Consider the following 57671-nt stretch of genomic DNA (forward strand, 5'->3'; position numbering starts at 1 on the left):
TTTCGATCCTGAACGGGTTGAAAAGACATTGCAGGCACTGATTGAGCATCATGACGCGCTTCGCATGGTCTACCGTGAAGAAAACGGCGACATCATTCAAGCGTATAAACGGATAGACGAATGCGAGGTCAGCTTCGAAATCGTTGATCTGTACGGCTCAGATGAAGATATGCTGAAAAGCCAGATTAAGGTTCTCGCTGACAGTCTGCAAAGCAGTCTCGACCTGCAAAACGGTCCGCTTCTGAAAGGGGAGCTGTACCGCACGGAAGCAGGGGATCATCTGCTCATCGCTGTACACCATCTCGTGGTCGACGGCGTATCATGGCGGATTTTACTTGAGGACTTTGCATCAGGCTACGTGCAGGCTGAGAACGAAGAGAAAATCGTCTTCCCGCAAAAAACGAACTCCTTCAAGGATTGGGCGGAAGAATTGGCGGCATTCAGCCAATCAGCACACCTTTTGCAGCAGGCTGAATACTGGGCGCAAATTGACGCTGAAGAGGTTTCTGCTGTACCGAAGGATGATGAAACAGAGGAGCGGGTTGTCAAACATACATCATCCGTCATCTGCGAATTAAATGAAGAAGACACTAAACATCTCTTAACAGATGTTCATCAGCCATATGGAACCGAGATCAATGATATTCTCCTCAGTGCGCTCGGATTAACGATGAAAGAATGGACAGACGGTGTCAAAATCGGCATCAATCTCGAGGGGCACGGACGGGAAGACATCATCCCGAATGTGAACATCTCCAGAACGGTTGGCTGGTTTACGGCACAATATCCTGTTGTGCTCGACATGTCTGAAACAGATGTCTCAGCGGTCATCAAAGCAGTCAAAGAAAACCTGCGCCGCGTTCCGGATAAAGGCGTCGGATACGGCATTCTCCGCTACTTTACAGAACAAGCGGAAGCGCAAGGCTTCACACCGGAAATCAGCTTTAACTATTTAGGCCAATTCGACAGTGAAGTGAAAACGGATTTCTTTGAACCGTCCGCTTTCGATATGGGACGCCAAGTGAGCGAAGAATCAGAAGCCCTGTACGCTTTAAGCTTCAGCGGCATGATCCGAAACGGACGTTTTGTCCTTTCTTGCTCCTACAATGAGAAGGAATATGAAAGAGCAACGGTCGAAGCACAAATGGAGCGGTTTAAAGAAAATCTCCTCCTGATCATCCGCCATTGTACGGAAAAAGAGGACAAGGAATTCACACCGAGCGACTTCAGTGCGGGAGACCTTGAAATGGATGAGATGGGCGATATCTTTGACATGCTTGAGGAGAATTTGAAATAAAAACGCAAGGGAATTACAGAAGGCGGGAGCGAAACATATGAGTCAATTTAGCAAAGATCAGGTTCAAGATATGTATTACCTATCGCCGATGCAGGAGGGGATGCTGTTTCATACCATCCTTAATCCCGGCCAGAGCTTTTACCTTGAACAAATTACGATGAAAGTAAAGGGCGACTTCAATATCAAATGCCTTGAAGAAAGCATGAATGTCATCATGGACCGGTACGATGTATTTCGTACCGTGTTCATTCACGAAAAAGTAAAAAGGCCCGTTCAAGTCGTATTAAAAAAACGTCAATTTCATATAGAAGAAATGGATCTGACACGTTTATCCGAAAGTGAGCAAACGGACAAAATCAATGAATACAAAGCACAGGATAAGATCAAAGGCTTTGATTTAACGCGGGATATTCCGATGAGGGCAGCCATCTTCAAAAAAGCTGACAACAGCTTTGAATGGGTGTGGAGCTACCACCACATTATTTTGGACGGATGGTGCTTCGGCATCGTCGTGCAGGATCTGTTTAAGGTATACAACGCCCTGCGCGAACAAAAGCCGTACAGTCTGCCGCCTGTCAAACCGTATAAGGAATACATCAAGTGGCTTGAAAAGCAGGATAAACAAGCATCGCTCCGCTACTGGCGCGAGTACTTGGAAGACTTTGAAGGACAGGCGACGTTTGCGGAACAAAGAAAGAAACAAAAGGAAGGGTACGAACCGAAAGAACTTCTCTTCTCACTGCCGGAAGCGGAAACAAAAGCTTTTACAGAGCTTGCGAAATCTCAGCACACCACTTTGAGTACCGCTTTGCAGGCAGTCTGGAGCGTACTGATCAGCCGTTATCAGCGGTCTGACGATTTGGCTTTCGGTACAGTCGTTTCCGGGCGTCCCGCGGAAATCAAAGGCGTTGAACATATGGTCGGCCTGTTTATCAACGTTGTTCCAAGAAGAGTGAAATTGCCTGAAAACATGACGTTCAACGGTTTGCTCAAGCAGCTTCAGGAGCAGTCACTTGAGTCAGAACCGCATCAATATGTGCCGCTTTATGACATTCAAAGCCAAGCCAACCAGCCGAAATTGATTGACCACATCATCGTGTTTGAAAATTATCCGCTTCAGGATGTAAGCAATGAAGAAAGCGGACAAAACGGATTCGATATGGAGGATGTCCATGTATTTGAGAAGTCAAATTACGATCTCAATTTGATGGCCTCCCCGGGTGACGAAATGCTGATCAAGCTTGCCTATAATGAGAATGTGTTTGATGAAGCGTTTATGCTGCGCTTAAAATCCCAGCTTCTCACAGCGATTCAGCAGCTTATTCAGCATCCGGATCAGCCTGTCAGCACCATTGATTTCATTGACGAAAAAGAAAAAGAGTACTTGCTTAACGGCTTAAATCCGGCACCTCAAACGTGTGAGCCAAAACCTCTGACGGATTGGTTCAAGGAGGCGGTGGACGTCAATCCAAGTGCACCGGCGCTCACATTTGCAGGCCGAACGCTGTCCTATCACGAATTAGACGAGGAAACGAACCGCCTCGCACGCCGTTTGCAAAAGCAAGGGGCAGGCAAAGGCTCAGTTGTTGCATTGTACACGAAGCGCTCGCTGGAACTGGTGATTGGGATTCTCGGTGTGTTAAAAGCGGGAGCTGCTTATGTGCCGGTTGATCCTAAGCTGCCGGATGACCGAATTTCATATATGCTGACCGACAGCGGGGCGGCATGTCTGCTTACACATCAAGAGATGAAAGAGCAAGCGAGTCAGCTGCCGTTTACAGGCCAAACGCTCATCATTGATGATCCCATCCGTTTTGAAGAAGAGGCAAGCGATCCTGAAACCGCGATTGCACCAGATGATGCGGCGTATATCATGTATACATCAGGCACAACCGGAAAGCCAAAGGGAAATATCACGACGCATGCCAATATTCAAGGATTAGTGAAGCACGTTGACTACATGACGTTTTCTGAAAAAGACACGTTCTTATCTGTATCGAATTACGCTTTTGACGCATTTACCTTTGATTTCTACGCTTCCATTTTGAATGGAGCAAGGCTGATTATCGCAGATGAAAATACACTGCTTGATACAGACCGTCTCACGAGCCTCATCCGTCAAGAGAATGTCAGCGTCATGTTTGCGACCACAGCTTTATTTAATCTTCTCACAGATGCGGGAGAGGATTGGCTGAAGGGGCTTCGCTGTGTGTTATTCGGCGGGGAACGCGCGTCTGTGCCTCACGTCAGGAAAGCGATGCGGATCATGGGGCCGGGCAAGCTGATTAACTGCTACGGTCCGACTGAGGGCACGGTGTTTGCAACGGCTCACGTCGTACACGAGATTCCGGAGTCTATCTCCTCACTGCCGATCGGAAAGCCGATCAGCAATGCAAGTATTTATATTCTCAATGAATCAAATCAGCTCCAGCCATTCGGAGCGGTCGGTGAACTATGCATCAGCGGAATGGGTGTATCAAAAGGCTATGTAAACCGTGATGAGCTGACGAAGCAGAAATTTACCGCCAACCCGTTCAAACCGGGAGAAACACTTTACCGCACCGGGGATCTCGCTCGCTGGCTGCCTGACGGTACGATTGAATACGCCGGCCGCATTGATGATCAAGTGAAAATACGGGGACACCGGATCGAGCTGGAAGAAATCGAAAAGCAGCTGCAGGAATATCCCGGAGTAAAAGACGCGGTCGTCGTGGTGGACCGCCGCGAGTCTGGGGACGCATCAATTAACGCCTACCTTGTGAACCGGACACAGCTTTCAGCAGGAGACGTTAAGGCACACCTGAAAAAACAGCTTCCTGCTTATATGGTGCCGCAGACATTTACGTTCTTGGACGAGCTTCCTTTAACAACAAACGGAAAAGTCAATAAACGTCTGCTGCCAAAACCGGAGCAAGATCAGATATCGCAAGAATGGATTGGGCCTCGAAATGAAACGGAAGAAACAATCGCGCAAATCTGGTCCGAGATTCTCGGCAGAAAGCAAGTCAGCATCCATGACGATTTCTTCGAGCTTGGCGGCCATTCCTTAAGGGCGATGACAGCCGCTTCTCGCATCAAAAAAGAGCTCGGAATGGACCTTCCGGTGAAGCTATTGTTTGAAGCGCCGACGATTGCCGGCATTTCAGCATATCTGAAAAACGGAGGCTCAGAAGGACTTCAGGACGTTACAATCATGAATCCGGATCAGGATGACATCATTTTCGCATTCCCGCCGGTATTGGGATATGGCTTAATGTATCAGAATCTGGCCAAGCAATTGCCGTCATACAAGCTGTGCGCCTTTGACTTTATTGAAGAGGAAAACCGTCTTGACCGTTATGCCGCTCTGATCAAGGAGCTTCAGCCGGAAGGTCCTGTGACACTGTTTGGTTATTCAGCAGGATGCAGCCTGGCGTTTGAAGCCGCTAAAAAACTTGAAGAGCAGGGACGCACCGTACAGCGGATCATTATGGTGGATTCCTATAAAAAACAAGGCGTCAGTGATCTGGACGGACGCACGGTCGAAAACGATGTCGAGGCGCTGATGAATGTAAATCGGGACAATGAAGCCCTCAATAGCGAAGCCGTCAAGCAGGGGCTCAAGAAAAAAACACATGCCTTCTACTCATACTATGTCAACCTGATCAGCTCGGGCCAAGTGAAAGCGGACATTGATTTGCTGACCTCTGATATTGACTTTGAAATGCCTGAATGGCTTTCGTCGTGGGAAGAGGCGACAACGGGCGCTTATCGTGTGAAAAAAGGCTTCGGTACACACGCCGAAATGCTGCAGGGCGAATGTCTTGATAGGAATGCCGGGATTTTGCGCGAATTTCTTAATAAACAAACCATAACGCTTTCTTAAGGAAGCGATGAAAGGGGGAGCCGGCCAATGAGCCAACTCTTCAGATCATTTGATGCATCGGAAAAAACGCAGCTCATCTGTTTTCCGTTTGCCGGCGGCTACTCGGCGTCATTTCGCCCTCTCCATGCTTTTTTGCAGGGGGAGTGTGAAATGCTTGCAGCTGAACCGCCCGGGCACGGCACAAATCAGACGTCAGCAATTGAGGATCTCGAGCAGCTGACTGATTTGTACAAGCAAGAATTACATTTGCATCCAGATCGGCCGTTTGTGCTGTTCGGGCACAGCATGGGCGGCATGATTACCTTCAGGCTGGCGCAAAAACTGGAGCGTGAAGGCATTTTTCCGCAAGCCGTGATTATTTCTGCGATTCAGCCGCCGCATATTCAGCGGAAAAAAGTATCGCATTTGCCTGATGATCAATTTCTCGATCATATTATCAAATTAGGCGGAATGCCCGCAGAGCTCGTTGAAAATAAAGAAGTTATGTCATTTTTCCTTCCTTCGTTCAGATCGGATTACCGGGCTCTTGAACAATTCGAGCTTAACGACATGACGCCGATCCAATCGCCGGTCCACGTCTTTAACGGACTGAATGACGAAAAATGCATCCGGGATGCGGAAGGCTGGAAGAAGTGGGCGAAACACATCATGTTCCATGAATTTGACGGCGGGCATATGTTTCTGCTGTCAAATACGGAGGAAGTGGCGGAACGGATTTTTGCGATTTTGAATCAGCATCCGATTTCCAGTTCTTAATGAAAAAGCGGACAGCGCTGTGCTGTTCGCTTTTTTTATATAGAATGTAAATTTTTTCATGATATAATAGTCGCAATACTCAAATAAAGGCAGGTCAGGAAAAAATGTCTCGGCACATCCTTTGCGCGTCTCCTAAGATGAAATGGTTAGTATTGCTGTTCACGTTTGTCTTCGCCATCGGAATGAACTCATTCAGAAATTCCTTTCAATTTTTTATGCTCCCGATGGCAGAGACCTTTCACGCCGATCGGTCGCTGATTTCGGCCTCCGTCAGCATTTTTATGATCACAACGGGAGTCGTTCAGTTTTTTGTCGGCTTTTTTATTGACCGGTTCAGCGTCAGAAAGATTATGGGGATCGGCGCCATTTGTATCAGCGCAAGCTTTTTGGCGCTCCCGCATTCGCCGAATGTCCATATATTTTCCGTGATTTACGGAGTGCTCGGCGGAATCGGCTATTCCTGCGCGGTTGGCGTGACGACACAGTATTTTATCAGCCGCTGGTTTGACACGCATAAAGGCTTGGCGCTCGCCATTTTGACCAATGCAAATTCAGCCGGTTTGCTGCTGCTGTCACCGATTTGGGCTGCGGCTCCTTACTATGCAGGCTGGCAAACTGCGTATACAATATTGGGCATTTTCTTAGCGGCTGTCCTGCTGCCTCTTTTGGCCTTCGGAATGAAGCACCCGCCCAATGTCCAAGGGCAGTCCGTGAAAAAATCTTATGACTGGCAGGGATTTTGGAAGGTGTTAAAGCAGTCCCGCCTCATTCATATCCTGTACTTCGGCGTATTTACGTGCGGATTTACGATGGGAATCATTGATGCTCATCTCGTTCCAATGCTGGAGGATGCGCATGTCTCTCATATCAACGGAATGATGGCTGCATTCGGGGCGTTTATTATCATCGGGGGATTATTGGCAGGCTGGCTGTCAGATTTGCTTGGCAGCAGAAGCGTGATGCTCTCCATTTTGTTTTTCATTCGTCTCATCAGCTTGATCTGCCTGCTCGTTCCCGCACTCGGCATTCATAACAGTGAGCTCTGGTACTTGTGCTTTACGCTGTTATTCGGGCTCAGCTACACAGGCGTGATCCCGCTGACCGCTGCGTCCATTTCTGAAAGCTTTCAAACCGGGCTTATCGGTTCGCTCCTAGGCATCAATTTCTTTATCCATCAAATCGCCGGCGCTCTCAGTGTGTATGTGGGCGGATTGTTTTTTGACATGAATCATAATTATTTGCTGGTTACTGTTGTGTGTTTGGTGCTTGTAAGTTTATCAGCATTATTGGAGCTGGCGCCAATCAAAAAAAACAATCATGTTCATAACGAAGAGAGTGTTGAGGGGTAAATCTCCATTAGCTGAAGAGAATGTTACTCAATGGAGCGGCATATCTCATTAACATAAAAAAAGAGGGAAAACCCTCTTTTTAAATTTGTCATTTTACTTTTTTGGCACGTACATGTTCTTTTACAAGCTGTCTGAATGAGTGGAGCTCATTTTCGAATACAAAAAAACGTTTAGGAACTAAGATGACCTGGTGACTAGAAGTTTTGATTGAGAAAAAGTGTTTATATTCTGCAACTGCCCTTATTTCATCCCATTCAAACAACGTAACATCGTTTTTGGATTGAATTTGAATGCCTTGCCGGTTCATGGTATATGTCCTTTTGCGTTTTAGCCGTGTATTGTTCTTATAGCTGGTACGCAGCCGCATATAATGAAAAGCAATCAAAAGCAATGTAAAGATCAAAGATAGAATCGCTATGAAAATACCATTATATATCACTTCAAGTGTTTCGCTGTCATAAACAGTAAACGGAAATCCATAAAGTGAATACACCAATAAAGATAGAAGAAAAATATAAATAAAAGAAAACAAAGCTGATATTCTTTGCCGGGATAAAAAGTAACATCTCATATCTTGTAATGAAATGGCTCCCTCTAGAAAGACACTGTGTTGAATCATTCTTACACTGCACCTCAAACCATTTTTCCTTCAACTCTAACATAACATCTCATTTGTTCATAGAAATGGATTTTTTGGTTTGCTTTCTTTTTCGGAGACCGGCATTGCTTCCCAGCACGCCGATGATAATACAAACCGCACCGGCAAGGTGATACCAGGCTAGGCTTTCGTGCAAAACCACAACTCCGGCAATCATCGTCACGATGGTGGACAAATGATTAAAGGCGCTCATTTTAAACGCCTCAATCCGGGACAGCGCATAGTTGGACATAAACGAAGTCACGAGCGAAGATAACACGCCCAAATACACTATCGCGAGAATAAAGCCGGGCTCCCGGAATGGATGGAAGTAAGTGCCGACCGTTCCGGAAGCGCCGTGCCGCACCAAGGCGATGGCATTGAAGACGACAAATCCTATCGCTGACATGATGTAGGTGAGCTCTATCAGCCGGAAACGCTGTGTCATTTTTCTTGCGGCGGTATTGTACATAGCTGAAGACAGAGCGGACAAGAGAATGAGTACAGATCCCTTTAGGCTGGCCGATTCAACGTTCACGCCCTTCATCACAAAAATAAACATAACGCCCGCAACTGATAACACGGTGAACCCTTTTTGAGCCCACGTCGATCGCTCTTTTAAAAAATAAGCGGCAAAGACCATTGTAAAAATCGGAATCGATGCCTGAATGATCCCGGCTTCAGAGGATGACGAGTACACCAGGCCGAATGCCTGAAAGCTGAAAAACAGCGCCGGATACAGCAGGGCGAGCGGCAAAATAGCCATTACATCTTTTAAACGGATGGACAGCTTCACCCATCCGAATAAGACAGGTATAGTAGCCGCTGCAAACGCAAGGGTGAACCGGTGTGCAAGAATATCAAATGGTTCTGCCGATTGCAGCGCGATTTTCACAAAAAGAAAGGATAAACCGATAATCAAAGCGTATAACATAGCTGCAAGATAAGCTGAGGTTTGCTGGTTTTTATACATACAGGAAGTGCTCCTTTAAATAAATAATAGAGCCGGCCGCTCCCTTTTATTGTATGGGGTGGATAGGAACGGTACAATGAGAAAAACAATGAACTGTACCGGTACAAAACAGGGGGAGAAAGAATGGAGAAGTATATCAGTCTCTTCATACAGATAGAGGAAATGATGCAAAGCAGTGTCTATCAAGAGGGAGACAGGCTGCCTTCCATCAGGCAGCTGTCCGCCCGCTATCAAGTCAGCAAAAGCACGGTGATCCGCGCGCTGCAAGAGCTGGAAAAACGCCATCTCATCTATTCTGTTCCGAAAAGCGGCTATTATCTTGTGAAAAAGACGAGGAAGCAGCATCACGGCAAGTCAAGCCCAATCGACTTTGCAACGTCTGCGCCGGACCCTGATATTTTTCCGTATGTGGATTTTCAGCATTGCATCAACAAAGCGATTGATACATACAAGCATGATTTGTTTCTCTACGGAACGCCGAAAGGCCTCCCGTCGCTCATCCGTGTATTGCGAAAGCTGTTTGCTGATCAGCAGGTATTTGCGGACGAGCGGCATATGTTTATCACATCCGGCGTCCAGCAGGCACTATCCCTGCTATGTGCAATGCCGTTTCCCAATGGGAAAGAGAAGATCGCCATTGAACAGCCAGGCTATCATTTGATGATTGAACAGCTGGAGACACTGGGCATCCCCGCAATCGGGATAAAAAGAACGGAGCAGGGGCTTGATTTAGCGGAAGTCGAGCGGCTGTTTCAAACAGAACCGATCAAATTTTTTTATACGATGCCACGCTTCCATAACCCGCTTGGGAGCTCACTGGCCGAACGGGACAAACGAGAGCTGGTAAGATTGGCGGCAGCCTATGACGTCTATCTTGTTGAGGATGACTATCTCGGTGATCTCGAGGAAAATAAAAAGGCAGACCCGCTGTACGCATACGATCTGTCCTCACATGTGATTTATTTAAAAAGCTTTTCAAAAATGATATTTCCCGGCCTTCGCGTGGGGGCCGCCGTTTTGCCAAATGCGCTGACTGACACATTTCATACGTACAAAAAGCTGAACGACATTGACTGCTCGATGATTTCTCAAGCCGCGTTAGAAATTTACATCAAAAGCGGAATGTTCGGCAGGCACAAGGAGAAAATCAGAAATTCCTATAAGGAACGGTCCCTCAGGCTTCATGAAGCCATTCAAACACACGGACAATCGAGCCGCGGCCGCTTTCTATTTTCCAGCGGCCAGGCCCCGTGCATGCATACCCATCTGGTGCTTCCTGAGGATCTGCCGGCATCAAGAGTGATTCAAAAGATGAAAAAACAAGAGGTTCTTCTTGAAGCGATTGACCGCCATTATTTATCAGACTATCCGAAAGAAAATCTATTAAAAATCAATCTTTCCAATGTGAAGACTGAAGATATTGAACGCGGCATAAAGCTGCTGATGAGCCATTTATAAAAGCGCTTCGTACGAGATCATCGTGATGTCCTCCGGGAAATCAGGTCGGGCGGCGCACACAGCCATTTTATAGCCGGGATCTACCTCATACGTTTTGATAAAGCAAGGCGTATGGTGCTCCGGAAGCTCGACGGATACTCGGCCATCCTCATGCAGGCGCACGGAGAAGGAATCAAGCGGCAGCGACAGGCCTTTGCCTTCCTGCTTGATAAAGCTCTCTTTCATAGACCATAGATGATAAAAATAATCGTTTTGCTCGTCTTTATGTTTGGATAAAAGATCGCTGTACTCTTTCTTCGAAAAGAAACGTTCGGCAATCCCGAGGCTGATTGGCTTCATTTTTTCAATATCGACGCCGATCGGATCTGAATCAAACGCGCCGATGACCCAATGGCCGGAGTGGGAAATGTTAAAGTGGGCATTGGGGAGGTCAGGGATGCAAGGCTTCCCGTATTCCTGCGCGCTGAATCGGATATCGGCTTTATTCAGCTGGTACTGCTCGCTGATGACAGAGCGAACAAGCACATCTCCCAGCAGGGTGCGGTGAGCATCTTCTTTATGATAAAATCTCCGGCATTTCTCCCGTTTTTCAGCAGAAACGAAAGACATCAGCCGATCCGATTCTGCCTGTGAAAGCGGGCGGTCCATATAAATTCCGTAAATTTTCATTCTAGATCCTCCGTCTGCAAAAGATTGTCAAAACCATCCTATCATACTTCAACAAGACTCATATAGAGGAGAAAATAAAAAAACAAAGCCGAAGCGGCTTTGTTTTAGTGTATAGGCGGAGTTGCTTTCACAGCGGCTGTCCGCCTTGCCACAGCATAATTCAGCAGCTGGATTGACTGCGGCAACGAAAAGCGCAAAATGATACCGGTGAGGATGGCGGTCAAAATTGTACCTAAACCGATCGGACCGCCCATGCCCCATGCTACAAACAAAATTGTTATTTCCATGCCGTTCCGCACCCATTGCACATTCCAGCCGGTTTTTTCTGTAATCAGCATCATCAGTGAATCACGCGGCCCCGCGCCAAGGCCCGCTGATACATAAACACCGACGCCGTAGCCGATCAGCAGCACGCCGAGAGAGAAGACGATGACGGAGCCTGTGTAGGTGGAGGGGGCAGGCAGAAGAAAATTGAAAAAATCTATAAAAACACCAATGAGCACCATGTTCAGGATCGCCCCAATTTTTGGCCAAGCCCTCGTAAACAATGACGTGAATCCGACGATGAGCGCTCCAATAATGATGGACCACTGGCCGACGGTAAGCCCGAAGTGCTGAAACAGGCTGTAATGAAATGCATCCCACGGACTGATCCCCAGCGTTTTTCCTTCTATCGTAAGGGATACACCAAAAGACAAAATAAGCAGACCGGCAAAATAAAATGTCCAGCGCAGAACAAGTTCTCGCTTCACGTGAAGTCCCTTCTTTCGTAAAAATCAATCGATTGTCATTGTAGCATATCTGACAAAAGGGCGGAATAGGCGAAAGGGGCTCAACAAAAAAACAGGGCCGCCGGCAGGCGCCCTGTTTTGGGTTTTACAACGGGTTCAAAATCCGATTCAAAAACCGCTGGGTCCGTTCTTCTTTTGGAGCAGAGAAAATTTCCTCAGGCGGCCCCTGCTCCACGATAACGCCGCCGTCAATGAAGACGACTTCGTCCGCCACTTCTTGGGCGAATTTGATTTCGTGGGTAACAACGACCATGGTCCAGCCTTCATTGGCTAAATCCTTGATAACCTTCAGCACATCACCCACAAGCTCAGGGTCAAGCGCTGAGGTCGGTTCGTCAAACAGCATCAGCTCAGGCTGAATTGCCAGTGCGCGGGCGATGCCGACGCGCTGCTGCTGTCCGCCGGAAAGCTGGAACGGATATAGATCCATTTTGTCCTTCAATCCGACTTTATCAAGAAGCTGAATCGCTTCTTTTCTGACTTCCTCTTTGTTTCGTTTTTGCACCTGAACAGGGCCTTCCATCACGTTTTCAAGGGCTGTGCGGTGAGGGAAGAGGTGATACGCCTGAAACACCATTCCCGATTTCCGGCGGAGCTGAAGGATATCCGACTGCTTCACTTTCTTTGAAAAATCGATGGAGAAATCATCAAATGCAAGCTCCCCGCGATTCGGGATCTCCAGCGCGTTCAGACAGCGAAGCAGCGTCGTTTTCCCTGAACCGGAAGGCCCAAGTATAGCGATGACTTTTCCTTTTTCTATCTTCATATCTATCTTTTTTAAAATTTCATTTTGACCGAATGATTTGTTTAATCCTTTAACGGAAAGCATACTCGGAACCTCCTTATTTGGCCACGTAGCGGTCAAGACGCCGTTCGATGACATGCTGGACGAGCGAAAGCAAGAAGCAGATCATCCAATAAATAAAGGCCGCTTCAATATAAATGACTAAAATCTGATCGAGATTGCGCGCGCCGATTTCCTGAGCTTTTCTGAACAGCTCAGCGACGAGAATCTGAGATGCAAGAGATGTATCTTTGATCAGGCTGATAAAGGTATTGGATAATGGCGGGATCGACACACGAAACGCCTGCGGCAAAATGACGCGGAACAGCGTCTTCTGGTGTGTCATGCCGATGGTATAGCCAGCTTCCCATTGCCCCTTCGGCACGGATAAAATAGATGCCCTGATGATTTCAGATGCATAGGCGCCGACGTTTAAGGAAAAGGCAATGACTGCGCTTGGAAATGGATCTAGTGTAATGTTAAAGGCCGGGAACAGATAGAAAATGATGAACAATTGAACGAGAAGTGGAGTGCCGCGTACGGCGGATACGTATACGCTGAACACCCATCTCAAAGGTCTCACTTTCGACATTCTGGCAAGCGCCGTAATCAGCGCCAGTATCATTCCGAATATAAAGGAAAGAATCGTAAGGGGAATCGTATAGTAGATTCCCCCTGAAAGTATCGGCCAGAATGACTGCTGCACCAGATCCCAAGGGATCGCCGTACCAAGCGTCAATGCCGGTATATTATTTAGAAACATCTTCGCCGAACCATTTTTTAGAGATTTTAGAAAGAGTCCCGTCCTCTTTCATTTCTTTTAATGCTTTGTTGACTTGGTCGACAACCTCGCCGCTTCCTTTACGGAACGTGAAATACGTTTCCTGCGGATCGCCTGTTTCAAACGCGATTTTTACGTTTTTGTTGCCTGATGTTTTTAAATAGTTTAAAACGGCAAGCTTATCGTTGTACGTCATGTCGACGCGGCCTTGCTGGATCATTTGAAGGGCCTGCGCCATGCCTTCAACGCCTTCTACTTTCGCGCCGGCATTTGCAGCTAGTTTGTTATAGTTGCTTGTCAGTGATTGAGCTGACGTTTTTCCTTTTACGTCTTTTTCAGACTTAATATCGTTGTTGTCTTTTTTCGTCACGACAACGGCTCTTGATGTTGTGTATTTGTCTGAGAAGTCATATTGGTTTTCACGATCTGTTTTTCCGACTTGGTTGGCAACGACGTCAAACCGTTTGGAATTCAGGCCGGCAAACATACTGTCCCACTGTGTTTCCTTGAATTCGGCTTTCAGTCCAAGGCGTTTTGCGACTTCTGTGATGACTTCCACGTCATAGCCAGTCAGCTTGTCAGTGTCTTTGTCATGATAAGTGAACGGTTCGTACGTTCCTTCTGTACCGACTGTCAGTACGCCTTTTTTCTTAATTGAAGCCCAAAGATCGCCGTTTTTTCCGTTATCTTTTGACTGATTGTCATTTCCTGCTCCGCAAGCTGCGAGAACTGCAATGCTTACGACCATGAATAAAGCTAAAAGTGCTTTTTTCATTCTATTCCCCACTTTTCTGATTAATTTTATTGAAATAAAAAAATAGCTTACAAATCTAAAGGATAACTTTTTTTTAGTATGAGTCAAGTATTTGGTTTTCATGAGACAAAAACAACTAAAATAAATTCAAAAATTGCTGCACCGGTTTTGGCAAATAACTGTCAGTTCTCCACATGACAGCCGGTGTCATAACGAAGGGATTGTTTTTAATTTTAACTGTGTGAATATGGTTTCTCATATGAACAGGAATCATGGTGACGGGCAATATGGACGCACCAAATCCTGATGAGACGAGACTGAGCAGTGTTGCTGAGTCGTGGCATTCACAAACAATACGCGGCTCCAGCTGAAGACGGTGAAATTCATTCATGACCTGATTATAAACACCTTTTCCGTTCACAGGCCGCAGCAGAATCAGCGGGAAAGAAGGGATATCCTCCATTTGGATGGTGTCTCCGCATGTATACCCGGCATCATCAGAAAGAACGAGCACACATGGAATGTCGTCAAGCTTTTTAAATTGTACGGTATCGCTTTTTATCATGGTTGTCGTGACAGCGGCGTCGATTTGCCGGCTTTCCAGCAGCTCTAACAGCGTTGCCGGCTCGTTTTCCCAAATATTAAAGGTGAGGTGCGGATATCTTTCTTTCATTTGCGTCACTTTCTCAAGCATTAGAGCCGCGCAATAAATCGTCGAACCCACAGCCAGCGTGCCGGCAACCTCCTCCCTGAGCTCTTGCACCTCTATGACTGCATCTTCAAACCTGTGCAGAATCTCTTTGGCTCTTTTGAGAAAAATGCTTCCTTCATATGTAAGGGTCATTTGTTTTTTCTTATTGCGGTCAAACAATACAACACCCAGCTCATCCTCAAGCTGTTTGAGCTGCCTGCTTAACGGCGGCTGCGCCATATGGAGCTTTTTGGCGGCAGAGGTGATCTTTTGTTCTTGGGCAATGGTAATGAAATATCGCAGCTGACGGATGTCCAAAGAAGGGCCTCCTTTTATATACCTTTTAGGTATTGATTATAGATTTAACGAATATTTTTCATATGGATATATCAGGAGTATGATTGAAATGAAGACAGAATTCAAGCGTAAAGGAGGGGCAAAATTTGAAACTCGTTGTCGGTATGACCGGGGCAACAGGGGCTATTTTCGGTGTCAGGCTATTAGAATGGCTGAAGGCAGCGGAAGTGGAAACCCATCTCGTTGTGTCTCCTTGGGCTAACGTTACCATCAAACATGAAACAGGCTACACGTTAAAAGAAGTTGAAAAGATGGCCACATACACATACTCGCATAAGGATCAGGCGGCGGCCATCTCCAGCGGCTCGTTTGATACCGATGGCATGATTGTGGCGCCGTGCAGTATGAAATCGCTTGCGAGCATCCGCACCGGGATGGCGGATAATCTGCTGACTCGCGCGGCGGATGTCATGCTGAAAGAGCGGAAAAAGCTCGTTCTCTTAACAAGAGAGACACCTTTGAACCAGATTCATCTCGAAAATATGCTTGCACTCACAAAAATGGGGACGATTATTCTTCCGCCGATGCCGGCGTTTTATAATCAGCCGAGCAGCTTAGAAGAAATGGTCGACCATATTGTATTCAGAACGTTGGACCAATTCGGCCTGCGCCTTTCTGAGGCAAAGCGCTGGAATGGAATTGAAAAACAAAAAGGAGGAGCTTGATGATGGCTTATCAAGATTTCAGAGAATTTCTCGCTGCCCTTGAAAAAGAGGGACAATTGTTAACGGTGAATGAAGAGGTAAAGCCTGAACCTGATCTGGGAGCAGCTGCACGGGCAGCCAGCAACCTCGGCGATAAAAGCCCTGCACTGCTATTTAACAATATTTACGGCTACAACAATGCGCAAATCGCGATGAATGTCATCGGCTCTTGGCCGAACCACGCGATGATGCTGGGACTGCCGAAAGATACACCGGTGAAAGAGCAGTTTTTTGAATTTGCGAAGCGATATGAACAGTTTCCGATGCCGGTCAAACGCGAAGAAACAGCGCCATTTCATGAAAATGAAATCACAGAGGACATCAATTTGTTCGATATCCTGCCTCTTTTCAGAATTAACCAAGGAGACGGCGGTTACTATTTAGACAAAGCATGCGTCATCTCCCGCGACCTTGAGGACCCTGACAACTTCGGCAAACAAAATGTCGGCATATACAGAATGCAGGTAAAGGGAAAAGACCGCCTCGGCATACAGCCTGTGCCGCAGCACGATATTGCGATCCATCTGCGCCAAGCGGAAGAACGCGGCATTAATCTTCCGGTCACGATTGCGCTCGGATGTGAACCGGTCATTACAACTGCGGCATCCACTCCGCTTCTCTATGACCAATCCGAATACGAAATGGCGGGAGCAATCCAAGGAGAACCGTACCGCATCGTAAAATCAAAGCTGTCTGACCTTGATATTCCATGGGGAGCAGAAGTTGTGCTCGAGGGAGAAATCATTGCCGGAGAACGTGAATATGAAGGGCCATTCGGTGAATTTACAGGGCACTATTCCGGCGGACGCAGCATGCCGATTATCAAAATTAACCGCGTGTATCACAGAAACAACCCGATTTTTGAACATTTATACTTAGGCATGCCGTGGACAGAATGTGATTACATGATCGGCATTAATACTTGTGTGCCGCTGTATCAGCAGCTAAAAGAAGCGTATCCGAATGAAATTGTGGCTGTGAACGCCATGTACACACACGGTTTAATCGCGATTGTATCAACAAAAAACCGCTACGGCGGATTTGCGAAAGCGGTCGGCATGCGCGCGCTCACAACCCCGCACGGACTAGGCTACTGCAAAATGGTTATCGTTGTCGACGAGGATGTCGATCCATTCAACCTGCCGCAGGTCATGTGGGCGCTCTCTACAAAAATGCACCCGAAACACGATGCGGTCATTATACCGGATTTATCTGTCCTGCCGCTTGATCCGGGATCAAATCCATCAGGAATCACGCACAAAATGATTCTTGATGCCACAACACCTGTTGCGCCGGAAACAAGAGGCCATTATTCACAGCCGCTTGATTCTCCATTAACAACAAAAGAATGGGAACAAAAACTAATGGACTTGATGAATAAATAGGAAAGGATGATTTGATATGCATACATGTCCTCGATGCGATTCAAAAAAAGGAGAAGTCATGAGTAAATCGCCTGTAAAAGGCGCATGGGAAGTCTATCAATGCCAAACATGTTTTTTCACATGGAGATCCTGTGAACCAGAAAGCATTACAAATCCAGAAAAATATAATCCGGCCTTTAAAATCGATCCAAAAGAAACAGAAACAGCGGTTGAAGTCCCCGCTGTTCCGGAACGAAAGGCCTGATCGGCGTGAATCAACTATCAGACCGTCTCTTTGAGCTGCTTGACGGGGAACGTCTGAAAGAAAAGCAGCATGAAGCCTTCGTTCTGCAAACGGTATCGGAGGACGGCTGGCCGCATGCCGCTATGATCAGCGCCGGAGAAATCATCGCCCTGAATCGGACGGATATCCGGATCGCCCTGTGGAAAAACACAGAGACCGCGGGAAATATCCTTCGAACGGGACAAGCCCAGCTTACTGCATGGTGGAAAGGAGCCGCTCATTACGTAAAACTGCAATGTCAGCCGCTCCCGCCGCTGAACGATGCGGTTTATGACAGGGAACGCTTTGCCTGCCGTATCGCTTCAGCTAAGGAGGATGTTGCAAAGTACGCTGATATAACTTCCGGTGTCAGGATACAGCTTCACAATGCTGTAGAGGTGCTTAACAGATGGGAAGCAACGCTTGAGGAATTAAAACGATAAATAAAAAGCCTGACGCCATGCGTCAGGCTTTTATTAGTATAATGAACCATATAAAGACAAAGGGGGCGTGAGGAATGGTCACAAAGGGGATCTGTCATTCAGACGGTTTTGATTTATCTTATTGTATTGAAGGAGAGGGCGCGCCGATTCTCGTGATCGGCAGTGCGGTTTACTACCCGCGTCTATTTCATCAGGATATCAAACAGAAATATCAATGGATATTTGCCGATCACAGGGGTTTTGCCAAGCCGGCGCGGGCGCTGCGGCCGAAAGATCAAAGCCTGGATGCAGTTTTGGGCGATATTGAAGCGATAAGACGCCATCTTCAGCTTAAGGATTTTATCATCATGGGGCATTCGGGGCATGCGTTTATGGCATTAGAATACGCCAGAAAGTACCCTGAGCATGTGCGAAAGGCCGTGCTCCTCAATTCAGCGCCTGATAACAGTCAAAAGAGACAGCGGGACAGTGAAGCGTTTTTTAGGGAAACAGCCAGCCCTGAGAGAAAGAAACGTTTTGAAAAAGATATTGCAAGTTTAGCAGGTGACATAGAAAAAGATCCTGAAAGGCGTTTTGTGCACATGTGCATTCGCCCTGAAGCGAAAAGCTTTTATAAAGAGAGGCCGAATGCGGCATCTTTATGGGAAGGTGTTGACACCAATATGCCGATCATAGATGAATTATGGGGACATACATTCGCGCAGATGAACCTCATACAGCGGTTAGCAGACGTTCAGGTTCCTGTCTATATCGGTTTAGGCAGATATGACTATTTGGTTGCTCCTGTATCGTTGTGGGATGCCGTTGACGGTATATATCCGCATGTGAAGAAGGTCATCTTTGAAAAGAGCGGGCACCAGCCGATGCTGGAGGAACCGCAGACCTTCGGGCAAAGCTTAATGGAATGGACAGACAAATAAAAATCCCGCAGAGCTGCTCTGCGGGATTTTCTTTATTATAAGATACCTTTCATCGCACGTTTGATGATCGGTGAGATCAGCAGCAGGATGCCGCCGAGTATGATAGAAATCAAGCCGATGGTGCCGAAGTAAGTTGTTTCAGGTATTTTATCAAACAACCCGGCTACTTGGGCATTGATTGCCTGGGCTGCTGCGTTAGTCAGAAACCACATACTCATTGTCTGTGCGGAGAATGCAGCTGGCGCCAGTTTTGTTGTAACGGATAAACCGACTGGAGACAGGCACAGCTCTCCAAGCACGACAAGCAGGAAACTGAGAACGAGCCAAAGCGGACTGACGAGTGCTTCTTTCCCTTGCATAGCCGGGAATACCATAATGATAAATGACAATCCGGCTAAAATAATTCCGATTGAGAATTTAACTGGTGTAGACGGCTGGCGTTTGCCAAGCTTCATCCAAAGCCATGCGAAAATTGGTGCGAAAATGACGATAAACAAGGGGTTTAATGATTGGAACCAAGATGACTGAAGTTCTATTCCGCCCAATGAAAGTCTTATGCGTTCATCAGCGTATACCGCAAGAATGGTCGCTCCTTGTTCCTGAATGGCCCAGAACATGACAGCACCGATAAACAAAGGAACGTAAGCGGCAAGACGAGATTTTTCTGTTTTGTCCGCTTTTTTGCTTGTAAACATGATGATGAAATAAATAACAGGAATCAAAATACCGAGAATACTTACAAGGTCGATGAAACGGTTGATCGTCAGCACGCCTGTTTGTACAGAGATCATCACTGCGATCGCCACAATGATAACACCGATTCCGGTGCCAATTGCAGATTTTTTAGACAGCGGATTCGGCACATTTGAACCTGCAGGTCCGAGGTTTTTCTTTCTTGTCAAAGCAAATACGATAAGTCCAAGAAGCATTCCGACCGCGGCAGCTCCGAAGCCGAGATGATAGTTGTACTTCTGTCCGAGTGTTCCGACAATTAACGGCGCGAGTAAACCGCCGAGGTTAATCCCCATGTAGAAAATACTGAAACCTGAGTCGCGGCGCGGGTCTTCTTTCGTGTAAAGATCTCCAACGACGCTTGAAACGTTTGGTTTTAATAAGCCTGTTCCGATAATGATAAGCACCATGCTGATATAGAATGCTATCGCGCTGCCCGGATAGGCGAGTGCAATATGGCCGAACATAATAAATATCCCGCCGTAAAACACGGTGTTTGCGGTACCGAATACCCGATCAGCGAGCCATCCGCCAATAATAGTGGACATGTATACGAGTGATCCGTAAATCGACATAATGGCAACCGCAGTGCCTTTGTCAAAGCCAAGCCCTCCGTTTACCGTCTCTGTATACAAATAGTAAAGCAAGATTGCTCTCATTCCATAGTAAGAGAAACGCTCCCAAAATTCGGTGAAAAATAGTGTAAATAGTCCTCGCGGGTGACCAAAGAACCCTTTTTGCGGGACGCTTTTAATGATACTTTCGTTATCAATCGAAGCCATGTCAGCCAAACCCTTTCTTAAAAAAGTGTATTATAAAAATCATATTCTTATATAATACTTGTGTCAATATAAATTATACTCATTTCAAGAAGTTCCAGAATGGAAAAACTATAAAGGCAGAAAGTAGTGAGTTTTTCCTGTTTCTTATGTCTCGTTTTGTTACATTTTCTAGCGATAGTATTTCTTTATACTTTTTTAATAAAATTTTAGAGAAATGTACAAGCAGATCGGGCTGCCGCGAATATCATGGTAACAATCATGCGGGAGGAGGTTGGATCATTGGCTGAATTCATCTTGAATGCAGCAGATTTCGGTATTTCAGGGGACGGAAAAACGGATTCGACAGAACTGATTAATCAATGCCTAAGCGCGGCTGCTTCAAAGGGGTACCATACAGTCTGGTTCCCGAAAGGAACATATTTAATTGACGGGACGCTTGGAGGGGATGCGAACCAGGTGTTTCGCAACGCTGGGATTATTGTTCCCGGCAATCTTAATATCGTCATGGACCCTGAGTGTATCATCAAAGTCATTCCGAACAGCTCCTGGGGGTATTCTGCATTTTATGTAGGCAAGCAAGAGAATATAACCATTTCCGGTGGACAAATTATCGGCGAGCGCGACGAGCATACGTATGCGTCCGCGGGGATAAGGTCAACCCATGAATGGGGCTTCGGCATTTGTATTGAAGGGTGTTCGAATGTTGTTATTGATGATGTCAACATTTCTGATTTTACTGGAGATGGGATCATTATCAGTCCGCGGGGCTTAAAGACAAATAACGATTATCGAACATCAGAGCACATTACCATCCGCCGCTGTAAGGTTCGGCGATCGAGGAGAAATAACATTTCGATTACCGGATGTGACACAGTTGCGGTGGAGGGCTGCGTGATTGAAGATGCCGGAACGGGAAATGGAACAGCGCCGAAATTCGGAATTGACATTGAAGGATATGGTGAAGGAAATATTGATTATGAGGAACCGCTCAATGTCTCGATTCGAAATAACTATTTTAATGGAAACGTTTCAAGTTCTGTGACCAATTTTAACGGGTACGGCATTTCAATAGAAGGAAACCACTCAGACAATACGATCAGCTATGGGTATGGCACTCAAACGGTCATTAAGGGGAATATTCTCAGAAGGGCGGAAGACGCGGCTGCGGCGCCTAGAGTCGGGATTACCGGATTGGGTGTTTCACAAGGCAAAGAAAGCAGTGATGCAGTGATCGCCGGCAACCTCATTACCGGATTTTCAACCGGAATTGATGTCAGAGGAAAGAGCGTTCTTGTCACGAACAACAAAATCAGCAATTTTGAAAACACAGGGATATTGGTTTATCAGTCTTCCGACGTAAAGGTAGACGGCAACCAGATTCAAAACGGACTGTCTGAAACAAGGCGCAGTACCGGCCTTCGAGCGGTGCTGTCTGATGATACCGCATTTCTGAATAACTGTCTTATTCAAGTCATCGACGGGGTGAACATTTCAGGAGGCGATATGATCATTAAAGACAATGTGCTGAGAAAATTCAGCCGCGGCATTTGGATCGCTCAAGGAAGCGCGTTGATCGAAGGAAATACGCTTAACCCCGACGCGTTTGAAGCGGCCCTTGAATCGTATGCGGTTTCTGTCACAAACAATGCGGGCGCAATTATTAAAAACAATACATTTAAAAACTTTAAAAATTACCCGATTTACTGTACGACAAGTGCAAAAACCTCTATTATCGGAAACCACTTTGAAAGATCTCCTCTTTTAGTGACCATCTATATCAGCACCGGTGTTCATGACATTTTTGATAACACCCTTTCAGTCAATAGAACAGCCGGCAGACCGATTGTGATTTACCTCAACGGCTCCTCAGGCTCTATCATTTCAGGAAACACCATCAATAACCTCTCCGCAAGCACGGCGGTGGCCATTCAAACGGACACCTCAACCAATTCCACCATCATCGGAAATCGAATCATCAAAGGAACCATCACCAACAACAGCGGAGATAAGGTAAACGGCAATATGATCGTCTGAACAAAAGCGCCTCGCTCTAGGGGCTTTTTTTGTTCGATTTATAGATCACGAATATCTCTCTGACCAATAACAAAACAAAAAATAACAGCATCATCCATTCCGCAAACGATGTCATCTTGAAGCTGGACATATTATTATAAATGGCTTTTCCCAAACTGAATCCTTGAAGCATGTCCATGAAAACTGAAATCACCAACAAACAAATTAATAAAACAGCCGTTATGCCTAATATTTTCATCCTTCATCACCCTCCGCTTATAGTGTCTATCTTTATGAGAGAGTTATACCCGTTCGCCAGTCACATGCATAATCTTAAGGCTGACAGGAAGAATATGAGAAAACGATAAGGAAAGGTATTTTGTGTATGCCGTCATTTTTTAAGCAAAAGAAAAATACCGAAACGAAAGACAGCCAGAAACAAGAAGATAAGAATCAGCAGAAGAAAGAAGAAGGGCCGATTCTGGCTTCTTCAAGTTTGGCGAAAAATGTGGCGGACATGAAGAAGAAAGTCGGAAGCAGCTCTGATGTCATTATTCGGGAAGTGAAAGCAGGGGAACAGGATGAAGTTCACCTGGCCATTATTTATATCGCGGGTTTGGTCGATAATAACACGATACATGAATCGTTAATCGAGCCTTTGATTCAGGATCAAACCATCCAAAACGCCCATGCGATAAAGCAGATCCTTGAAAAAACGCTTCCGCTGGGCGGAGTAAAAGCTGAAAAGAGCTGGGACAAGCTGTTCACTGAATTGATGCTTGGAAATGCGCTGGTTTTTGCGGACGGTTCTGATGAGGCGCTTATCTGCAGCACCCAGGGGGGAGAGCACCGTTCCATACAAGAGCCGAGCACCCAGGTGTCATTCCGGGGCCCGCGCCAAGGGTTTACAGAGTCTTTGCAAACCAATATTTCCATGATTCGGCGATACATTAAAAATCCCAATGTATGGGTCGAAAAAATGAAAATCGGTTCTGTGACAAATACGGATATCGCGCTGATGTACATTCACGGCATTTGTGATGAAAAGGTGCTGAAGGAAGTGAGGCAGCGCCTGAAAAAAATAGACATTGACAGTATTTTAGAATCCGGATACATCGAGCAGCTGATCGAAGACGAAACGTTTACGACGTTTCCGACCATGTATCACACGGAACGCCCTGACGTCGTCGCAGGAAATCTATTAGAAGGAAGATTTGCAATCGTTGTGGACGGAACACCGTTTGTTCTGATTGCCCCAGCCTTATTTATTCAATTTTTTCAGTCGGTTGAAGATTATTATTCACGCTTTGACATTGCGACAAGTATACGGATTCTGCGGATATTTATCTTTTTTATTTCACTTGTCGCACCGGCTGTTTATGTGGCAGCCACGACGTTTCATCAGGAAATGATTCCGACACAGCTGTTAATCGTCATTGCTGCCCAGCGGGAAATCGTTCCGTTTCCGGCCGTTGTTGAAGCCATCACAATGGAGGTTGCTTTTGAGATTCTCAGGGAAGCTGGGGTCAGACTGCCGAGGGTTGTAGGATCGGCTGTTTCCATTGTAGGCGCGCTTGTTATCGGCCAAGCTGCTGTTCAGGCTGGTATCGTGTCTCCGGCTATGGTCATCATCGTTGCCATAACGGCCATTGCCAGCTTCGCAACGCCGGCGTTTGCCATGGCGATATCTGCCCGCCTCATTCGGTTTATGTTTATCATTGCTTCTGCCGTAATGGGTTTTTACGGGCTGGTTTTAGGGATTATTATGATGTTTGTTCATTTATGCAGTCTGCGTTCCTTTGGTGTTCCTTATATGTCGCCGCTTGCGCCTTTTTCTTCACAAGGCGTGAAGGACACGCTGTTCCGTGTTCCTTGGTGGGCCGACCAGAAAAGGCCTGAATCCATCAGCAAAAAAGATAAGGTCCGTCAGGGGAAAGACCAGCGTCCTCAGCCGGATGGTTCACGCGGGATGGTGAACAAAGAGTTGAGAGAAGGAGATCAGAATGATACGTAAACGTGTACTAGCCGTTATCATGCTTTTGAGCATCATTGTGCTGCCCGGCTGCTGGGATAAGCGTGAGCTGACAGATCTTGCGATTATTTCGGCAATCGGCATTGATCGGACAAATGAAGGGAATTACGTACTGCACTTTCAGATTATTAATCCCGGAAACGTCGCCGGAGGGCTTCAGGGCGGCGGCGCGGGAGACAGGCCGCCTATATCCGTCTATTCCATAGTAGGCGACAACATGACGGAAGCGCTCAGAAAAGCCTCTATGAAAGTATCCAGGCGGCTTTATTTTGCCCATACCAACCTGGTCGTGATCAGTGAAAAGCTGGCGAGAGAGGAAGGTTTGAATTTTGTGTTAGATAACCTTGACCGCGATACGGAATTCAGGACCACGGCAACGATTGTCATCGCCCATAAAACGAAAGCCGAAAATATCGTCAAAACGCTTACGCCGATTGATAAAATACCGTCCAATAAAGTCAATAAAACACTCGACTTCACGCAAGCGCAATATGGGCGGGTGATTAAAACCAATATCCAGGATGTCTTGAAAACACTTGCCCTCACCACAGAAGCGCCGGTGATCCCCGGATACAGGATGATCGGGGACGATAAAAAAGGAGTCAGCCTGGAAAACACACAGGCGACTGACCCGCAAGCCATTCTTCAGGCGGACGGATTGGCGGTATTCGATAAAAGAGGCCATTTAAAATATTGGATTGAAGATAAGGACAAAGTTGGGGTTGTCTGGCTTAAGAATCAAATCCAGCATACGTTTATTAATGCCGATTGGAAGAAGACAAAAGATGCGGTAAGCTTACAGGTCACGCATCAGACAACAAAGCTTAACCCGGAAATACGAAACGGCCGTCCCCGCATTCATGTTCACGTGACGGTTGAAGGCATAATAGACGCAGTAAAGTATCCATTTCATTTGTCTGACCCAAAGGTGTTAGCCGATATCGAAAAAGCACTCAACAAACAGCTGGAAAAGGAAATCAGCCATGCAGTTGAAAAGATAAAGGAACATAAAATCGACTTTATCGGATTCGGAGACACGATATACAGGAAGTATCCGAAGCAGTGGAAAAAAATGAGGGATACATGGGACAAAGAATATTTGCCTGATCTGCCTGTCGATGTAAAGGCGGAGACGTATATCAGAAGAACGGGGCTGCGAAATAATCCGCTCAGAAACCAGCTTAATCATAAATAGGTCAAGAAAGGAGTAGTGACAGATGGAAAAAGCCAAAATCAGCATTAGGCAGCTGTTTGTCATGATGATCATTTTTGAGCTGGGCAGCTCCTTATTGATTACACCAGGAACGATGGCGGGCCGGGATGCCTGGATAGCAGTGCTATTAGGCTGTGCAGTTGGTTTATTTCTTTTTTACTTGTATCAGGGGATCTATCAATGCTATCCGGAGTTCTCCCCGAAAGAATACATGGATGATATGCTCGGCAAAAAGCTGAGCTGGTTCTTTTCGTTTCTTTATATCTTGTATTTTGCATATATTGCCGCCCGGGTGCTGCGTGATTTCGGGGAAATGCTGCTGACGTTTGCTTACCATGATACTCCGATTATCATCGTGAATGCTTTACTAATGGTGGTCAGCATATATGCCGTCAGAAAAGGAATTGAAGTGCTGGCGCGGGCGGGTGAGCTTCTCTTCGGGGCAATGTATCTATTGGGTGCGCTCGGTCTCGTGCTGATCATTGTATCGGGTTCCATAGATCTGAAAAATTTAAAACCGGTTTTAGCAGACGGGATTTTCCCTGTTATTCATTCTGTTTTCACACAAACCATGTACGTTCCGTTCGGTGAAATTGTTTTATTTGTAATGATTTTCCCTAATCTCAATGATCGCAAGAATGTCAAAAAAGTGGGGATGCTCGCTATGGTCATCAGCGGATTGGTTGTGGCGCTTACTGTAGCGATTAATATCAGTGTGCTTGATGTTGATCTGACATTGCGATCGCAGTTTCCGCTTTTAAGTACGATTCAGACAATCAAAGTGGAAGAATTTCTGGATCGGCTTGATATCTTTTTTATGCTGGCACTGATTATCGGCGGCTTCTTCAAAGTCAGCCTCTATCTGTATGCGGTGGTGGTGGGTGCGTCCACTCTTTTTAAGGAAAAAAATCCTTCACAGCTGGCATATCCAATGGGACTGGGCATACTCATCCTCTCTATCGCAATTGCCACCAACTTTTCAGAGCATTTAAATGAAGGGCTGAAAGTAGTGCCGCTGTACATTCATTTGCCCTTTCAAGTGCTGTTTCCATTATTTCTGTTTATCCTCGCTGTTTGGAAAAAGAAGAGAAGAGAGAAATCGAAACAGGCTGATAAACAGAAACAATAAAAAGAGCGGGGGGATGCAGCCGCCGCTCTTTTTACGTTCACTTCTATATAAAAGGGGGATTTAGGTTGCGCCCCTGTCTGCACTGGCAGAGGCGCGTTTTTGTTAAACGACTGCGGCGTTTTCCGTCACAGTAAAGCTTCCTCGTGAAAGTCTGATGGTAATGTCAGATACCTTTGCAATTTGTTCATCATGCGTCACCATGATGATGCATTTATTTTCTTTGTGCGCCAAATCCTGAAAGAGCCGCACAATTTCTTTTGACGTATCCTCGTCAAGGTTTCCGGTCGGTTCATCGGCAACGATCAAGTCCGTGTCACAGCAAAACGCTCTTGTAATGGAAACACGCTGCTGCTGTCCGCCGCTTAATGTCAGCACCTTTTGCCGGGCTTGTTTTTCATTGATGCCGACCTTCTCCAGCATCTCCAACGCATATGCTTCTTTATTCTTTTCCTTTGAACCTGTGATTTCCATGGCGGTTGTCACATTTTGCAGAGCTGTCATATATGGAAGCAGGTTGTACGCCTGAAAGACAATTGATACGTATTTATTTCTGAAATTCGTCAATCCGATTTTAGAAACAGCTTTTCCGCCATAAAGGATATGTCCTTCTTTAGGTGCGTCAAGTCCGCCTGCCAGAGACAGGAAGGTCGTTTTTCCTGTCCCTGAGGTGCCGACAATTGTATGAAATTTACCTTTTTCAAAGCTGATATTAATATCCTGAAACAAGGGCTGGCTTTTGTCTTTATACCAGTAGCCGACTTGTTGAAATTCTAATAAGCTCATTCGTTTCGCCTCTTTCTATTCCTGTTTTGTCAATATCGTTTTCGGGTGGAGCCGCAGTACTGAAATAGACGGCAGCAGCGTTGCAATGACAGCGATTAACATTCCGATTCCGCCGAGTACAAGCATATCGTTCATCGAAACTGCCACATTCAGTGAATCAATGACGTCCGCGTTTGAAGAGCTTTGGCTGAACATTCCGTGGCCCATGCCGCCCCCGCCGCCGGGCATTTGGCCGCTTGCGGTTTGTGTTGAATCAGTTGATGAACTGATCTGCTGGGATAAGAGCTGATTGCCGAGCTGGTTGGCGACCAGATTTCCAGTCACTGATGCAATGCCGATGGCCACAACTGCCACGATCAGAATCTCAGTTAAGAACTGGCCAATCAGCTTCCACCGTTTTTCACCGATAGCCATTAACACACCCATCTCATATTTGCGCTCTCTGATTGACATCATGACAATGAGGCCAAGAATGACAGCGCCTGCCACTGATACAAGGTACACAACGTTTTTAGAGAAAGAAGCTACATTTTCGATCGGGCCGACCATTTGCTGGTAAAGCTGATCGTTTGTATTTAAAGTAAACGTATCAAAGTCGATTGACGTTTTCTTCGCTGCTTTAACGAATGCATCAATATGTTCAGCATCGTCCATATCATAAACAGCTGAATCAATCGTGTTTTTATAATCGTCACCTTTCAGAGCCGCTGTTGCTGTGTAAGGTGTGTAAAGCTTATTGTAAGGATTTAAGAATGAGAAATTCTGGGCTTGATCATCGCCTGAAGACGTTGTTTTATAAATACCGACAATCTTCAGTTTGAGTGTTGTATCTTCGTCTGTTGCTGATTCTATTGTGATGGAATCTCCAACGCTTACATCATTTTCTTCTGCTAATGTTTCATTGATCACTGTGACGTTTTTGCCGACATCAGATTTTGTAATCGCGCGGCCGTCTGTGATTTTTGAATCTCCGTCAGAGAATTGCTCTAACAGCGACGTGCTGATGACGCCTTCAATCGAAAGATCGGCTTGAACCATTTGTTTTCCGCCTTGCATTGGAGCGCCTTTTGTATCGCTTGAGCTTGAGTCTGTGCTCGAATCACTAGAGCTTGAGCTTTCAATCGCATCGAAGTTTCCGGCGTTGGCTGAAGCTGATGTAATGAAGTTGTAGCTCTTCACATGATCAAGCGCTGTCAGCTTATTGGCATCAGACACTTTTATCGGTGTAGATTCGAAGCTGCGTTTTTCACCGCTGTCCTGCTGCTTCTCCATTTGTTTTTGGCGGTCAACTTGAAGCGTAACGCTTCCGCCCAGCTCCTGTCTGGCAAGGTCGCTGGATTTTTGAGCTGCTGACTGGATCGTGAGGCCAGACAGAACAAATATACAAATCACTGTAAACACAAATAACTGCAAAAACGTTTTTCCTTTTTTGGCCTTTATGTTCCAAAAAGCCCGTTTGATAAAATTCATTTATGTTCCTCCGTATAGGTATTTTTATAGATAAGACCGCCTGTGAGGCAGGCCCGCTTGTTGATAAATTTATAGTAGTCCAAAGGTATGAAAAAAATATGAACAATCTATTTCTAGTTGATGAAATAAAAACTAACAATTGTGAAACCCAAAATTCTCTGTATAAAATGGTGCTATTATATAGAAAAGCATCAAAACAATCGGAGGATCCAATGAAAATTTTAATGATAGAAGATAACGTAAGTGTTTGTACGATGACAGAGATGTTCTTTTTTAAAGAAGGTTTTGAAGCTGAATTTGTTCATGACGGTTTAGAGGGGTATCAGCGCTTTGCTGAAGAAAATTGGGATTTGGTGATTCTGGATATTATGCTTCCGTCTATGGACGGCGTAACCATCTGCAGAAAAATAAGAGAGACAAGCACGGTTCCGATTATCATGCTGACTGCCAGAGACACCGAATCAGATCAGGTGATCGGCTTTGAGATGGGTGCGGACGATTATGTGACGAAGCCATTCAGCCCGCTGACATTGGTTGCCCGCATCAAAGCCGTGAACAGAAGATATCAGGCGACGGGCAAGGCGGCAGCGGAAGAAGATACGATTGAATCGGAATGCTTTAAAATTAATAAAAAGACGAGAGAAGTATTTTTAAATGGGGAGCCTGTTGAAAACCTCACGCCTAAGGAATTTGACCTGCTTTATTACCTTGTGCAGAACCCGCGGCAGGTGTTTTCCAGAGAGCAGCTGCTTGAGCAGGTATGGGGCTATCAGTTCTACGGAGACGAACGGACTGTCGATGTTCATATTAAACGGCTGCGGAAAAAGCTTGCAAGTGAGGACAGGCCTTTCCTATATACTGTATGGGGAGTAGGGTATAAATTTGATGAGGATTAAATATTTATATCAGCTGCTGCTGAGCCATGTCAGCATATTAATTTTAGCATTTGTTATCATTATTTCTCTTTTTTCTTACTTTGTGAAAGAGTTTGCCTACCAAAATAAAGTAGAGGAACTGACGTCATATGCGGTGCAGATTGCAAGCGAATTTCAAACCGGCCAGGTTGATATGCGCCGGCTGTACCCATATCAGGATATATTACGCACAAGAAAGACACAGTTTATCATCTTTAATGAAGCACAGCAGCCTTATTTTCACCCTGAAGACTTTCACCCACGGGAAAAGCTGAAGAAAGCGGAGTGGGAGAAGCTGAAAAAAGGGCAGGTGGTCATGAACAGAGCGGATGGCCGTTTTAACGATGAGGTTTCCCTTGTTGCACAGCCGATTTTTGTTAACAATGAATTTAAAGGCGCGGTACTGCTGATTTCTCCAATCAGCGGCGTAGAGCAAATGATTAACCAGGTCAACCTCTATATGTTTTACGCGATAATCAGCACGCTTGTCATTACCATTCTCGTCAGCTGGCTGCTTTCCAAATTCCATGTGAAACGTATTCAAAAGCTGAGAGAAGCAACGGATAAAGTGGCTTCCGGCGACTATGACATCCACTTGGAAAACGGCTACCGGGATGAAATCGGGGTGCTGGCGTCTGACTTTAATATCATGGCGAAAAAATTAAAGCAGTCGAGGGATGAAATCGATCGGCTTGAGAAGCGGAGAAGGCAGTTTATTGCCGATGTATCCCATGAATTAAGAACGCCGCTGACAACCATTAACGGTTTGGTTGAAGGGCTGAACAGCAATACGATTCCAGAGGAGAATAAAGAAAAATGCTTCGCGCTCATCAGTGAGGAAACGAGGCGAATGCTGCGGCTCGTAAAAGAAAATCTCGATTACGAAAAAATCAGATCACAGCAAATCACCCTGAACAAGCTTGACGTTCCGCTGATTGAAGTATTCGAAATCATGAAAGAGCACCTTGAACAGCAGGCGGAAGAAAAGCAAAATAAGCTGATGATTCAGGTGGAGGACAGCGTGATCGTTCATGCGGACTATGACCGGTTAATTCAAATCCTCGTGAACATTACAAAAAACAGCATCCAATTTACGCAGCAAGGTGACATTTGGCTGCGGGGAACAGAAGGATATAAAGAGACCATAATCGAAATTGAAGATACGGGAATCGGCATTTCAAAAGAGGATATCGAGCATATTTGGGAGCGGTTCTACAAAGCTGATATTTCAAGAACGAACACGGCGTACGGAGAATACGGCCTCGGCCTCTCCATCGTCAAGCAGCTTGTTGAAATGCATCAAGGTACAATAGACATTAAGAGTGAACAAGGGAAAGGCACAACATTCATTATCCGCCTTCCTTTACCTGCAAAACAGCAATCAATCATGTAAGGCGGCGGCATATCGTCAGATGCTGCCGCCTTCTTTCTAACAGCGCTTCGGTATTCCTTTTTTTATTGCGTGCTCCCGAAATAAAGATTGCGTGTTTTTCGGGTTAGGACAGTCTGTAAACATGATAAAATATGACATAAACAGTTTTTGATGGGGAGAGGGTGAAGGAATGAAGAGCGGGGTAATTCCTTCTTCAGCGGTCGGTCAAAAAATTAACGAGTGGTACAAATATATCCGGACCTTCAGCGTGCCGGATGCCGAGGTGCTAAAAGCTGAAATCCAGCAGGAACTGAAACACATGCAGCATGATTCCAACTTGCTGTTATATTACTCACTAATGGAATTTCGCCACCAGCTTATGCTTGATTATCTCGAGCCGCTGGAGAAATTAAATATCGAAGACCAGCCAAGCCTGTCTGAATTATCACGAAATATAGACAGCAACCAAGCTGATCTGAAAGGGCTTCTCGATTATTATGTGAATTTTTTCCGCGGAATGTATGAGTTTGATAAGCGGGAATTTATTTCTGCCATTACATATTACAAACAGGCGGAGAAAAAACTTTCTTTTGTTTCCGATCATATTGAACGGGCTGAATTTTATTTTAAAATTGCGGAAGCTTATTATTATATGAAGCAAACGTACTTTTCATTGATTCATATCAAAAATGCATATGAAATTTATGTAGAGCAGGAAACCTATAATGTTCGGATAATCCAATGCCATTTCGTGTTCGGGGTTAACCTTATGGATGAGAGAAATTTTGAACAAGCCGCACGGCATTTCAAATTGGCGCTGGAGATGGCGGAAGCGGAACAAAAAGCCCAATTGGTCGGAAGAGCATTTTATAATTTAGGGCTGTGTTATTACAATCAAGACCTTCTCGACCCTGCCATTGAACATTTTGAGAAAGCGGTTTCCACTTTTGAAAACAGCAGAATCACCAATTCTCTGCCTCAAGCATATTTTTTAATAACACTTATTTATTATAAACGCGGAAAACATGAGAAGGCCTCGGAATATCACAAGAGGGGCTATGAATATGCTAAAGAAACAGACGATGCAGATTACGCGGTAAAATTTGAGTTTTTACAATCCCTATATCAGGCACAGCCCAATACAGAAGGAATCGAACGATGTTTCCGATATTTAAAAAATAAAAATATGTATGCTGATATAGAGGATTTAGGCCTAGAAGTAGCAAAATATTACTATGAACAAAAATGGTTTGAACTGTCTGCTTCCTACTTTCTTAGAGTTGAAGAGGCAAGAAAACAAATACAAAGGAGTGAAGGTTTGTATGAAATTGAAATCTAAGTTATTTGTTATTTGTTTGGCTGCAGCAGCTGTTTTTACAGCGGTTGGCGTCTCTGAACATGCTGAAGCATCCGACTTTCATGTCACAGAAAGAGGAATGACGTAAGAACCAGGCCCCTTCTCAATAAGAGAAGGGGTTTTCTTTTAAAGAAACAGCAACGCAGGATATGGACCTTACGGCGCCGCCTGATTCATGGAGATTCCTTTTTCTTAGTAGCCTCCGTTAAAAAACGCAGTTCCCACGATAATTAAGAGGATAAATAACACAACAATCAAAGCAAAAGAGTTTCCGTAACCAGACATCTGTGCCACCTCCTTGTGAGATTACTTTATGATATGCTGCATAAACGCGGCGGACAGGGCTTTCAGGATATAGATTGAAAAATAAAGAAAACAACTAAAAAACGCCGCATGACAATGATATTGTCTTACGGCGCTGTACTGCAGACTTAGAAGCCTCTTGTAAATGCAGTACCTACGATAATCAATAGAATAAACAATACAACGATCAAAGCGAAAGAACCGATGCCGTAACCGCCGCCGTTAGCGTATCCTGACATAAGGCTTCACCTCCCTATGATGGATACTACAAAATATGCGGACATGGCCGGATTGATAGGGATAATAGTGACAAGGCAAAAAATGAACAATGAGGCTATCGCGGCGGACAATATAAAAAGCGGGCCCTGCCGCCCGCTTTTATGTATAGATTAAGAGACCAGCACACCCGCGAAAAACTCCCGGTATAATGCTTGGACGGCTTTTCTTTCTTCGGCTTCCTTTACGCCGAACATCATGCTCACTTCAGAAGATCCTTGGTTAATCATTTCGATATTCACTTTCGCCTCTGATAAGGCTTTGGCCGCTCTTGCCGTTGTGCCGACATTATGGCGCATTGCTTCTCCTACAACCATAATCAGCGCCAGATTGTGCTCGACAATGACTTCATCGGCATGAAGGTTCTCTTTAATCTGCTTCATTACGCTTCGTTCGGCCGAAGCATCCATTTGGCCCTGTCTTAAGATGATCGTCATGTCATCAATTCCCGATGGAACATGCTCATACGTCAAACCGTGTTCTTCTAGGATTTGAAGGGCTCTGCGGCCAAACCCGATTTCTCTGTTCATTAAATACTTGCTGATATAAATGCTGCAAAAGCCGGTATCGCTGGCAATGCCGACGACAGGACCGTTAGTGTTATCGCGTTTGCTGACGACGCGTGTTCCGTTCGCCGACGGGTTGTTCGTATTTTTGATCTGTACGGGAATGCCCGCTCTGAAGGCCGGAATGAGCGCTTCATCATGAAACACTGAAAAGCCTGCGTACGACAGCTCGCGCATCTCTCTGTATGTCAGCTCGTGGATTTCCTTCGGGTTCTCAACAATGGAAGGATTAACAGAGTACACGGCATCTACATCAGTAAAGTTTTCGTACAGATCGGCCTGAAGACCGTTGGCCAAAATGGAGCCTGTAATATCAGAACCGCTCCGTGAGAATGTCATCACATCGCCATCCTTGCTGAATCCGAAAAAGCCGGGGAATATGATGAGGCCTTCACGCTCTCTCAGCTGAAAGAGATTTTGATACGATTCAGGCAGCACCTGCGCGTTGCCGGGTTCGTTTGTTACAAAAAGGCCGGCATCCTTCGGGTTCACATATTCCGCTTTCACGCCTTTGTGGCGGAAATAAGCGGCAATCAGCTTAGCGTTGTTATCCTCACCGCTTGCTTTGACTGCGTCCAAATATTGTACGGGATTGCTTTTATCTCCTTCTAAAAGCGTAAACAAATCATCACGGATTTTTTCTATAATACACGGCTCAAGCTGAAGCTCATTTGCGATCAGAGCATACCGTTCAATGACTGCTTCCGCCAGTTCAGGGGCGCTGCCGGATGATAAATACTGTTCAGCACATGCGATTAAGAGATCAGTCACTTTCGTATCCTCGGAATAGCGTTTGCCCGGAGCCGAAACCACTACAGCTTTGCGCGCGGGATCTGAGGTTACGATTTGAAACACCTTTTCAAGCTGTGCGCCTGAAGCGAGTGAGCTGCCTCCGAATTTAACGACCTTCATGTTTACATCTCCTAATGTTTAAAATTTTCACACAAATTTAGTATTTATTATCCCTCTTTCAGTTCTGTAAATCAAGGAGAAATTTCTTTGTGGAATGAACATTTGTATTTATAGGGAGGAATTATGTCAGGTCTGATGACGAACCTGAAGCATAGTGAAGATAAATATGGTAAACAGACTAACGATTTGTGATGGGAAATGGTTTGAATGATTAGTAAAATTGAATAGATAACGAAGTTAATATTTTTAAAGAATATTGACTAACACTAGAAAAATGGTAATATGTAAATGATAATGATAATCAATTACTATATGGCCATATTGTTTTGAGTCCTTGCGGAGTAGGAGATACGTTCTTTTTGCTGTGAGGATGTAAGGAGGCAGCATGAAGCTACGTTACTTATTTTTTCTACTTATCATATTAGCAGTCACTTCTGTATTTATCGGCGTAGAAGATCTGTCGCCGCTTGATCTCTTTGATTTAAGCAAAGAAGAGGCGTCAACGCTCTTTGCCAGCCGTTTGCCGCGGCTGATCAGCATTCTAATCGCGGGCATGAGCATGAGCATCTGCGGGCTGATTATGCAGCAGATCACCAGAAACAAATTCGTGTCACCGACAACGGCCGGCACGATGGACTGGGCGAGGCTGGGAATCTTAATATCCTTGCTTCTGTTTACATCGGCAAGTCCTTTAATGAAAATGCTGATTGCTTTTGTCTTTGCTTTAGTCGGCAATTTTCTGTTTATGAAAATTCTTGAAAGAATCAAGTTTAACGACACCATCTTTATTCCGCTAGTCGGTTTAATGCTCGGGAATATCGTCAGCTCAATCGCGACGTTTATCGCGTATAAATATGACCTGATCCAGAACGTGTCATCATGGCTTCAGGGGGATTTCTCCTTAGTTGTGAAAGGGAGATACGAGCTTCTTTATCTGAGTATTCCGCTTGTCATCATTGCCTATGTTTATGCGGATAAATTTACAGTGGCGGGTATGGGAGAAAGCTTTTCTGTCAACCTCGGCCTCAAGTATAAACGGGTTGTGAACATCGGGCTCATTATCGTATCCCTGATTACGTCACTTGTCATTTTGACTGTCGGTATGCTTCCGTTTCTCGGTTTAATCATCCCGAACATTGTATCGATCTACAGAGGAGACAACCTGAAAAACAGCCTGCCGCACACTGCGCTGCTGGGAGCGGTTTTTGTTCTGTTTTGCGATATATTGGGCAGAGTCATTATCTTCCCATATGAAATCTCGATTGGTCTGATGGTCGGAATCATCGGCAGCGGCATTTTCCTGTTTATGCTGTTAAGGAGAAAAGCGTATGCGTAACCAGATGAAAATTGCGTTGCTCGTTGGTATAGCCGTTGTATGTATCGGTTTGTTTCTGTTTTATGACTTAGGCAATTGGGATTACACACTGCCGAGAAGAATCAAAAAAGTCGCTGCCATTATGCTGACAGGCGGAGCGATTGCGTTTTCGACGATGATCTTCCAAACCATCTCGAATAACCGCATCCTGACGCCCAGCATTTTAGGCCTTGATTCTCTCTATATGCTGATTCAGACCGTCATCATCTTTTTGTTCGGTTCTATGAATATCGTAATCATGAATAAAAACATCAACTTCATCATCTCTGTTTTGCTGATGGTGCTGTTTTCTTTTGTTCTCTATCAGATCATGTTCAAAGGTGAGGGGAAAAATATCTTCTTTCTTCTGCTCATCGGAATCGTGTTCGGCACGCTGTTCAGCAGTCTGTCTTCCTTTATGCAGATGCTGATTGATCCGAATGAGTTTCAGGTTGTGCAGGACAAAATGTTTGCCAGCTTTAACAACATCAACACTGATTTGTTATGGCTCGCCTTCATCATCTTCCTGCTGACCGGTATCTATGTCTGGCGTTTCACGAAATTTTTTGACGTGCTGTCACTCGGCCGTGAACACGCCGTCAATTTGGGCATTAACTACGACAAAGTTGTCAAACAGATGCTGATCGTGATCGCGATCCTTGTTTCTGTTTCTACAGCGCTTGTCGGCCCGATTATGTTCTTGGGGCTTCTCGTTGTCAACCTGGCGAGAGAATTTCTGAAAACATATAAGCATTCGTACTTAATCGCAGGTTCTGTTTTAATCAGCATTATTGCGTTAGTCGGGGGACAGTTTGTGGTTGAGAAAGTATTCACCTTCTCAACGACGCTGAGCGTTATTATTAATTTTGCCGGCGGGATTTATTTTATCTACTTGCTGTTAAAGGAGAATAAATCATGGTAGAGGTCAAAAATGTAAGCAAACAATATGGAGGGAAAGTTGTCCTTGAAGAGACGTCAGTCACGATTCAAAAAGGCAAAATCACCTCGTTTATCGGTCCTAACGGCGCCGGCAAAAGTACGCTGCTGTCTATTATGAGCCGCCTGATCAAAAAGGATTCCGGTGAGATTTTCATAGACGGAGAAGAGATCGGAACCTGCGACAGCAAAGAGCTTGCCAAAAAAATGAGTATTTTAAAGCAGGCGAACCAAATCAATATCAGACTGACCATCAAAGACCTTGTCAGTTTCGGCAGATTCCCTTATTCACAGGGCCGGCTGACAGAGGAAGACTGGGTTCATATCAACCAGGCGCTCAGTTATATGAAGCTGGAGGAGATTCAGGATAAGTACTTGGATCAGCTGAGCGGCGGACAGTGCCAAAGGGCTTTTATCGCAATGGTCATTGCCCAGGACACGGATTACATTTTTCTGGATGAGCCGCTGAACAATCTGGATATGAAACATTCAGTTGAAATTATGAAGCTTCTGAAGAGACTGGTAGAGGAGCTTGGAAAAACAATCGTGATCGTAATTCACGATATCAACTTTGCTTCCGTCTACTCCGATCATATCGTTGCTTTGAAAAACGGCCGAATCGTAAAAGAGGGGCCGCCGGAGGAGATGATTGAAACCTCTGTGCTTGAAGAAATCTACGATATGACCATCCCGATTCAGACGATTGATAACCAAAGAATAGGTGTTTATTTTTCTTAGTATACAGAAGAGGTGAAGAGCATGAAAAAGTTTGCAATTCTATTCATCGCATTGGTGACGGCTGTTGTCATTTCCGCTTGCGGAAACCAAAGCTCAAGCAGCAAAGGTTCTGACACGAAGAAAGAACAAATGACGGTGAAACACCAGCTGGACAAAAACGGCACAAAAGTGACAAAGAACCCTAAAAAAGTCGTTGTATTTGATTTAGGAAGCTTAGATACATTAGATAAATTAGGTCTTGATGATAAAGTAGCGGGCCTGCCGAAACAAGCCCTTCCTAAATATCTGTCCAAATTCAAAGATGATAAATATGCTGATGTCGGAAGCTTAAAAGAGCCAGACTTTGAAAAAGTAGCGGATTTAGAGCCTGACCTGATCATTATCTCTGGCAGACAATCTGAGTCCTACAAAGAATTCTCTAATATTGCACCGACCATTTACCTTGGCGTAGATACAGCGAACTACATGGAATCATTTAAATCAGATGCACAAACAATCGGTAAAATCTTTGATAAAGAAGATGAAGTAAAAGACGAGCTCGCAACAATTGATAACTCAATTGCGGATCTTAAGAAAACAGCTGAAAAGAAAAACAAAAACGGCCTTGTGATTATGGCGAACGACGGCAAAATCAGCGCCTTTGGTTCTAAATCAAGATACGGGCTGATCCACGACGTATTCGGCGTGACACCGGCTGATAAAAATATCAAAGCATCTACTCACGGACAAAGCGTTTCATATGAGTACATTTCAAAAACAAACCCTGATTACCTGTTTGTTATTGACCGCGGTACAGCAATCGGAGAAACATCATCTACAAAACAAGTCGTTGAAAATGACTATGTGAAAAACGTAAACGCCGTGAAAAATAATCATGTCGTTTACCTTGATTCAGCTACTTGGTACTTATCAGGAGGCGGACTTGAGTCAATGACGCAAATGATTAAAGAAGTGAAAGACGGTTTAGAGAAGTAAAACCAAAAAGAGCCTCCGCTCTCAAAGCGGGGCTCTTTTTTATAGGATCAGCGTGCCGGCTGCTGTTCGGCAGGGCGCTGAGGTTTCTTTAATGTAAAGGATAGAAGTAAGCCGGCAAGCGCGATGCAGGCTGCCACGATAAAAGCGGCGTTCATGCCGTGCAGAGCGGCGTGTTTTACATTTGTGGTTCCTGCATGTGCCGCCTGGTTGCTCATCACGGATACCAGGAGAGCAGTTCCGATGGAGCCGCCGACTTGGCGAACCGTATTGTTCATCGCTGTTCCGTGCGGAATCAGGTGGCGCGGCAGCGCATTGATTCCGGCTGTTGTCACAGGCATCATAATCATCGCTGTCCCTAAGAGACGAACGGTATATAAAACGACAATCCAAGCCAGTGACGTATGGTCAGTCAGCTGCATAAACGGAAGTGATGTCAGGAAGATGATACAGAAACCTGCAATCGCCAGGCCTCTTCCGCCGACACGGTCAAAAATTCTTCCGATAATCGGTGACATGAAGCCCATTACAATGGCTCCCGGAAGAAGCATAAGCCCTGTATCAAAGGCTGTGACGTCTCTGACGTTTTGTGTATACAGCGGCAGAATTGTTTCTGTACCAATTAATAATGCAAAGACAAGGGTTCCCAGCAGGGTTGTTAAGCTGAAGATACCAAACGTAAATACGCGGAATTCCAGCATCGGTTTTTCAAGCTTCATCTGTCTTGTAATAAATAAGAGCAGCGCGATCACGCCCACTAGCAGTGAAATCAGAACCGTTGAGCTGGTCCATCCGTAAGAGCCGACGCTTGAGAAGCCATAGAGCAGTCCGCCAAATCCAAGTGTCGACAGGATAACTGATAAAATATCAATCTGTGTTTTTCTTAATGTCGTCACGTTTTTCATAAGAATGATAGCGAGAAGCAAATCGATCACGGCAAACGGAAGAATGATATAAAACAATGATCTCCATGAGAAAGCTTCTACTGCCCATCCTGAAAGAGTCGGTCCGATCGCAGGCGCGAAGGAGATGACCAATCCGACCATACCCATAGCCTGGCCGCGCTTTTCAATCGGAAAGATCGTTAAAAATACTGTCTGCATGAGCGGCATCATAATGCCGGCTCCGGCTGCCTGAATGATACGGGCCGCCAGCAGAACCGGAAAGTTCGGGGCAAACGTGCCGACGATTGTTCCGGCAGTGAAAATACTCATCGCCGTAATGAGAAGCGTACGGCTCGTGAATTTTTCAATTAAAAACGCAGTAATCGGAATTAAAATACCGTTCGTTAACATAAATGAAGTCGTCAGCCATTGGGCTTGGTTTGCATCTATATGAAAATCCCTCATGATATGGGGGAGAGCGGTAATTAACAGTGTCTGGTTCAAAATGGCGACAAACGCCCCGGCTAACAAAATGCCGACAATGACAGAACGGTTAAACGGTTTTTTTTCAATACTTGTGTCCAATAAGATCCCTTCTTTTCTTTAAGTAATTAGCAGTGTTTTTAACATAGAAATTTGCTGTGTTAAAACACCGGTTTGTTCCAGATAGCCAATCAGTGATTTCAGTAAAAAGGCGCGGGGCTCTTCCTTTTTTGCTTCCTCTTCCAGCATGGCTGCAGCGGATGTCAGCTCATCGACATCATAATCCGCGGCGGGCAGGGAAGAGATGCCTTTATGTAATTCTTTCAGGCTTTCTGATAACAGGAGTGATTTATCCTTTGGCTGGTAGGAGGACGCCGATTGGATATAAAGCTCGATGGTCTCAGGCGGAAGCAGGGACTGCCGTGTTTCTCTGTTTTTGACAATCTGATTGAGGGTGCTGATGATAAACGCTGCGATCGGGTCAAGCTCAAGCGGTTTTTCCTCTATTTTGATCAGCATTAAAAACTCACGCATCATGCCGTGAAGAATGATCACTAAATCCCATACAAACGGGAGAATGGTTTCTCCATACGCCTGGATCAGCGAATCGCGGTGCCAGCAGATAATCGTTGATCTGGTCTGATGGATATGCTGTTTTACACGGTCGTTGTGCAGCTTGGGGTTTCCGTAGGTCAGCATATTAAAAAACTGCTGATTCCGCCTGAATCCTTCCAGCTCCATTTTGACCTTTTGAATCAAACGCTCCTCCGGTGTCAGCGCGGTATTTTCCTGCAGTCTTGATGCCGCGGCCACCATTTGCTTCTGGTTAAACGTCAGCAGCTCCAAAAGCAAATCTTCCTTCGACTGAAACAGCTTATATATCGAAGCTTTTGATATCTTACATTCTTCTGCGATTGCCTGCATGGAAACCGACGTAAAATCCTTTTCAGAAAAAAGCTTCCGCGCGGCTAACAAGATTTCTGTTTTTTTATCAAGCATCTCATGGCTTCCTTCTTTCTTGAACAATAGAAAACCCATTGGTTCACAGAAAACCAATGAGTAACATTGATAAAATTTTACCAAATAAACAAAATGAAAGTCAATGGATTTTATCCGGACAAATAAAAAGGCCTGCCGGAATTCCGACAGGCCGGGTGAGGCTTATTTTTCAACTTTAAACCCTTGTTTTTCGAGCATTTCACGAATATGCGGATAGTACAGGCGCTCATAGTATGAGGCGATCCCTTGTGACCAGTTTCGTGTTTCTTTTCCGTTGGTCCGGTTTTTCATGTATTCGGCCATTTGTTCATCATATGACTGAATGTGTGATGTCAGCTCGTCCTGCTGCAAATACGTTTCTTTATGATAAACCGCTGCCTTTGGAAGACGAGGTTTTTTCGCTGAACGATCAGCAGGATGGCCGACGACTAGACCCGATACAGGGAACACGTATTTCGGAAGCTGAAGCAGCTCGATCAGTTCATTTGGGTTTCCCCGAACTGCGCCGATCGGAACAGTGCCAAGACCGAGTGATTCAGCTGCCGCAGTCGCCGTGCCAAGTGCGATGCCGGCATCTACAGCGCCGACAAGAACGGATTCTAAACCGTTTGTGATTTCCATGTTGAAGTCATGCAGATCTTCAAGCGCAATTTTTGCCCGGTTGAAGTCTGCGCAGAAAAGCAAGAAAACCGGAGCTTGGTCAATCCAAGGCTGTCCGCCCGCCAGTTCGGAGATTTTCTTTTTCCGCTCTTTATCCTGAATTGCGATGACGGTCACTTGCTGCCCATTGATAGAAGTAGGGGCTGATTGCACCGCTTGTATAATATGGTCTAGCTGCTCTTCTGACACTGGCTCATCCGTATAGCTGCGGATGGAGCGGTGGTCTGTTAATGATTTGATTACTTCGTTCATGTGAGACATCCTTTCTTTACTCACTGAGCTCTGTGCGGACAACATCAAGAGGAGCGCTCAGCAGTTCTTTGCCTTTTGCTACAAATCCTTGGAAATGCGCAGTTTCATTGTGAGATTTCATCGCCGCTTCATCTTTCCATTGTTCAAGCATCACAAATGTATTTTCTTCGCCTACTTTTTCAAAAAGGTCGTATTGGGCGTTGCCTTCCTCGGCCCTTGAATGTTGAACCAGTGATTGTGCCTCGCTCAAGAATTCTTCGCGTTTTTCGGGTTTTACTTTGATATAAGCTTGTAATACGATCATGTAAATCTCCTCCATTTGTCTTTAAAATTTATTGTTCGAATTTGATCGAACTAAATGTACCATGTAATCAAAATCAGGTAAAGGAAAAACCCTCAAATAGTAAAATTGTCATTCTAATTGTTGTGTGATACATTTGTGTCATGAACATTCCAAACCATCCAGAAACAGAAACATTGCAGCTGACAAAGGTTCTTCACGCACTGAGTGATCCGCTTCGTTTAGAGCTGGTGAAGCAATTGGCCGAAGCAAAAGAGAAAACGTGCAGCACCTGTGCTGATGTACAGGTTGCAAAGTCGACCTTGTCCCACCATTTTAAAGTATTAAGAGAATCGGGCATCGCTCAAGTACGCATAGAAGGAAAGCGCCGTTATTATTCGCTTCGCACAGAAGATCTTGAAAGGGCATTTCCGGGCCTGCTTGAAGCAGTGCTGAACGTGGACCAGGAGCGCTGGTAAATCAATCCCCTGAACCGGGGATTTTTTTATGTCCATCAACAGCGCGGCGAAGTCTTTGCACACCTTCCTGAATGTCCTCTTCCCTCAGCCGTGCAAAGCCGATAATAAGCGCGGGCTTGTCCGGCTGCGGACGGCTTTCTTTTAAGCGAAACCGGCTCATCCCAAAGATTTCAAGCTGCTGGGCGGCGGCATGCGCGAGTATCTCTTGTTCCGTGCGGCAGGTATAAAATTCGGTGACGAAATGCAGTCCCGCATTTGCCCCTTTTACCGTAATCTCCCCTCCAAACTCTGATTCTAATGCGCGGATGAGGCGTTCTCTCTTTTCTTTATAATGCTGCTTCATTTTTTTAATATGCTTCTGATATTCTCCGGACTCGATAAATTCCTGCAGGGCGAGCTGTGTGAGCGACGAGCAGGTCTGCAGGTCATAGCCCCGCTTTTTGTATACCCGTAACAGCTTCGGCGGCAGCACCATGTAGCTGATCCGCAATCCGGGGAGAAGTGATTTTGAAAAGGTGCCCATATAGATGACGTTTTGAAATCGGTCGAGGCTTTGGAGCGCCGGGATACTGTCTACATCATATTTAAATTCGCTGTCATAATCATCCTCAATAATATAGCGGCTCGGCTGCTCCGCTGCCCAGTTCAGCAGCTGAATTCTCCGGGATACAGGCATAATTGTTCCGGCCGGGAATTGATGTGAAGGGGTAGTGATTAATACATCAGGCTTCTGTCTGATGATTTCAGAAATGGAGATCCCTTTTTCATCAAGCATAATCGTCTTCACCTGTTTTCCGGCATGTTGCAAAAGCTGGTACATTCGCCTGTAGCCAGGCTCTTCCATCGCATACACCGCGTCCTGAGGCAAAAGCTCAGTCAGCAGCTGCATCAGCACCTGGGTGCCCGCCCCGATGACGATTTGTTCCGGCCGGCATTTCACACCCCGCGTCAGAGAGATCAGCCTTGTAATGGCGGCTCTTACCTCATATATGCCTTGCGGATGAGACATGTCGCCGAGCGTGCGGTGTGAGCGGGCAGCCGCTTTTTGCTCACAGCGAAACCAGCTTTTCATTGGAAAATGATCTGTATCGGCACTCATATGTGAAAAAGATATCCAATCGGTTTGATCGATATGAACCTCTTTCAGATCATCCGGCAGTGAAGATGAGGGCTGTTCCTCAGAGGAGAATGTGTCCAGCTGTTCCACGAAAAAACCCTTTCTTTCTTCAGCGTACAAATACCCTTCGGCGAGCAGCTGCTGATAGGCTGAATTCACAGAGTTTACGCTGACCTTCAGCTTTTCAGCCAGCTCTCGTTTGGAGGGAACCTTCGAGTGGGGCAGCAGATTACGGCTGAGGATTTCGTTTTTCAGCTTTTGATAAATCTGCTGATAGATATAATCCGCTTTTTCTGAGCGATCGAGAGTGATTGTGATGTCCATTGTGGTGTCTCCTTCTGGTACCATCAAAAAGTTATAATTGGTACTTTTCATCATACCAAAAAGAAGTCAGAATGGTAAGAAAATAATGACAGTGGGGGAATTCACATGAGTCAAACAACGGCATCAACTTTCACTACAGCAGAGTGGCAGCAAAAACGGGACCAATTTGTCTCAAAAGGTGTGAGCAACGGAAACCGCAGCCTGGCGGTAAAAGGAGAGGGAGCAGAGCTGTATGATTTGGACGGCCGGAGATTTATTGATTTTGCGGGTGCTATTGGAACTTTAAACGTCGGACACTCGCATCCGAAGGTGGTAGAAGCTGTGAAGCGGCAGGCGGAGGAGCTGATCCATCCGGGCTTTAACGTCATGATGTATCCGTCTTATATTGAATTAGCTGAAAAGCTTTGCGGCATTGCGCCGGGCACTCATGAGAAAAAAGCGATTTTCCTCAATTCCGGAGCGGAAGCGGTGGAAAACGCTGTGAAAATCGCCAGAAAGTATACCAAGCGCCAAGGCGTTGTCTCGTTTACACGCGGGTTCCACGGACGCACGAATATGACAATGAGCATGACAAGCAAGGTAAAGCCGTACAAATTCGGTTTCGGCCCATTTGCATCAGAGGTATACCAGGCGCCGTTTCCGTATTATTATCAGAAGCCTGCCGGACTGAGTGATGATGCATATGACGATATGGTCATTCAAGCGTTCAATGACTTCTTTATCGCAGCAGTTGCTCCTGAAACGGTAGCGTGTGTTGTGATGGAGCCGGTGCAGGGAGAAGGCGGATTCATTATTCCTTCTAAACGGTTTGTGCAGCACGTCGCTTCCTTCTGTAAAGAACACGGCATCGTCTTTGTAGCCGATGAAATTCAAACCGGATTTGCCAGAACGGGCACTTATTTCGCGATCGAGCACTTTGATGTCGTGCCAGACCTGATCACGGTTTCGAAATCTCTTGCGGCTGGGCTGCCGTTAAGCGGTGTGATCGGACGCGCGGAAATGCTTGATGCGGCGGCGCCCGGAGAGCTCGGCGGCACGTATGCGGGAAGTCCCCTTGGGTGCGCGGCGGCATTGGCTGTTTTGGACATTATTGAAGAAGAAGGCCTGAATGAACGTTCTGAGGAAATCGGCAGGATCATTGAAGAAAAAGCGCTTGAATGGCAAACAGAATACCCGTTTATCGGTGACATCCGCAGACTTGGGGCGATGGCAGCCATCGAGATCGTGAAAGACCCTGAAACACGTGAACCTGATAAAGCGAAAGCGGCAGCCATCGCAGCGTACGCGAATCAAAACGGATTGCTGCTGCTGACAGCCGGAATCAACGGCAATATCATCCGCTTCCTGACGCCGCTGGTTATTTCAGATGACCTTCTGAATGAAGGGCTCCACATTGTGGAAGCAGGTCTGCGAGCTTAATCATTGGAAAGACCGCACACGGGTCTGCTATCATTTTAAGTAAATCCAAGAATAGAAAGGAATGTTCAATATGCCAGATCAATTAACGGTCTACAACCCGGCTACAGGCGAGGCGATCAAAACGATTCCTCAGCAATCAGCCAAAGAAGTAGAAGAAGCCATTGAACGTTCACATCAAGCGTTTAAATCATGGTCTAAAACATCAGCGAACGAAAGAGCGTCTCTTTTGAAAAAGTGGTATGAGCTAATCGTTGAACATAAAGAAGAACTTGCAGATTTAATTACGAAGGAAAACGGAAAACCGTACCAGGAAGCTGTCGGAGAGGTGCTGTACGGCGCCGGTTATATCGAATGGTTCGCAGAGGAAGCGAAGCGTGTATACGGAAGAACCGTTCCGGCTCCGACAACCGGAAAACGAATTGTCGTGACGCGCCAGGCAGTCGGCCCAGTTGCCGCGATTACGCCTTGGAATTTCCCAAATGCGATGATTACACGTAAAGCGGCGCCTGCTCTTGCTGCCGGCTGTACGTTTATTATCAAGCCGGCGCCTGATACACCGCTGTCAGCCTATGAACTTGCACGCCTCGCATACGAAGCAGGTATTCCAAAAGACGTGCTTCAGGTTGTCATCGGTGATGGCGAGGAGATCGGAAATGTTTTTACAAGCAGTTCGAAAATCCGCAAAATCACCTTTACAGGATCAACACCTGTAGGGAAAATCCTGATGAAAAACAGCGCCGATACTGTGAAACACGTATCCATGGAGCTCGGCGGACATGCCCCGCTGATTGTGGATGAAGATGCAAACATTGATCTTGCTGTTGAACAGGCAATGGTGTCTAAATACCGAAACGCGGGTCAGACTTGCGTATGCGCCAACCGGCTCATCGTCCATGAATCCATCAAAGATGAATTTGCTGCGAAACTGAGCGAGCAAGTATCGAAGCTGAAGGTAGGAAATGGACTTGAGGAAGGCGTAAACGTCGGTCCGATTATCAACAAAAGGGGCTTTGAAAAAATCGTCAGCCAAATTGATGATGCGGTTGAAAAAGGAGCGAAGGTTGTCGCTGGGGGCACTTATGAACGAAACGATGATAAAGGCTGCTACTTTGTCAATCCGACAGTGCTCGCTGACGTCGATACGTCCATGAATATTATGCACGAGGAAACATTCGGCCCTGTTGCGCCAATCGTCACTTTTACAGATATTGATGAAGCAATTGAGCTTGCCAACGATACACCGTACGGCTTGGCTGCTTACTTCTTCACAGAAAATTACCGCCGCGGCATTTATATTTCCGAGAACCTTGAGTACGGAATTATCGGCTGGAATGACGGAGGACCGTCCGCGGTTCAAGCTCCTTTCGGCGGAATGAAAGAAAGCGGAATCGGCCGTGAAGGCGGTTCAGAAGGTATCGAACCATACCTTGAAACAAAATATATGTCCATCGGTTTATAAACGAAACGATATGCTCCTGAAGAGCTGCCGGAAGATCCGGCAGCTCTTTTTTTGTTTCAGCGAATAAACATATCAATTCCAGCCAAAATAACAGCAAATACATTTTGAAAGAAGGTTCCCCAACAATGGATTTATTTTTGGCTCTTCTCCCGGCTTTGTTTTGGGGGAGCATTGTTCTCTTCAATGTTAAATTAGGCGGCGGGCCGTACAGCCAAACACTGGGAACGACGATCGGGGCGTTAATTGTTTCTATCGTTATTTATTTGTTTGTCCAACCCGTCTTGTCCATGCGCATTTTTATCGTTGGAATTATATCCGGCTTATTTTGGTCACTTGGGCAGAGCAACCAGCTCAAAAGCATTCAGTTAATGGGTGTGTCCAAAACGATGCCGATTTCCACAGGGATGCAGCTTGTTTCCACCTCACTGTTCGGCGTCATTGTTTTCCGAGAGTGGTCAACACCGATTTCGATTACACTTGGAGTCCTCGCTCTTATCTTTATTATTGTCGGTATCGTTCTTACGTCATTAGAAGATAAGAAAGACAAAAAAGATGGAGAGCCGAGCAACTTAAAAAAGGGCATTTTAATCCTTCTGGTCTCGACATTGGGTTATTTGATTTATGTCGTTGTCGCAAGATTATTTAATGTATCTGGATGGTCCGCCCTGTTGCCGCAGGCGATCGGGATGGTTATTGGAGGGGTCATTTTAACCTATAAGCACAAGCCCTTCAATAAGTATGCCATCCGAAATATTCTCCCGGGCTTAATCTGGGCAGGGGGAAATATGTTTTTGTTTATTTCTCAGCCGAAAGTCGGCGTTGCCACAAGCTTTTCTCTCTCTCAAATGGGAATTGTCATCTCGACGCTTGGCGGTATTTTCATCCTGCGTGAAAAGAAATCAAAACGCCAGCTGATTGCGATTGCGATCGGGATTGCACTGATTATTGCGGCTGCCGTATTTTTAGGGATCGCCAAAACGAATTCATAACGGTTAAGGAGGATGAATATGTATCCGGATTTAAAAGGAAAAGTCGTCGCTATCACAGGAGCTGCTTCAGGATTAGGAAAGGCAATGGCCATTCGCTTCGGCAAGGAGCAGGCGAAAGTGGTCATCAACTATTACAGTAATAAACAGGATCCAAACGAGGTAAAAGAAGAGGTCATCAAGGCGGGCGGTGAAGCCATTGTCGTCCAAGGAGACGTAACGAAAGAGGAAGATGTAAAAAACATCGTTCAAACAGCGATTAAAGAGTTCGGCACACTCGATATTATGATTAATAATGCCGGTCTTGAAAATCCCGTGCCGTCTCATGAAATGCCGCTCAAGGATTGGGAAAAAGTCATCAGCACGAACTTAACGGGCGCCTTTTTAGGATGCCGTGAAGCGATTAAATATTTTGTTGAAAACGATATAAAAGGAAATGTCATTAATATGTCGAGCGTACATGAAGTGATTCCGTGGCCATTATTTGTTCACTATGCGGCAAGTAAAGGCGGAATCAAGCTGATGACGGAAACATTGGCGCTGGAATATGCGCCGAAAGGCATTCGTGTCAACAATATCGGGCCAGGCGCGATCAACACGCCAATCAATGCTGAAAAATTTGCTGATCCTAAGCAGAGAGCAGATGTAGAAAGCATGATTCCGATGGGATATATCGGTGAACCGGAGGAAATTGCGGCAGTGGCAGCATGGCTTGCTTCGAAGGAAGCCAGCTACGTCACAGGCATTACGTTATTCGCGGACGGCGGTATGACACAATACCCTTCCTTCCAGGCAGGACGCGGATAAATCAAAAAAAAGCGACCCAGAACTCATCTGGATCGCTTTTTGTTTAGTCGCGCTTTTTCTTTACTAGAGCTGCAACAGATAAAATAATGGCTGCCGCAGACAGCACAATCGCTGTGATATCAAGAGCCGATGAACCTGAGTCTGCAGAAGCAGAATCATCTTTCGTTTGAGTGGCGCCATGCTCATCTGTTACTTCTTTGGCTGCGGTGATTTTTGTAATGGCATGAGGCGTATCCGCATCTTCATCGCCTGTCCATTCAACTATGCTGCCGTCTTTGTAATATTGATAGGCATCCCAAGCGGCTTCCTCCGCTTTATCAGGGTTTTTGGCAACAAAGGTAAATCGCTGGAACTGGCCTTCCTGAATGCCTCCGTCAGTGGCTTCCCACGTTACGGACACTGATTTGTCGTCGTGTTTGGCAGTAGACACCTTCCAGCCCGGAACCGGTTCGTATTGCTGGAACTCAACATTCTTTGGCATTTTTAAAACAACCTTTGTTGTCGGCTGATTTTTTTCGGAAGGAACCTTCATTGTGTAGGTCTCCCATGAGCCTGCGGCGGATTCAGCCGGTTTTACAGACACGTGCGCGCTGGCAGGCGCCGTAAAGAATAAAAGAGAGCCGATAACAGCTGGACATAGTGTGAATGCGATTTTTTTCAACAACTCAAACACTCCTTTAATTTGTCTTTGTAAACATGATATTGATTTCGTTAAAGTCGCCGGTCAGTCCGTGGACTTTGATCTTCCAGTTTCCCTTTTCATTAATGGACAGGTTTTCAGTCTGGAAGATGCCATCTGTTTTTTCCTTCAATTGAAACGTGCTTTTGTTTTTATTGCCTGACAGTCCCGTTTTATAAACGGTCAAGGTGATTTGCTGAATGTTTTTTACTGGGTCTCTGTTATGATCGGTAACCCTGAGTTCAAACACGTTTTTGCCGGGCTGGTTCGGGCTGATGCTGAGAGAAACATTTTGCCCGTTTTCAATCGCTTTCGTTTGATAAAACGGTTCGGGTGCAGGCTCAGGCGGACTTGGCAGACTTGTAAATACGGCAGCTGTGATCAGGACAGCGATGCCGATTGCCCATTCCGCTTTTAGCGTGCGGGTGATTTTGGACCCCTGCCGTTTTCTGGTGAGCAGAAAATGAATACTGCCCAGAATCAGCATCAAAACAAACAGTCCGCTTTTGACTAACAAGGCTTGGCCATACGCCGTATGGAACAGTGAATCCATTGACCGAATGATGAAAAATCCATTGAGCAAGCCCGAGAACAAAATGACACCGACTGCTGTGAGCGCCCATGGAGAGAACCGTTTCACCGTCTCCCAAGCAAGCGTTTTGTCCGGCTGTCTCCACTCCTGTGACAGCAGTAAAACGATGGCCGCTATTCCGCCGATCCAGATGGAGGCGGCCGATAAATGAAGGAAATCCATCAGGATACCGACTGTCTTTTCTTCAACAACAGCGGCATGTCCGGTAAACGCTTTGGCAAGCAGGAGACCGAAAAAGAAAATGAGCGGCGCTGTCCAATATGCGAAGGACGCAAAACGCTTTTTGCGTAACACTGGGACGGCAGACAGGACAAGCAGTACATACAGCACGGCCTGAATCATCCAAATTGTGCCTCCCGCGGTTTCAAACAGCGTCTCCTTCATGTACTCCGGCTGAAAGGCATTGCTCCAGCCGCCGCCTGCATTCGCTTTTGTCTGTATCGGAAGCTGAAGCAGGAGCGCCAGCCCCAGCACAGTGACTGAGATGACAAGCAAACGCTTCGTCCGTTTGGCGAGTTTTTTTCCGTCCCCTTTATACCAGAAGAGATGGAAGAAAACGGTCCCGATAAACAGAGAAAAGGCTGTATACAGAATGGCGCGGTCTGCTGCTGTTCCCGGATTCAGGGCTGAGCCTGATGTTTTCTGGCTGCTGAACCCTCCATCCGCTTTTCCGATGCTGAACGGGATGACGCCTGAAACAGGGTGCCCGTCTGCCGAAACGGCATTCCATTCCGCTCTGTACACGTCATGAGGCAGATTCTTTTTCAGCTTCACGGTCATGATGTGATTGTTGTCTTTTTTGATTTCTGTTTTGTCCGTATCCACCCGGTCGCCGTCTGAATTATAGACTTTAATGTAGTGAAAGCCCTCTTCAACCGGTTCATTAAATTCAATTTCCACCTGTGCGGGAGCGCTTTTTAATTCACTGTTTTCTCCGGGCGAAGATTTGACAATATAGGCGTGAGCAAAGCTTGTTTTCGGCAGGAAAACAAGAAAAAGCAGAAGTATGATCCACCATCTGTTTCGTTGCATTACTCAGACACCACCTTCCGCTAATTATATTGTGTTATTTCTTGGTGCAGGTGCAGCGCTTTTTTCTGTCTCTCAGCATGTCTTCCAGCGCTTGATCGAAGGTGCGGACGGCTCCGCCAAAGCCTTTTTGAAAACGTTCAGCATGGTCAAGAGTCGCAAACGGTATGGCCTGCGGCTGGCAGCAGTGCAGATTTAATTCAGCGTTTACAACAAAATAAGCAGAAGCGGCACTGACCGTAGTTTGTAACAGAAAGTCTTTGCAAATCAAATGAGAAACCTCTTCCGTTTTATCTGCATACCGCAAAAACGCGCAATGTGCGCAGCACAGCTGTTCAATGTCTTGTGTCACCGTGATCAGCTGGACCGAATAAGCCTGATTGGCCGGCTTTAGGCAATAGCTGCACATGTGATCAGCCTGAGGCGCACGGACTGGGAGCGTGATGCCGCCGGCCGTTTTTATCACCTGGTTTGATTGGACAAGCTGATTCACATCTCTGTATACTGTCATTTCTGACACACCGAACCGTTGACTGATATCAGAAATTCTGAGCGCGCCTTCTTTTTTCAGCCACTCAAGTATGTGCTGCTGTCTATTAATCGGAAGCATTCATACATCCCCTTCAATAAGATCTTCTTAAGCGTAGAGGATTTCAAAGACCGAGACAAGTATGCTGATGATAAAAAATGTGAAAATGTGTTGAACAGTAACAAAACGAAACAGAATGGTCTCTGGTATAATGGACATATGAATGGAGAGTGAAAATACCATATGAAAGAAACAGTATGCCCGAACTGCGGCAAACCTTTGACAGGCGACATGGTCAGATCGTCAAATGTCCCGTGCCAATTTCGCTGCGGTCACTGCCGGGAACGGCTTTACGAATATAAAGTATCAGCTCCGATTATGATTGTGTCTTTGGCACTCATCGTGCTGCTTATTTATCTTTTGATGCTCCTTCGCAATGCGACAGGCTCAATGATTCCGGCCGTTCAGCATGTGCCGATGGCAGTTTTTGCGCTTGTGTGCGCCTATCCTGTATTTATTGTGAGTGAACGGATGATCGCGAAGTATGTGATTCAAAACGGCAAGATTATTTATAGAGGAAAGAGAAAAGGCTCCTAAAACAGGAGCCTTTTTATTTTTAAAAAATTGTCACACCCATGTGCCAAAGTCCTCTTTACTTTCAATTGTTCACACACTGTAAGCGTTTTAATATAGAGTCAAAGGGAAGCATTATTCTCTGACATTATCATTCTTTTAGCGACAAACAAAACAGGGAGGGTTTATATATGCAGCAAGAACAGCAGCAAGGCGGCATGAAAGTGAAAGTTCAGCGCTTTGGCAGTTATTTAAGCGGGATGATCATGCCGAATATCGGCGCGTTTATCGCGTGGGGCATCATTACCGCTTTGTTTATTCCGGCGGGATGGTTTCCGAATGAGCAGCTGAATACGCTGGTCAGCCCGATGATTACGTATTTACTGCCGCTTTTGATAGCGTATACAGGCGGAAAAATGATTTACGACCACCGCGGCGGAGTCGTCGGTGCGACGGCGGCAATCGGGGTAATTGTCGGGTCGGATATTCCGATGTTTCTAGGCGCGATGATAATGGGGCCGCTGGGCGGATATCTCATTAAGCAAACTGATAAATTATTCAAGGACAAAGTAAAACAAGGCTTTGAGATGCTGATTAACAACTTTACGGCAGGAATTGTCGGCGCGGCTTTAACGATTCTCGCGTTTTATGCGATCGGCCCAGTCGTTCTGACGTTAAATAAATTACTGGCAGCCGGTGTAGAGGTCATTGTACACGCTAACTTACTGCCTGTTGCAAGCGTTTTCGTGGAACCGGCGAAGGTCTTGTTCCTAAATAACGCGATCAACCACGGTATCTTAAGCCCGATTGGAATCGAGCAGGCAGCCAATACCGGAAAGTCAATTCTGTTTTTAGTAGAAGCAAACCCTGGACCGGGGCTCGGCATTTTGCTCGCGTATATGTTCTTTGGAAAAGGATCTTCAAAATCAACGGCTCCTGGAGCGGCAATCATTCATTTCTTCGGGGGGATTCACGAAATTTACTTCCCGTACATTTTAATGAAGCCGGCATTGATTCTGGCAGCGATTGCAGGCGGAGCAAGCGGACTCCTAACGTTCTCTATCTTTAACGCCGGTCTAGTTGCAGCATCGTCACCAGGCAGCATTATCGCATTGATGGCCATGACGCCAAGAGGCGGATACTTCGGCGTGCTGGCAGGCGTATTGGTCGCTGCAGCCGTTTCGTTTATCGTGTCAGCTGTGATCCTGAAGTCTTCGAAAGCAAGCGAAGAAGATCTCGCAGCGGCAACAGAAAAAATGCAGTCCATGAAGGGGAAGAAAAGCCAAGCTGCCGCTGCTTTAGAGGCAGAACAAGCAAAAGCTGAGGAAGCGTCTGAGCTGTCTCCTGAAAGCGTCAATAAAATTATTTTCGCATGTGACGCCGGAATGGGCTCAAGCGCGATGGGGGCCTCGATTTTAAGAAACAAAGTCAAAAAAGCAGACCTGGATATCAGTGTGACCAACACGGCGATTAACAATCTGCCGAGCGATGCGGATATTGTCATTACCCACAAAGACTTAACAGATCGAGCAAAGGCAAAGCTGCCAAATGCGACGCACATATCAGTGGAGAACTTCTTAAACAGTCCGAAATATGACGAGCTTATTGAAAAGCTAAAAAAGTAATCTCATAGAAAGAGAGTGATACTCATGCAAGTACTCGCAAAAGAAAACATCAAACTCAATCAAACGGTTGCAACAAAAGAAGAAGCGATCAGATTGGCGGGCCAAACGCTGATTGACAACGGCTACGTGACAGACGATTATATTGAAAAAATGTTTGAACGGGAAGAAACATCTTCTACCTTTATGGGGAATTTTATAGCCATCCCCCACGGCACAGAAGATGCCAAAAGCGAAGTGCTTCACTCAGGGATTTCAATCATTCAAATTCCTGGCGGAGTAGAGTATGGAGAAGGAAACACAGCCAAAGTCGTATTCGGCATTGCCGGAAAAAATAACGAGCATTTAGACATTTTGTCTAACATCGCCATCATCTGCTCAGAAGAAGAAAACATTGAACGCCTGATTTCTGCGAAAAGCGAAGAAGATTTGATCGCGATTTTCAACGAGGTGAACTAGCATGATTGCCTTACATTTCGGTGCGGGAAATATCGGGAGGGGCTTTATCGGTGCGCTGCTTCACCACTCCGGCTATGAAGTGGTGTTTGCGGATGTAAATGACACGATGGTCGGCCTCCTTAATGAAAAACGGGCATACACAGTTGAACTCGCAGAAGAAGGGCGTTCATCAGAGGTGATCGGCCCGGTCAGCGCCATCAACAGCGGCAGCCAGCCGGAGGAGCTGTATCGGCTGATCAATGAGGCGGCGCTCATCACGACGGCTGTCGGCCCGAATGTATTGAAGCTGATTGCCCCGTCTATCGCAGAAGGCTTAAGACGAAGAAGCTCTGCCGACACACTGAATATCATTGCCTGTGAAAATATGATTGGCGGAAGCAGCTTCTTAAAAAAAGAAGTATACAGCCACTTAACAGAGGCGGAGCAGGAGGCTGTCGGCAACACTGTCGGATTCCCGAATTCCGCGGTTGACCGGATCGTGCCGATTCAGCATCATGAAGATCCGCTCAAAGTGTCGGTTGAGCCGTTCTTTGAATGGGTCATCGACGAATCAGGCTTTATAGGGGAAACACCGGCAATAAAAGGGGCGCTGTTTGTTGATGATTTAACGCCGTACATCGAACGAAAGCTGTTTACCGTTAATACCGGCCATGCTGTAACGGCCTATGTCGGCTATCAGCGCGGATTAAAAACGATAAAAGAAGCGATCGATCATCCGGAAATCCGCCGTGTTGTTCACTCAGCGCTGCTTGAAACCGGTGATTATCTCATCAAAACGTATCATTTTAAGCAATCAGAACACGAGCAATATATTAAAAAAATCATCGGCCGCTTTGAAAATGAATTTATCACCGACGATGTAACCCGTGTGGCGAGATCGCCGCTCAGAAAGCTTGGAGAAAATGACAGGCTTGTAGGTCCGGCGAAGAAAATCAAAGAGCCGAATGCGCTGGCTGAAGGCATTGCTGCGGCACTGCGATTCGACTTTGCCGGTGATCCGGAAGCGGTCGAGCTGCAAGCGCTGATCGCGGAAAAAGGATACAGCGGAGTGCTTCACGAGGTGTGCGGTATTCCGTCTCATGAACCGCTGCATGCCACCGTTTTAAAAAAACTGAATCAATAACCGGACCCGTGACTATACGTCACGGGCTTTTTTTACCATCTCGCAATCTAGTATAATAGAAAACGCTTACGATAACAGGGGGAGGAGAATGACGATGAAACAATTCGAGATTGCGGCAATACCGGGAGACGGAGTAGGAAAAGAAGTTGTGGCGGCTGCTGAGAAAGTGCTTCATACAGCAGCTGAGGTTCACGGAGGTTTGTCATTCTCATTTACGTCATTTCCATGGAGCTGTGACTATTATATGGAGCACGGCGAAATGATGCCTGAGAACGGAATACATACGCTCACTCAATTTGAAGCGGTTTTCTTGGGGGCGGTCGGAAATCCGAAACTGGTTCCAGACCATATATCCTTATGGGGGCTGCTGCTGAAGATCCGGAGAGAGCTTGAGCTTTCCATTAATATGAGACCAGCCAAACAAATGGCCGGCATCACGTCGCCGCTGCGGCATCCGAACGATTTTGATCTAGTGGTGATTCGCGAGAACAGTGAAGGTGAATACAGTGAAATCGGCGGACGCATTCACAGGGGTGACGATGAAATCGCCATCCAGAATGCCGTGTTTACGAGAAAAGCGACAGAACGTGTCATGCGCTTTGCCTTCGAATTGGCGAAAAAACGGCGCGGTCATGTGACAAGTGCGACAAAATCCAACGGAATTTATCACGCGATGCCGTTTTGGGATGAAGTCTTTCAGCAGACTGCGGCTGATTACAGCGGAATCGAAACGTCATCCCAGCATATTGATGCGTTGGCCGCTTTTTTTGTGACGCGTCCGGAAACGTTTGATGTCATTGTGGCGAGCAACCTGTTCGGTGATATTTTAACCGACATCAGCTCGAGCCTGATGGGAAGCATTGGCATTGCGCCGTCTGCGAACATTAACCCGTCCGGCAAGTACCCATCCATGTTCGAACCGGTTCATGGCTCAGCTCCGGATATTGCCGGCAAAGGCCTTGCCAACCCAATCGGCCAGATTTGGACAGCGAAGCTGATGCTTGACCATTTCGGAGAGGAAGAACTGGGGGCAAAGATCCTCAATGTGATGGAACGAGTCACGGCTGACGGCATTAAAACACGCGACATTGGCGGACAAAGCACGACGGCTGAGGTCACTGACGAAATTTGTGTGCGTTTAAGAAACTTATAAACATGCAGGCCGGGACGAATGGTTGCCCCGGCCGTTTACAAAAATTTCAACAGATCACTAACCAAGAAGATCCAAATGCTGTATAATGACATGGAATTCTTAGGAAGGTATCAGGTGGAAGAAGTTGAACGCAAAAACGATCACATTAAAGAAAAAATCAAAAACCAAATGGATTGTACTCAGTACTGCATGTATTCTAGCTTTCATTTTCATGATCAGAATGGCGTTTTATATACCCTATCTGGTTGAAGGTTCATCAATGGCTCCGACGCTAAAAGACTCAGAACGAATGTTGGTTGACAAAGCAGCCAAATATACAGGCGGGTTTCATAGAGGCGACATCATCGTGATTCATGACGAAAAGAGCGGCCGTTCATTTATAAAACGGTTAATCGGTTTGCCAGGCGACTCAATTATCATGAAGGATGATCAGCTATACATAAACGGTAAGAAAGTCGACGAACCGTATCTAAAGGAACATAAACAAGAAATGCAAGCGTCAGGGGAAAATCTCACGAGTGATTTTGAAGCTGATGTTCCTGCCGGCAAATATTTTGTAATGGGAGATAACCGTCTCAATTCGGTGGACAGCAGAAATGGAATGGGAATGCCTTCTGATGAAGATATCATTGGTACGGAGTCTCTAGTCTTTTATCCGTTCAGTGAGATAAGAGTAGCAAAATGAATACATACGCAAAAAAGAGATAATGCTTGATGAAATGAAAGAAAGGGTGGAGAACGATGAAACCATATATGCTGCCTCACCGCTACCCATTTTTATTGATTGACGGCGTGACGGAAAGCGAGCCCGGCAAGCATGCAGCTGCTTATAAGCTGGTCAGTGAGAACGACTGGTTTATCACTGACACGCAAACAGAAATGCCGTTTTCACTTGTGATTGAAGCACTTGCGCAAACCGCGGCTTTTACAGGAATTACAGATGAAAACAGCTTGGGCTTATTGTCTTCCGTGAAGAAAGCGGAAAAGCTGGGCGCGGCCATACCCGGTGACCGGCTTGATCTTACGTTTGAAG

56 protein-coding genes and 1 pseudogene (1 of these 57 running past the window's edge) are annotated in these 57671 nt (G+C 45.9%); 34 read left to right on the plus strand and 23 right to left on the minus strand.

Translation table 11 applies throughout. From position 1 onward, the window contains the following. From CJU60_RS13880 to CJU60_RS13895, 4 genes are all read left to right on the plus strand, one after another. The coding region (locus CJU60_RS13880; protein WP_255238343.1) for a condensation domain-containing protein at window positions 1–1297 on the plus strand (1297 nt) is incomplete at its 5' end. 37 nt (window positions 1298–1334) lie between these two features. Next, window positions 1335–5162: a surfactin non-ribosomal peptide synthetase SrfAC gene (gene srfAC, locus CJU60_RS13885; RefSeq protein WP_095714067.1), complete on the plus strand. Its 3828-nt coding sequence runs from the start codon at window positions 1335–1337 to the stop codon at window positions 5160–5162. Between the two features lie 27 nt (window positions 5163–5189). Beyond that, the gene (gene srfAD / locus CJU60_RS13890; RefSeq protein ID WP_095714068.1) at window positions 5190–5918 is read left to right on the plus strand and encodes a surfactin biosynthesis thioesterase SrfAD; all 729 of its coding nucleotides are present in this window, start codon (window positions 5190–5192) and stop codon (window positions 5916–5918) included. Window positions 5919–6022: 104 nt separating this feature from the next. Then, a complete protein-coding gene (locus CJU60_RS13895) occupies window positions 6023–7267 on the plus strand; it encodes an MFS transporter (RefSeq protein WP_095714069.1) in 1245 nt (414 codons plus the stop codon). 88 nt (window positions 7268–7355) lie between these two features. Here CJU60_RS13895 and CJU60_RS22070 read toward each other — a convergent pair whose 3' ends face one another. After that, window positions 7356–7886, minus strand: a complete 531-nt coding sequence (locus tag CJU60_RS22070) for a YcxB family protein (protein WP_095714070.1) — start codon at window positions 7884–7886, stop codon at window positions 7356–7358. A 49-nt stretch (window positions 7887–7935) separates the two neighbouring features. Further along, window positions 7936–8877 (minus strand): DMT family transporter, encoded by a 942-nt coding sequence (locus CJU60_RS13905; protein WP_095714071.1) that lies wholly within the window; start codon window positions 8875–8877, stop codon window positions 7936–7938. A 123-nt stretch (window positions 8878–9000) separates the two neighbouring features. Here CJU60_RS13905 and CJU60_RS13915 point away from each other — a divergent pair, with 123 nt between their 5' ends. Continuing rightward, on the plus strand, window positions 9001–10335 hold the full coding sequence (locus CJU60_RS13915) for an aminotransferase-like domain-containing protein (protein WP_095714073.1): 1335 nt from the start codon (window positions 9001–9003) through the stop codon (window positions 10333–10335). Here CJU60_RS13915 and CJU60_RS13920 read toward each other — a convergent pair. The 6 genes from CJU60_RS13920 to bsdA form a co-directional block, all read right to left on the minus strand. Then, entirely contained in the window at window positions 10330–11004 is a 675-nt protein-coding gene (locus CJU60_RS13920) for a 4'-phosphopantetheinyl transferase family protein (protein ID WP_095714074.1), read from the minus strand. The two genes, CJU60_RS13915 and CJU60_RS13920, sit on opposite strands and share 6 nt — an antisense overlap. A 104-nt stretch (window positions 11005–11108) precedes the next feature. Continuing rightward, complete coding sequence (locus tag CJU60_RS13925) at window positions 11109–11756, minus strand: YczE/YyaS/YitT family protein (protein WP_095714075.1); 648 nt, start codon at window positions 11754–11756, stop codon at window positions 11109–11111. 124 nt (window positions 11757–11880) lie between these two features. Beyond that, entirely contained in the window at window positions 11881–12624 is a 744-nt protein-coding gene (gene tcyC, locus CJU60_RS13930; RefSeq protein ID WP_024120193.1) for a cystine ABC transporter ATP-binding protein TcyC, read from the minus strand. A gap of 13 nt (window positions 12625–12637) precedes the next feature. Next, a complete protein-coding gene (gene tcyB, locus CJU60_RS13935) occupies window positions 12638–13342 on the minus strand; it encodes a cystine ABC transporter permease TcyB (protein WP_024120194.1) in 705 nt (234 codons plus the stop codon). Then, the gene (tcyA, locus tag CJU60_RS13940) at window positions 13329–14135 is read right to left on the minus strand and encodes a cystine ABC transporter substrate-binding lipoprotein TcyA (RefSeq protein ID WP_095714076.1); all 807 of its coding nucleotides are present in this window, start codon (window positions 14133–14135) and stop codon (window positions 13329–13331) included. Before tcyA ends, tcyB begins: the two co-directional genes overlap by 14 nt. A gap of 115 nt (window positions 14136–14250) precedes the next feature. Next, window positions 14251–15123, minus strand: coding sequence for a transcriptional regulator BsdA (bsdA, locus tag CJU60_RS13945; protein ID WP_095714077.1), 873 nt, complete (start codon window positions 15121–15123; stop codon window positions 14251–14253). Between the two features lie 88 nt (window positions 15124–15211). On the opposite strand from bsdA, the pseudogene CJU60_RS13950 reads away from it, so the two are divergent. The 5 genes and pseudogenes from CJU60_RS13950 (at window position 15212) to CJU60_RS13970 (ending at window position 18876) form a co-directional block, all read left to right on the plus strand. Beyond that, window positions 15212–15827: pseudogene (locus tag CJU60_RS13950) on the plus strand (non-oxidative hydroxyarylic acid decarboxylases subunit B). A 2-nt stretch (window positions 15828–15829) separates the two neighbouring features. Next, entirely contained in the window at window positions 15830–17251 is a 1422-nt protein-coding gene (gene bsdC, locus CJU60_RS13955) for a phenolic acid decarboxylase BsdC (protein ID WP_024120198.1), read from the plus strand. Between the two features lie 16 nt (window positions 17252–17267). Beyond that, window positions 17268–17495 carry a phenolic acid decarboxylase subunit BsdD gene (bsdD, locus tag CJU60_RS13960; RefSeq protein ID WP_010333008.1) on the plus strand — a complete coding sequence of 76 codons (228 nt, stop codon included), beginning with the start codon at window positions 17268–17270 and terminating at the stop codon, window positions 17493–17495. Beyond that, entirely contained in the window at window positions 17492–17956 is a 465-nt protein-coding gene (locus tag CJU60_RS13965; protein WP_095714079.1) for a pyridoxamine 5'-phosphate oxidase family protein, read from the plus strand. Before bsdD ends, CJU60_RS13965 begins: the two co-directional genes overlap by 4 nt. A 74-nt stretch (window positions 17957–18030) precedes the next feature. Then, on the plus strand, window positions 18031–18876 hold the full coding sequence (locus CJU60_RS13970) for an alpha/beta fold hydrolase (RefSeq protein ID WP_095714080.1): 846 nt from the start codon (window positions 18031–18033) through the stop codon (window positions 18874–18876). Between the two features lie 35 nt (window positions 18877–18911). Here the strand turns inward: CJU60_RS13970 and CJU60_RS13975 are convergent, their stop codons facing one another. Next, window positions 18912–20390, minus strand: coding sequence for a peptide MFS transporter (locus tag CJU60_RS13975; RefSeq protein ID WP_044161897.1), 1479 nt, complete (start codon window positions 20388–20390; stop codon window positions 18912–18914). A 279-nt stretch (window positions 20391–20669) separates the two neighbouring features. Between CJU60_RS13975 and CJU60_RS13980 the strand changes: the two genes are divergently transcribed. Beyond that, window positions 20670–22424 carry a right-handed parallel beta-helix repeat-containing protein gene (locus tag CJU60_RS13980; RefSeq protein WP_095714081.1) on the plus strand — a complete coding sequence of 585 codons (1755 nt, stop codon included), beginning with the start codon at window positions 20670–20672 and terminating at the stop codon, window positions 22422–22424. A 16-nt stretch (window positions 22425–22440) separates the two neighbouring features. On the opposite strand, the gene CJU60_RS13985 is transcribed toward CJU60_RS13980, so the two are convergent. Then, window positions 22441–22662, minus strand: coding sequence for a YczF family membrane protein (locus tag CJU60_RS13985; RefSeq protein WP_024120204.1), 222 nt, complete (start codon window positions 22660–22662; stop codon window positions 22441–22443). Between the two features lie 126 nt (window positions 22663–22788). On the opposite strand from CJU60_RS13985, the gene gerKA reads away from it, so the two are divergent. Genes gerKA through CJU60_RS14000 form a run of 3 tightly spaced genes read left to right on the plus strand, consistent with a single transcriptional unit; the run spans window position 22789 to window position 26777 of the window. Continuing rightward, window positions 22789–24417, plus strand: a complete 1629-nt coding sequence (gene gerKA, locus CJU60_RS13990; protein WP_024120205.1) for a spore germination protein GerKA — start codon at window positions 22789–22791, stop codon at window positions 24415–24417. Next, window positions 24407–25630 carry a Ger(x)C family spore germination protein gene (locus CJU60_RS13995; RefSeq protein ID WP_095714082.1) on the plus strand — a complete coding sequence of 408 codons (1224 nt, stop codon included), beginning with the start codon at window positions 24407–24409 and terminating at the stop codon, window positions 25628–25630. The genes gerKA and CJU60_RS13995 overlap by 11 nt, the downstream gene beginning before the upstream one ends. Before the next feature lie 22 nt (window positions 25631–25652). Continuing rightward, on the plus strand, window positions 25653–26777 hold the full coding sequence (locus CJU60_RS14000; RefSeq protein WP_024120207.1) for an endospore germination permease GerKB: 1125 nt from the start codon (window positions 25653–25655) through the stop codon (window positions 26775–26777). Window positions 26778–26879: 102 nt separating this feature from the next. Here CJU60_RS14000 and CJU60_RS14005 read toward each other — a convergent pair whose 3' ends face one another. Together CJU60_RS14005 and CJU60_RS14010 are read right to left on the minus strand one after the other, a co-directional pair. Next, the gene (locus CJU60_RS14005) at window positions 26880–27560 is read right to left on the minus strand and encodes an ABC transporter ATP-binding protein (RefSeq protein ID WP_095714083.1); all 681 of its coding nucleotides are present in this window, start codon (window positions 27558–27560) and stop codon (window positions 26880–26882) included. A gap of 15 nt (window positions 27561–27575) precedes the next feature. Next, a complete protein-coding gene (locus CJU60_RS14010) occupies window positions 27576–29030 on the minus strand; it encodes an ABC transporter permease (RefSeq protein ID WP_095714084.1) in 1455 nt (484 codons plus the stop codon). A 212-nt stretch (window positions 29031–29242) separates the two neighbouring features. Here CJU60_RS14010 and yclJ point away from each other — a divergent pair, with 212 nt between their 5' ends. The 4 genes from yclJ (at window position 29243) to phrC (ending at window position 32761) form a co-directional block, all read left to right on the plus strand. After that, window positions 29243–29926 (plus strand): two-component system response regulator YclJ, encoded by a 684-nt coding sequence (gene yclJ / locus CJU60_RS14015; RefSeq protein WP_024120210.1) that lies wholly within the window; start codon window positions 29243–29245, stop codon window positions 29924–29926. After that, window positions 29913–31337 (plus strand): two-component system sensor histidine kinase YclK, encoded by a 1425-nt coding sequence (gene yclK / locus CJU60_RS14020; protein ID WP_095714085.1) that lies wholly within the window; start codon window positions 29913–29915, stop codon window positions 31335–31337. The genes yclJ and yclK overlap by 14 nt, the downstream gene beginning before the upstream one ends. A gap of 169 nt (window positions 31338–31506) precedes the next feature. Next, the gene (gene rapC, locus CJU60_RS14025) at window positions 31507–32655 is read left to right on the plus strand and encodes a response regulator aspartate phosphatase RapC (RefSeq protein WP_024120212.1); all 1149 of its coding nucleotides are present in this window, start codon (window positions 31507–31509) and stop codon (window positions 32653–32655) included. Further along, window positions 32639–32761, plus strand: coding sequence for a phosphatase RapC inhibitor PhrC (phrC, locus tag CJU60_RS14030; RefSeq protein ID WP_024120213.1), 123 nt, complete (start codon window positions 32639–32641; stop codon window positions 32759–32761). The genes rapC and phrC overlap by 17 nt, the downstream gene beginning before the upstream one ends. A 104-nt stretch (window positions 32762–32865) precedes the next feature. Here the strand turns inward: phrC and CJU60_RS14035 are convergent, their stop codons facing one another. The 3 genes from CJU60_RS14035 to CJU60_RS14045 all read right to left on the minus strand — a co-directional run bounded on the left by CJU60_RS14035 (window position 32866) and on the right by CJU60_RS14045 (window position 34730). Beyond that, window positions 32866–32958, minus strand: coding sequence for a YjcZ family sporulation protein (locus CJU60_RS14035; protein WP_024120214.1), 93 nt, complete (start codon window positions 32956–32958; stop codon window positions 32866–32868). Between the two features lie 146 nt (window positions 32959–33104). After that, window positions 33105–33215 carry a YjcZ family sporulation protein gene (locus tag CJU60_RS14040; protein WP_024120215.1) on the minus strand — a complete coding sequence of 37 codons (111 nt, stop codon included), beginning with the start codon at window positions 33213–33215 and terminating at the stop codon, window positions 33105–33107. A gap of 150 nt (window positions 33216–33365) precedes the next feature. Then, window positions 33366–34730: an aspartate kinase gene (locus tag CJU60_RS14045; protein WP_095714086.1), complete on the minus strand. Its 1365-nt coding sequence runs from the start codon at window positions 34728–34730 to the stop codon at window positions 33366–33368. Window positions 34731–35115: 385 nt separating this feature from the next. On the opposite strand from CJU60_RS14045, the gene yclN reads away from it, so the two are divergent. From yclN to CJU60_RS14065, 4 genes are read left to right on the plus strand one after another with little or no spacing between them, the layout of a single operon-like run. After that, window positions 35116–36066 (plus strand): petrobactin ABC transporter permease YclN, encoded by a 951-nt coding sequence (gene yclN / locus CJU60_RS14050; protein WP_010333025.1) that lies wholly within the window; start codon window positions 35116–35118, stop codon window positions 36064–36066. Then, the gene (yclO, locus tag CJU60_RS14055) at window positions 36059–37006 is read left to right on the plus strand and encodes a petrobactin ABC transporter permease YclO (protein WP_024120217.1); all 948 of its coding nucleotides are present in this window, start codon (window positions 36059–36061) and stop codon (window positions 37004–37006) included. Before yclN ends, yclO begins: the two co-directional genes overlap by 8 nt. Continuing rightward, on the plus strand, window positions 37000–37758 hold the full coding sequence (gene yclP / locus CJU60_RS14060; RefSeq protein ID WP_095714087.1) for a petrobactin ABC transporter ATP-binding protein YclP: 759 nt from the start codon (window positions 37000–37002) through the stop codon (window positions 37756–37758). The genes yclO and yclP overlap by 7 nt, the downstream gene beginning before the upstream one ends. A gap of 21 nt (window positions 37759–37779) precedes the next feature. Next, entirely contained in the window at window positions 37780–38733 is a 954-nt protein-coding gene (locus tag CJU60_RS14065; RefSeq protein ID WP_024120219.1) for a siderophore ABC transporter substrate-binding protein, read from the plus strand. 47 nt (window positions 38734–38780) lie between these two features. On the opposite strand, the gene CJU60_RS14070 is transcribed toward CJU60_RS14065, so the two are convergent. The 4 genes from CJU60_RS14070 to CJU60_RS14085 form a co-directional block, all read right to left on the minus strand. Beyond that, window positions 38781–40199: an MDR family MFS transporter gene (locus CJU60_RS14070; protein ID WP_095714088.1), complete on the minus strand. Its 1419-nt coding sequence runs from the start codon at window positions 40197–40199 to the stop codon at window positions 38781–38783. A gap of 18 nt (window positions 40200–40217) precedes the next feature. Next, window positions 40218–41096, minus strand: coding sequence for a TetR/AcrR family transcriptional regulator (locus CJU60_RS14075; RefSeq protein ID WP_095714089.1), 879 nt, complete (start codon window positions 41094–41096; stop codon window positions 40218–40220). A 162-nt stretch (window positions 41097–41258) separates the two neighbouring features. Beyond that, window positions 41259–42008, minus strand: coding sequence for an NADPH-dependent oxidoreductase (locus CJU60_RS14080; RefSeq protein ID WP_024120222.1), 750 nt, complete (start codon window positions 42006–42008; stop codon window positions 41259–41261). Window positions 42009–42024: 16 nt separating this feature from the next. Continuing rightward, window positions 42025–42312, minus strand: a complete 288-nt coding sequence (locus CJU60_RS14085; protein WP_003225015.1) for a putative quinol monooxygenase — start codon at window positions 42310–42312, stop codon at window positions 42025–42027. Window positions 42313–42452: 140 nt separating this feature from the next. Between CJU60_RS14085 and CJU60_RS14090 the strand changes: the two genes are divergently transcribed. Then, entirely contained in the window at window positions 42453–42767 is a 315-nt protein-coding gene (locus tag CJU60_RS14090) for an ArsR/SmtB family transcription factor (protein ID WP_024120224.1), read from the plus strand. A 1-nt stretch (window position 42768) separates the two neighbouring features. On the opposite strand, the gene gabR is transcribed toward CJU60_RS14090, so the two are convergent. Next, window positions 42769–44208 carry a MocR-like transcriptional regulator GabR gene (gene gabR, locus CJU60_RS14095; RefSeq protein ID WP_095714090.1) on the minus strand — a complete coding sequence of 480 codons (1440 nt, stop codon included), beginning with the start codon at window positions 44206–44208 and terminating at the stop codon, window positions 42769–42771. Window positions 44209–44313: 105 nt separating this feature from the next. Between gabR and gabT the strand changes: the two genes are divergently transcribed. The 4 genes from gabT (at window position 44314) to gdh (ending at window position 48879) form a co-directional block, all read left to right on the plus strand. Beyond that, window positions 44314–45627 carry a 4-aminobutyrate--2-oxoglutarate transaminase gene (gabT, locus tag CJU60_RS14100; RefSeq protein ID WP_095714091.1) on the plus strand — a complete coding sequence of 438 codons (1314 nt, stop codon included), beginning with the start codon at window positions 44314–44316 and terminating at the stop codon, window positions 45625–45627. 70 nt (window positions 45628–45697) lie between these two features. Next, window positions 45698–47086 (plus strand): succinate-semialdehyde dehydrogenase, encoded by a 1389-nt coding sequence (gabD, locus tag CJU60_RS14105; protein WP_095714092.1) that lies wholly within the window; start codon window positions 45698–45700, stop codon window positions 47084–47086. A 125-nt stretch (window positions 47087–47211) separates the two neighbouring features. After that, window positions 47212–48075, plus strand: a complete 864-nt coding sequence (gene glcU, locus CJU60_RS14110) for a glucose uptake protein GlcU (RefSeq protein ID WP_024120228.1) — start codon at window positions 47212–47214, stop codon at window positions 48073–48075. 18 nt (window positions 48076–48093) lie between these two features. After that, the gene (gene gdh, locus CJU60_RS14115; protein WP_024120229.1) at window positions 48094–48879 is read left to right on the plus strand and encodes a glucose 1-dehydrogenase; all 786 of its coding nucleotides are present in this window, start codon (window positions 48094–48096) and stop codon (window positions 48877–48879) included. A gap of 43 nt (window positions 48880–48922) precedes the next feature. Here gdh and CJU60_RS14120 read toward each other — a convergent pair whose 3' ends face one another. From CJU60_RS14120 to cutR, 3 genes are read right to left on the minus strand one after another with little or no spacing between them, the layout of a single operon-like run. Beyond that, entirely contained in the window at window positions 48923–49543 is a 621-nt protein-coding gene (locus CJU60_RS14120; protein ID WP_095714093.1) for a YcnI family copper-binding membrane protein, read from the minus strand. 13 nt (window positions 49544–49556) lie between these two features. Then, window positions 49557–51182 carry a copper resistance CopC/CopD family protein gene (locus tag CJU60_RS14125; protein WP_095714094.1) on the minus strand — a complete coding sequence of 542 codons (1626 nt, stop codon included), beginning with the start codon at window positions 51180–51182 and terminating at the stop codon, window positions 49557–49559. 34 nt (window positions 51183–51216) lie between these two features. Then, window positions 51217–51789 carry a copper uptake transcriptional regulator CutR gene (gene cutR / locus CJU60_RS14130; protein WP_024120232.1) on the minus strand — a complete coding sequence of 191 codons (573 nt, stop codon included), beginning with the start codon at window positions 51787–51789 and terminating at the stop codon, window positions 51217–51219. A gap of 162 nt (window positions 51790–51951) precedes the next feature. Here cutR and CJU60_RS14135 point away from each other — a divergent pair, with 162 nt between their 5' ends. The 7 genes from CJU60_RS14135 to CJU60_RS14165 all read left to right on the plus strand — a co-directional run. Then, entirely contained in the window at window positions 51952–52305 is a 354-nt protein-coding gene (locus CJU60_RS14135; RefSeq protein ID WP_095714095.1) for a hypothetical protein, read from the plus strand. Window positions 52306–52472: 167 nt separating this feature from the next. Next, window positions 52473–53906, plus strand: a complete 1434-nt coding sequence (locus CJU60_RS14140) for a PTS mannitol transporter subunit IIBC (protein WP_024120234.1) — start codon at window positions 52473–52475, stop codon at window positions 53904–53906. A gap of 24 nt (window positions 53907–53930) precedes the next feature. After that, a complete protein-coding gene (locus CJU60_RS14145; protein WP_059291950.1) occupies window positions 53931–54362 on the plus strand; it encodes a PTS mannitol transporter subunit IIA in 432 nt (143 codons plus the stop codon). 1 nt (window position 54363) lies between these two features. Then, window positions 54364–55485, plus strand: a complete 1122-nt coding sequence (locus CJU60_RS14150) for a mannitol-1-phosphate 5-dehydrogenase (RefSeq protein ID WP_095714096.1) — start codon at window positions 54364–54366, stop codon at window positions 55483–55485. Between the two features lie 88 nt (window positions 55486–55573). Beyond that, window positions 55574–56638, plus strand: coding sequence for a tartrate dehydrogenase (locus CJU60_RS14155; protein WP_081638232.1), 1065 nt, complete (start codon window positions 55574–55576; stop codon window positions 56636–56638). A 124-nt stretch (window positions 56639–56762) separates the two neighbouring features. After that, window positions 56763–57323: a signal peptidase I sipU gene (gene sipU, locus CJU60_RS14160; RefSeq protein ID WP_024120238.1), complete on the plus strand. Its 561-nt coding sequence runs from the start codon at window positions 56763–56765 to the stop codon at window positions 57321–57323. A 56-nt stretch (window positions 57324–57379) separates the two neighbouring features. Next, a protein-coding gene (locus CJU60_RS14165) for a 3-hydroxyacyl-ACP dehydratase FabZ family protein (RefSeq protein WP_024120239.1) crosses the window boundary here: on the plus strand, window positions 57380–57671 show its 5' portion. 101 nt of this gene lie beyond the right edge of the window; the window shows 292 of its 393 coding nt (coding positions 1–292); its start codon is at window positions 57380–57382; the stop codon falls past the right edge of the window.

The sequence above is a fragment of the Bacillus sp. 7705b genome (assembly GCF_002289525.1).
In the GTDB taxonomy this organism is placed as follows: domain Bacteria; phylum Bacillota; class Bacilli; order Bacillales; family Bacillaceae; genus Bacillus; species Bacillus halotolerans.

What these genes read in the sequence shown, in the direction of transcription:
- bsdD (WP_010333008.1), top strand. Translation starts at nt 17,268, where the DNA reads ATGCATACATGTCCTCGATGCGATTCAAAAAAAGGAGAAGTCATGAGT.
- CJU60_RS14075 (WP_095714089.1), bottom strand. Translation starts at nt 41,096, where the DNA reads ATGCTTGATAAAAAAACAGAAATCTTGTTAGCCGCGCGGAAGCTTTTT.
- phrC (WP_024120213.1), top strand. Translation starts at nt 32,639, where the DNA reads ATGAAATTGAAATCTAAGTTATTTGTTATTTGTTTGGCTGCAGCAGCT.
- gerKA (WP_024120205.1), top strand. Translation starts at nt 22,789, where the DNA reads ATGCCGTCATTTTTTAAGCAAAAGAAAAATACCGAAACGAAAGACAGC.
- CJU60_RS13975 (WP_044161897.1), bottom strand. Translation starts at nt 20,390, where the DNA reads ATGGCTTCGATTGATAACGAAAGTATCATTAAAAGCGTCCCGCAAAAA.
- yclJ (WP_024120210.1), top strand. Translation starts at nt 29,243, where the DNA reads ATGAAAATTTTAATGATAGAAGATAACGTAAGTGTTTGTACGATGACA.
- srfAD (WP_095714068.1), top strand. Translation starts at nt 5,190, where the DNA reads ATGAGCCAACTCTTCAGATCATTTGATGCATCGGAAAAAACGCAGCTC.
- CJU60_RS14065 (WP_024120219.1), top strand. Translation starts at nt 37,780, where the DNA reads ATGAAAAAGTTTGCAATTCTATTCATCGCATTGGTGACGGCTGTTGTC.
- yclP (WP_095714087.1), top strand. Translation starts at nt 37,000, where the DNA reads ATGGTAGAGGTCAAAAATGTAAGCAAACAATATGGAGGGAAAGTTGTC.
- CJU60_RS22070 (WP_095714070.1), bottom strand. Translation starts at nt 7,886, where the DNA reads ATGATTCAACACAGTGTCTTTCTAGAGGGAGCCATTTCATTACAAGAT.
- CJU60_RS14125 (WP_095714094.1), bottom strand. Translation starts at nt 51,182, where the DNA reads ATGCAACGAAACAGATGGTGGATCATACTTCTGCTTTTTCTTGTTTTC.
- CJU60_RS13920 (WP_095714074.1), bottom strand. Translation starts at nt 11,004, where the DNA reads ATGAAAATTTACGGAATTTATATGGACCGCCCGCTTTCACAGGCAGAA.
- glcU (WP_024120228.1), top strand. Translation starts at nt 47,212, where the DNA reads ATGGATTTATTTTTGGCTCTTCTCCCGGCTTTGTTTTGGGGGAGCATT.
- CJU60_RS14005 (WP_095714083.1), bottom strand. Translation starts at nt 27,560, where the DNA reads ATGAGCTTATTAGAATTTCAACAAGTCGGCTACTGGTATAAAGACAAA.
- CJU60_RS14010 (WP_095714084.1), bottom strand. Translation starts at nt 29,030, where the DNA reads ATGAATTTTATCAAACGGGCTTTTTGGAACATAAAGGCCAAAAAAGGA.
- tcyB (WP_024120194.1), bottom strand. Translation starts at nt 13,342, where the DNA reads ATGTTTCTAAATAATATACCGGCATTGACGCTTGGTACGGCGATCCCT.
- CJU60_RS13995 (WP_095714082.1), top strand. Translation starts at nt 24,407, where the DNA reads ATGATACGTAAACGTGTACTAGCCGTTATCATGCTTTTGAGCATCATT.
- CJU60_RS13970 (WP_095714080.1), top strand. Translation starts at nt 18,031, where the DNA reads ATGGTCACAAAGGGGATCTGTCATTCAGACGGTTTTGATTTATCTTAT.
- CJU60_RS13905 (WP_095714071.1), bottom strand. Translation starts at nt 8,877, where the DNA reads ATGTATAAAAACCAGCAAACCTCAGCTTATCTTGCAGCTATGTTATAC.
- yclO (WP_024120217.1), top strand. Translation starts at nt 36,059, where the DNA reads ATGCGTAACCAGATGAAAATTGCGTTGCTCGTTGGTATAGCCGTTGTA.
- CJU60_RS14045 (WP_095714086.1), bottom strand. Translation starts at nt 34,730, where the DNA reads ATGAAGGTCGTTAAATTCGGAGGCAGCTCACTCGCTTCAGGCGCACAG.
- CJU60_RS14080 (WP_024120222.1), bottom strand. Translation starts at nt 42,008, where the DNA reads ATGAACGAAGTAATCAAATCATTAACAGACCACCGCTCCATCCGCAGC.
- CJU60_RS14040 (WP_024120215.1), bottom strand. Translation starts at nt 33,215, where the DNA reads ATGTCAGGATACGCTAACGGCGGCGGTTACGGCATCGGTTCTTTCGCT.
- CJU60_RS14140 (WP_024120234.1), top strand. Translation starts at nt 52,473, where the DNA reads ATGCAGCAAGAACAGCAGCAAGGCGGCATGAAAGTGAAAGTTCAGCGC.
- yclN (WP_010333025.1), top strand. Translation starts at nt 35,116, where the DNA reads ATGAAGCTACGTTACTTATTTTTTCTACTTATCATATTAGCAGTCACT.
- CJU60_RS13985 (WP_024120204.1), bottom strand. Translation starts at nt 22,662, where the DNA reads ATGAAAATATTAGGCATAACGGCTGTTTTATTAATTTGTTTGTTGGTG.
- CJU60_RS14135 (WP_095714095.1), top strand. Translation starts at nt 51,952, where the DNA reads ATGAAAGAAACAGTATGCCCGAACTGCGGCAAACCTTTGACAGGCGAC.
- tcyA (WP_095714076.1), bottom strand. Translation starts at nt 14,135, where the DNA reads ATGAAAAAAGCACTTTTAGCTTTATTCATGGTCGTAAGCATTGCAGTT.
- gabT (WP_095714091.1), top strand. Translation starts at nt 44,314, where the DNA reads ATGAGTCAAACAACGGCATCAACTTTCACTACAGCAGAGTGGCAGCAA.
- rapC (WP_024120212.1), top strand. Translation starts at nt 31,507, where the DNA reads ATGAAGAGCGGGGTAATTCCTTCTTCAGCGGTCGGTCAAAAAATTAAC.
- gdh (WP_024120229.1), top strand. Translation starts at nt 48,094, where the DNA reads ATGTATCCGGATTTAAAAGGAAAAGTCGTCGCTATCACAGGAGCTGCT.
- CJU60_RS14150 (WP_095714096.1), top strand. Translation starts at nt 54,364, where the DNA reads ATGATTGCCTTACATTTCGGTGCGGGAAATATCGGGAGGGGCTTTATC.
- CJU60_RS14035 (WP_024120214.1), bottom strand. Translation starts at nt 32,958, where the DNA reads ATGTCTGGTTACGGAAACTCTTTTGCTTTGATTGTTGTGTTATTTATC.
- srfAC (WP_095714067.1), top strand. Translation starts at nt 1,335, where the DNA reads ATGAGTCAATTTAGCAAAGATCAGGTTCAAGATATGTATTACCTATCG.
- gabD (WP_095714092.1), top strand. Translation starts at nt 45,698, where the DNA reads ATGCCAGATCAATTAACGGTCTACAACCCGGCTACAGGCGAGGCGATC.
- CJU60_RS14145 (WP_059291950.1), top strand. Translation starts at nt 53,931, where the DNA reads ATGCAAGTACTCGCAAAAGAAAACATCAAACTCAATCAAACGGTTGCA.
- cutR (WP_024120232.1), bottom strand. Translation starts at nt 51,789, where the DNA reads ATGCTTCCGATTAATAGACAGCAGCACATACTTGAGTGGCTGAAAAAA.
- CJU60_RS14000 (WP_024120207.1), top strand. Translation starts at nt 25,653, where the DNA reads ATGGAAAAAGCCAAAATCAGCATTAGGCAGCTGTTTGTCATGATGATC.
- tcyC (WP_024120193.1), bottom strand. Translation starts at nt 12,624, where the DNA reads ATGCTTTCCGTTAAAGGATTAAACAAATCATTCGGTCAAAATGAAATT.
- CJU60_RS14090 (WP_024120224.1), top strand. Translation starts at nt 42,453, where the DNA reads ATGAACATTCCAAACCATCCAGAAACAGAAACATTGCAGCTGACAAAG.
- bsdC (WP_024120198.1), top strand. Translation starts at nt 15,830, where the DNA reads ATGGCTTATCAAGATTTCAGAGAATTTCTCGCTGCCCTTGAAAAAGAG.
- CJU60_RS14155 (WP_081638232.1), top strand. Translation starts at nt 55,574, where the DNA reads ATGACGATGAAACAATTCGAGATTGCGGCAATACCGGGAGACGGAGTA.
- CJU60_RS13915 (WP_095714073.1), top strand. Translation starts at nt 9,001, where the DNA reads ATGGAGAAGTATATCAGTCTCTTCATACAGATAGAGGAAATGATGCAA.
- gabR (WP_095714090.1), bottom strand. Translation starts at nt 44,208, where the DNA reads ATGGACATCACAATCACTCTCGATCGCTCAGAAAAAGCGGATTATATC.
- CJU60_RS14085 (WP_003225015.1), bottom strand. Translation starts at nt 42,312, where the DNA reads ATGATCGTATTACAAGCTTATATCAAAGTAAAACCCGAAAAACGCGAA.
- CJU60_RS13895 (WP_095714069.1), top strand. Translation starts at nt 6,023, where the DNA reads ATGTCTCGGCACATCCTTTGCGCGTCTCCTAAGATGAAATGGTTAGTA.